The organism is Kitasatospora sp. NPDC092948, assembly GCF_044754805.1.
Lineage (GTDB): Bacteria > Actinomycetota > Actinomycetes > Streptomycetales > Streptomycetaceae > Kitasatospora.
In genome coordinates this window covers 451,406-505,938 of the sequence record NZ_JBIVPU010000002.1, presented here as the reverse complement: position 1 = coordinate 505,938, position 54,533 = coordinate 451,406, and the positions used below count along the sequence as shown (strand labels likewise).

The following is a 54,533-nucleotide window of genomic DNA, read 5'->3' as shown; positions in this document are numbered from 1 at the left end:
GGCGAGCTCGCGCTCGTCCGGGGAGTCGTCCGCCATCGCCGCCGTCCTGGTGATCCGCCGTCAGGTGACACCAGCAGATACCAGGACCGGGCGGTCAGCCACTCGGACGCGACGACGGAGCCCCGGACCGCGACGGGGCGGTCCGGGGCTCCGGAAGACCTTGCGACGCCGACCCGGTCGGTCGGCGGGGCGTCAGGCCGTGGTCGTCTTCGAGGGCTCGGAGGCCTTGGTTACGACGGTCGGCTCGACGGCCTGGCGGGGCTGCTCGGCCTGCGAGGCGGCGGTGCCGTTCTGCGCCTCGGCGGGGGCGTCGTCCTCGCGCAGGGCCTTGGTCTCGGCCTTCAGGATGCGCATCGACTTGCCGAGGCCGCGGGCCATCTCGGGCAGCTTCTTCGAGCCGAACAGCAGGACCAGCACCACCACCATGATGGCGATGTGCCAGGGCTCAAGACCGTTACGGAACATCCCTGACCACCGGTCCTTTCGTGGAAGTTCTCGCTGTGACGTCTGGGCCGGGCGGAAAGCCCGACTCGGCCAGTATGCCTGGCCTTGTCGGCGAACGTATACACCCGTCGGCAAACAGCGGCCGAAATGCAGGTGATACGAGTCATGTGGTCTGTACCACCTGGGAGTTCTCTCCGGCGGGCCGCCGCGCGGGGCTCAGGTGGCGCATCAGCAGGTGGGCGGCGAGGGCGGCGCCGAGCATCACCAGGACTCCGACCACCGCGGCGACGTGCATGCCGGCGGTGAACGCGTCCCGGGCGGCGCCGAGCAGCCGGTCGGCGGCGTCGGTGGGCAGGTGGGCGGCGGTGGTGACGGCCCCGCCGAGGGTGTCGCGGGCCGCGTCGGGGGCGGAGCCGTCCATCCGGGCCCGGTAGATCGCGGCGCCGGCCGCGCCGAGCACCGCGATGCCGAGCGAGCTGCCGAGCTCCTGCGCGGTCTCGGAGGTGGCCCCGGCGGCGCCGGCCCGTTCGGCGGGGGCGGCGGAGAGCACCATCTCGCCGGTGATGCTGACGGTGCCGACCGCGCCGGCGGCGATGATCCCGGCCGCGGTGAGCGGCAGCGCCAGCGAGGAGCCGGGGACCACGAAGGCCATCGCGGCGAAGCCGACGGCACTGGCCAGGAACCCGGCGGTGAGCAGCACCGCGGGCCGCACCCGGCCGGCCAGCGCGCCGAAGCCGCCGACCGCCGCGCCGACGCCGACGCTGGGCAGCAGCGCCCAGAGCGAGGCGGCGAGCGGGCCGTAGCCCTTGACCAGCTGGAGGTACTGGGAGGTGAAGAGGCAGAAGCCCATCATGGCGAACATCGCGATGGTGTTGACGGTGATCGCCCCGCTGAAGGTGCGGATCCGGAACAGCGACAGGTCGATCAGCGGGTGCGCGGCGGTGCCCAGCCGGACCATCAGACCGACGCCGATCAGCAGGCCGGCCAGCAGGACCAGCGCCGGGCGGAGGCTCCAGCCGTCCACCGCGAGGGTCTTGACGCCGTAGACGACGGGCAGCACGGTGCCGATGGACAGGGCGGCGCCGACCAGGTCGAAGCGGCCCTGCTGCGGGGCGCGGTACTCGGGGAGCAGGAACGGCGCTGCGGCCGTCACCAGCAGCATCACGGGGACGGCGATCAGGAAGGCCGAGCCCCACCAGAAGTGCTCCAGCAGCAGCCCGCCGACCACCGGCCCGAGGGTGGCGCCGGCCATCATGACGCCGCTCCAGGCGCCGATCGCGGCCTGCCGCTGCTCGGGGTCGGGGAACATGTTCCGCACCAGGGCCAGGGTGGACGGCCCGAAGACCGCTCCGGCGATGCCCAGCAGGGCCCGGGCGGCGATCAGTTGGTTCGCCCCGTCCGCCCAGGCGGCCGCCAGCGAGGCCGCGGCGAAGGCGGCGGTGCCGCCGATCAGCAGCCGGCGCCGACCGATCCGGTCGCCCAGCGCGCCCATCGGGATCAGCAGGCCGGCCAGCAGGAACGAGTACATGTCCATGATCCACAGCTGCTGGGTGCCGCTGGGGCGCAGGTCGGTGGCGATGAACGGGACGGCGAAGAACAGCACGCCCATGTCCATGGCGAGGACGAGGGTCGGCAGCAGGAGGAGGGCGAGGCCCAGCCATTCGCGTCGGCCGGCGCGGCCGTGGTCGGAGGTCATGGCCAGGACTGTACGGACGTCTTGCACGACTGTCTAGTACAAGTGTCTCAATCAATCGTTCCAGACGTTCGAGCAAGACAACTGTCTTGGACTGCCGTAGCATCGGGGCATGGGAAATCGCGAGGACCTGCTGGCCAGCGCCAAGCACTGCCTGTACGAGAAGGGCTACGGGCGCACCACCGCCCGGGACATCGCCAACGGGGCGGGCGTCAGCCTGGCCGCCATCGGCTACCACTACGGCTCCAAGGACGCCCTGCTGATCCGGGCGCTGGTGGAGGCGATGGGGGAGTGGGGCACCGCGATCGGCTCGGCGCTGGCCTCCTCGGCGGACATCGCCGACCCGAGGGAGCGGTTCGTCCGCTCCTGGGACGCCATGCGGGACAGCTTCGAGACGCACCGGGGGCTGTGGACGGTGCAGTTCGAGATCCTCGGGCAGCTGGGGAGCCTGCCGAAGCTGCGCGAGCAGCTGGCCGAGGCGCAGAAGCTGGGCCGGCTCGGCCTGGCCGCGCTGTTCCAGGGCAAGCCCGAGCACGAGGACACCCCGGACGAGCTCGCCAAGGGCGTGTTCTACCAGTCGCTGCTGCTCGGCCAGGCCGCGCACTGGCTGATCGACCCGGCCGGGGTGCCCGGCGGCGAGGACTACCTGCGGGCGCTGACGCTGGTGTCCGGCGAGGTCCTCGGCGCCGGGGTCTGAGTCCTCGTCAGGCCGTGACGGCGGTGAGCAGCACCACCGCGTCGGTGTGGGCGAGCAGGCCGTGCCGCTCCTGCGGGACGGAGTGCAGCTCGCCCGCCGTCGCGTCCTGCTGCCGGCCGGCCACGGTCAGCGCGACCCGGCCGCGCAGCACCTGGAGGCTGGCGGCGACCGGGGCGTTGTGCTCGTCCAGCACCGCCCCGGCGCGCAGCGCGATCACGGTCTGCCGCAGCACGCCGTCGTGCAGCAGCAGGTGGGCGCTGCGGCCGTGCGGGCTGGCGGCGGCCTTGGCGGCGTGCTCCTCGGCCAGCGCGTTCAGGTCGATCCGGGCCGGCTGCTCGGTCATCGCGTTCTCCTCCGTCGGCCCCCCGGGGTTCCCGGCCCGACCCTAGGCAGGCTTCCGGGGTGTCGCGCGCTGGGCCACGCGCAGGGGTCAACGCGGGGTCCGTTCGGCGTGCGGGGCCCGGGAAGCGGCCCGATGGTGGTCCTATGGCGACCAATCAGAAGTTCTTCGGCGGTTTCCAGGTGAACCGCGGCATGCTCACCGTCGGCGCGGCCCTCACCGGGATCGGCGCCCTCGTCGGACTGACCGGCACGGTCCTGGTCTGCGCCGCCCTGGCGAACGCGGGCCGGGGCTGGTTCCAGCAGCTGGAGACCCATCCCGCGGCGCTCGCGCAGCGCACCATGCACCAGGCGAAGGCCGCGTCGGCGGCCGGACTGGAGGCCTGGCGCAGCTGCCCGAACTGATCGCGGACACCACGGAGGCGGGCACCCCACCGGGTGCCCGCCTCCGCGACGCCGTCCGCCGGCCGAAGCCGAACAGCCCTACAGGCCGAGCGACTTGGCGATGATGGTGCGCATGACCTCGCTGGTGCCGCCGTAGATCCGGAACACCCGGTTGTCGGTGTAGAGGCGGGCGATCGGGTACTCCAGGATGTAGCCGTAACCGCCGTGCAGCTGGAGGCACTTGTCGATCACCTCGGAGGCCGACTCGGTGCAGAACAGCTTGGCCGCGGCGGCGTCCGCCACCGTCAGCTCGCCGTGCTGGTACAGCTCCAGCGCCTGGTCGACCATGGCCTGCTGGGCGAGCACCTGGGCCTGGCAGTCGGCCAGCGAGAACTTGGTGTTCTGGAAGTCGGCGACGGCCTTGCCGAACACCTTGCGCTCCTTGACGTACTTCACCGCGAACTGCACCGCGGCGGCGGCCGAGGCGTACGCGCCGACCGCGATCGCCAGGCGCTCCTGCACCAGGTTGTGGGTCAGGTAGGAGAACGCCCTGCCCTCCTCGCCGAGCAGGTTCTCCACCGGGACCTCGACGTCGGTGAAGGCCAGCTCGGCGGTGTCCGAGGTGCGCAGGCCGATCTTCTGGAGCTTGCGGCCGACCGAGTAGCCCTCGGAGGAGGTGTCCACGCACAGGATGGACAGGCCGGCCCGGCGGTCCGCCGGGTCGTAGGGGGCGGTGCGGCAGACCACCAGCACCAGGTCGGCGAGGACACCGCCGGTGATGAAGGTCTTGGCGCCGTTGAGCACGTAGTGGGTGCCGTCGGCGGACAGCTTCGCGGTGGTGGCGATGCCCGCCAGGTCGGAGCCCGCACCCGGCTCGGTCATCGCGATCGCGGTCATGATGTCGCCCGAGACGAAGCCCGGCAGCCAGCGCTGCTTCTGCTCCTCGGTGGCGTACTCCATCAGGTACGGCAGCACCAGGCCGGTGTGCACGCCGGAGGACCCGAAGGTGACGCCCGCGCGGGCGGTCTCCTCGTAGATCACCGCCTGGTACTTGAAGCCGCTCTCGCCCGCGCCGCCGTACTCCTCCGGCACCTCGATGCCGTAGACGCCGAGCTCGCCCAGCTTGCGGTAGAAGTCCCGCGGCGGGTGGCCGGCCTCCTCCCAGCTCTCGTAGACCGGGACGACCTCGTTCGCGATGAAGTCCCGGATGGTCTCCCGGAAGGCCTCGTGGTCCTCGTTGTACACGGTGCGGCGCACGGTGCGCTCCCTTCGGCGGCGGCTGATCGCGCAGTCAAGTTAATCGCCGGTAGCTTGCGGTGTCCAGGGTGGGCGACGGCCGGTCGGAGTGCCATCGTCCGAGGTCAGCCGAACAGTCGGGGCCCTTGGGACGCAGGCGTCGGGCCGGTCTGCTGGGATGGCGCCCGGGGGGCGCGCACGCCCCGGCCGACTGCGACGGGAGCCGCATGAACAACGAGAACACCGCGAAGCTGGCGGTGCTGATCGACGCCGACAACGCCCAGGCGTCGATCGTCGAGCATCTGCTGGCGGAGGTCGCCAAGTACGGCACGGCGCACGTCAAGCGGGCCTACGGCGACTGGACCGGCACCGCGCTGAAGGGCTGGAAGGCACAGCTGTTGGAGCACTCGATCCAGCCGATGCAGCAGTTCGCGTACACCACCGGCAAGAACGCCACCGACGCCGCGATGGTGATCGACGCGATGGACCTGCTGTACACCGGCCGGTTCGACGGTTTCTGCCTGGTCTCCAGCGACAGCGACTTCACCAGGCTGGCGTCCCGGATCCGCGAGTCCGGGCTGACGGTGTACGGCTTCGGGGAGCGCAAGACGCCGCGGGCGTTCGTCGCGGCCTGCGACAAGTTCATCCACACCGAGAACCTGACGGTGCCGGCCCACGCGCACCCGCACGCGCACGCCGTGGTCCCGGCCCAGCCGGTGGCGGTCCGGGAGCTGGACGCGGCGATGGCCGAGCTGCTGCACAGCGTGCTGGAGGCGGCGTCCGGCGACGACGGCTGGACGCACCTGGGCGAGTTCGGCAATCAGATCCGCAAGCGCAAGCCGGACTTCGACCCGCGCACCTACGGGTTCCAGAAGCTGATGCCGCTGCTGGAGGCGAGCGGGCAGTTCGAGGTGGTCAAGGTCGACCCGGGCGAGGGCAACCCGCCGATCGCCTACGCGCGGAGCCTGCGCCGGTAATTCGGGGCGCGGCGGCCTTCCGGAAAGCCGGTGCGAAAGTCGTACCGGTGGGGGGCCTGCCGTTTCGTCCATGTCGATAAACGGCCCGGGATTTCGGCTGGTTGGCGGGATCCCGGGCGATTGCCGGTGCCGCACCACCGAGTTGACCGAGTATCGACAGAAATCGAGGAAATCAGAAAACAGTGGTCGCCAGATTGTCGTACTGGCACACTGGGGCCTCATGTCTGATGGCCTTCCCCCCGCTCACGGCGCCGACGGAAGTGGCGTCGAATTCCCCGCGCCCGAGAACTCGGAGAATCTCCGCACCACGGAGGTCGATCTCGGCGGCCTGGTGGGCGTACTCGCCACCCACCTCTACTCGACGCCCCTGGTGGCACTGCGCGAACTCGTGCAGAACGCCCACGACTCGCACACCCGGCGCAAGCTGGAGGACCCGGAGGGCGCCTACCGGCCGCTGATCCGGGTGACCGGCGACCCGGCCGCGCGAACCGTGGCGATCGAGGACAACGGGGCCGGCCTGACCGAACCCGAGATCCACGCCTACCTGGCCACCGTCGGCACCGGCTACACCCGGATGCTGCGCGACCTGACGGGCAACCAGGAACTCATCGGCGCGTTCGGACTGGGCTTCCTGTCGGCGTTCTCGGTGGCCGAGGAGGTACGGGTCACCACCGTCTCGCACCGCGAGCCGCACGCCGCGCACACCTACCGCAGCCGCGGCGGCGAGCAGTACAGCGTCGAGCCCGCCGCGCCCCGCCCCGCCCCCGGCACCGTGGTGACGCTGCGGCTGAAGCCGGAGCACGCCCACCTCGCCGACGAGCACGCGCTGCGCGAAGTCCTCGCCCGGTACTGCGTGCTGCTGCCCATCGAGGTGTTCGTCGGCGACGACGACAGGGCCGTCAACAGCGTCGTGGTGCCCTGGCGGCAGGACGTCACCGGCTCGCCCCACCTGCACCGGATGCGCTTCGCCTCGGCGTTCGCCCGCAGCTTCGAACCCCTGACGGCCTTCCCCGTCCAGCCCGCCGACGACCGCACCGACGCCGTCGGACTCCTGTGGGTGCAGGACGGCGGGACGTACGGCTCCACCGACAACCGCGACCTCGCCGTGTACCTGCGCGGCATGCTGCTCGCCGACGACGCCCGCGACCTGCTGCCCAGCTGGGCCGGCTTCATCGGCGGCGTGGTCGAGTCCACCCGGCTCACCCCCACCGCCAGCCGCGAGGACCTCCAGCGCGACGACCACTACCGGGCGCTCCAGCAGGCTCTCACCGACGCCATCGTCGACGGCCTGTACGAGACCGCCCGGCTGCACCCCGCCGCCTGGCGGCGGATCCTCTCCCGGCACGGCCAGGAACTGCTCGGCGCCGCCCTCTGCGACGACCGGCTGTTCACCCTGCTCGCCGACGACGTCCCCGTCCCCACCTCGCAGGGCGAACTCACCGCCGGTGCCCTGCGCGCCGCGGGCTCCGGCGCCGTGCACGTCGCGCTCGGCAGCGGCGGCGGCTTCGAGGAGATGCTGTACCGCGCCATGCAGGTCCCGATCGCCCGCGGCGACCGGTACGCGGTGCTGCCGTTCCTGCGCCGCTACGCCCAGCTGCGGGACTGCCGGATCGTCGAACTCGGCAGCGAGAGCGGCAACCGCGAACTGTTCCGCGCCCCCGACCTGCCGCTGCCCGCCGAACAGCACGCCTGGCTGAGCGCCGCGCTCACCGACGACGGCGAACAGCTCGTCCCCGCCCGGTTCGACCCGCCCGGGCTGCCGCTGGTGCTGGTCCCCGACCGCGAGGCCGAGCTCAAGGCCCGGATCGAGGACGACCGGGCCGACGCCCGGATCCCGTCCGCCGCGCTCCAGCTGGCCCGGGCGTTCACCGCGCGCACCGACGGCACCGTCAAGGCCCGGCTCTACCTCAACCTGGCCTCGCCCGCCGTGCACGACCTGCTGGCCGCCTACCGGGCCGGACACACCGGCGCGGCCACCGCCGCCGCGCTGCTGCGCTCGCTGAAGGTGATCATGGCGGCGGCGTCCGGCTCGGCGGGCGGCGACCTGACCGCCGCCCTCGGCGGCATCTCCACCGCGGTCGCCGCACTCACCGCCGCCGTCCCCGCCGACGGCCTGTCGGTGGTGCCCGACACCATCGACGCAGACACTCCGCAGGGGGACGAGGAACGATGACCACCGACATCTGGTCCTGGGTGCAGGACACCCACCGTCAGCTCGCCGAATCCGGACAGCACCGGCTGGCCGGCGCGCTCGTCGAGATCGCCGGCCACGCCGTCGAGGGCCGCAACGAGCAGCTCGACGCGATGTACCCCGAGGCGCTGGCCTCGGCCCGGGCGCTCGGCCTGCCCTGGGTGGAGGTCTTCCTGCGGCACTGGCGGCTGCAGAACCTGCTGAACAAGCGCTACCAGGGCGAGGCCGCGATGTCCGAGGCGGTGTCGCTGCTGGAGTTCGCACACCGCGAGGAGACCGCCTCCTGCCCGCAATCGGTGTGCGCCGTCCAGGACTTCACCATCTGCCACGCCAACATCGACGGCCCCGGCTACGTGCCCGAGCGGCTCGCCGTGCTGGAGGAGACCCTGCAGCGGGTCGAACCCGCCCGGGCCTGCTTCGACTGCCTGTCCCGGGAGTACGCCGACACCCTGGAGGACGACGGCCGCCCCGCCGACGCCCTCACCCACCTCGACCGCGCGCAGACCCGGATCCTCGCCGCCGGCGAACAGGTCTCGCTGTCCTTCGCGCACAGCCGGGCCTCCGCCCTGCACCGCCTCGGCCGGTACCAGGACGCCCTGAACGCCTACGACACCGCCGAACACGCCTACGTCGCCGCCGGGAACCGGCTCGACGACGACGACCGCCGCAAGCTCGCCGTCGGCCGCGCCCTCCAGCTCGCCGCCCTCGGCCGCACCGACCTCGCCCTCGAACTGCTGCCCGACGCCGAAGAGGCCGACCGCTACCCCGACATCCGGCACCGCTGGACCTCCGCCGTCGAACTGCTCACCGCCGCAGGGGAGTTCCCCAACGACGCCGAGCTCGGCGCCCGGCTGGCCGGCTGGGCCGGCGAACTCGACACCGCCGGCTCGCACCGCCCCTGCCTGATCCTGGTGCTGGCCGCCGGCCGGCTCGCCCTCGCCCGCGGCGCCCGCGAGGTCGCCCGCACCCTGGCCCGCACCGGCGAACGGAAGCTCGGCCAACTGCGCCGCACCGACGGCGTCGCCGAGCAGGTGGCCGCCCTCCGGGCCGCCGCCGCTGCCCTGCCCCACCGCGAACTGCCGGTGCCCGCCGACAAGTTGCCGAAGTGGCTGGCCGAGCACCGCCCCGAGCCGGAGGCCGGCGCCGACCTGCTGGCCGCCGCCCTCGCCACCGACGCGGCACCCGACACCGTGCTGGTGCTCAACCTGGCCGGCGCGCTCGGCGCCCTCGGCCACGCCCGCGCCGTCACCGAACTGCTCTGGGAGCAGCTCGAACTGGACCCCGGCAACGACCACCTGACCGGCATGCTCGGCGAGCTGCTGATCGACGCCGAGGACGGCGACGGCATCGACCGGCTCGCCGCCCGGCTCTCCGCCGACCCCGCCGACGCGCACTGGCTGCGCGCCCGCTGGGCCGCCGCGCAGAGCCGCTGGGCCGAGGTCGGCGAGCAGTGCGCCGCCGTCCTCGCCCACGAGCCGGACGCCCTCAACACCCGCCGGCTGGCCGCCGCCGCGGCCACCCGCCGCGGCGACCACGCCGAGGCCCAGCGGCTCTACCAGGACCTGCTGGAGCACGCCCTCGACCCCGCCGAGGCCGGCGAGGACGAGCAGCACCGCACCGTCCAGACCCCCGACCTGTGGCACCTGATCACCGCCGCCACCGCCAACCGCGACTGGCCGGCCGTCCGCGCCACCGGCGCCCGGCTCGGCATCGAGTTCGACGCCGACAGCGGCCCGGTCGACGAGGAGTGGCAGCTGATCGAGGTCCGTGCCCCGCGCCACAACGGCACCACCGTCGACCTGCCCGCCGTCCGCACCGGCCCGGCCACCGCCCGGGTGCTGCCGGTGCTCGGCGACGACCACGACCTCAACCACGGCGACGTGGTGGTGTTCGCCCCCGCCCTCCTGAACGACCACCCCGAGCCCGGCGAGGAGGAGGACTGGCACCCGGTCTTCGAACACCTCACCCTGCTCGACCCCGCCGGCTACACCACCTACTGGATCGACGGCTGCTGCCCCGACGACGACACCTGGTACGCCCTGCGCGACGCCCTCCAGGAAGCCGGCTACGCGGTCTGGGCCTACAGCGGCGACCAGTACCGGATCACCGACCCGCACCACGAGGGCGAGACCCTCCCCGGGATCTACGCCGCCCTCGGCGTCCCGCCCACCGCCACCGCCAAGGACGCCGACACCCTGCTCGCCGAACTCACCGCCGCCTGGCCCCACCCCCTCGCCTGGCCCGACCTCGCCGAGGCGGCGGGCACCGACCTGGCCCGACACCGCAAGATCATCGACGACTACGACCTGTAGCCCGCCCCCGCCCGCCCGCGATCCGGTCACCCCCGGATCGCGGGCCGTCGGCCCGACGGCGACACCGGCCGCGTCACCAAGCGCAAACGCTGCGCCCGGCACGGTGCGCCGATCCGGTTGCCGGAGCCGTTCGATCTGGTGTTGGACACTGCGGGTTTCTGAGAACGTCGCAGCTCACGCCGGTGTGAGCTGGGCGGCAGTGGGTACCCCTTGTTCGCACCGGCGACGGGCATCGGGCAAGGTGGAGCCAGTAGGCAGCCCGACCGGGCGGCTGCCGGGGTGGCGGAGGATAGCTGTGTCCGAACGCGAGCCGGAGGGCGCACCGGCGCAGGAGGCGCCGCCCACCGAAGGGCTGCTCGGGCCGGACGTGCCGCCCATCGAACGGACCGTCAGCGTTCCGCATGCGCCGGAGCCCGCGCAGACCGAGGGGTTGCTGGGGCACACCGAGACGGTGGAGGCCGCGGTCCGGGCGCGGAATCCGCTCGCGCAGGACACGCTCACGCCCGAGGAGTGGAACGCCGCCGGCTACACGCCCGCGTACGGCCTGGACCTGACCGAACTGCACAAGGGCGCCCCCGGCGACGCCCCCTGGCCGGACCGGATGCGGACCCTGCTGCGCACCCCCATGGCCGAGCGGCCCGCGTTCGAGCGCAGCGCGCGCGAGCTGCACCCGTCGGCCGGTGCGCAGGCCCAGCGCAACGTGCCCCGGGTGCTCGACCTGTCGCTGCGGATCGGCGAGCTGCTGCTGGCCAGCGGCGAGGCCGCGGAGGACGTGGAGGCCGCGATGCTCGGCATCGCGCACGCCTACCGGCTCGACCACTGCGAGCCGCAGGTCACCTTCACGCTGATCTCGATCTCCCACCAGCCCTCGCTGATCGACCCGCCGGTCACCGCGGACCGGGTGGTGCGCCGTCGCACCTCCGACTACACCCGGCTGGCCGCCGTGTACGAGCTGGTCGCCGACATCACCGCGGAGAAGGTCACCGTCAACGACGCCTACCGCAGGCTCGCCGGGATCCGCCGCAACCGGCACCCGTACCCGGCCTGGCTGCTGTCGATGGCCACCGGGCTGCTGGCCGGCGCGGCGTCGTTCCTGGTCGGCGGGAAGCTCGACGGCAAGGCCTGGCTGGTGTTCGCGGCCGCGTTCGTCGCCGCCGTGGTCGGCGACCGGCTGGCCTCGTTCATCGCCCGCCGCGGGCTGCCGGAGTTCTACCAGTTCGTGATCGCCGCGATGCCCGCCGCACTCTGCGGCATCCTGCTGTCCTTCAACGAGCTGCACCTGCGCGGCTCGGTGGTGATCACCGGTGGGCTGTTCGCGCTGCTGCCCGGACGGGCCATGGTCGCCGCCGTGCAGGACGGCCTGACCGGCTTCTACATCACCGCCGCCGCCCGGCTGCTGGAGGTGGTGTACCTGGTCGCGGGCATCGTCATCGGCGTGATGCTGGTGCTGTACATCGGCGTCAACTACAACGCCAAGCTGCGGCCCGACGAGTCCATCGGCGGCACCTCGGCCTCCCCGCCGGTCCAGCTGATCGCCGCGATGGTGCTGGCCCTGGCCTTCGCGATGCTGCTGCAGACCGACCGGCGCTCGCTGCCGATGGTGGTGCTCAACGCCGGCATCGGCTGGTCCACGTACGGCGTGCTGGTCTACAACGCGGGGATCTCCGCGATCGTCGCCACCGGCCTGGCCGCCGGCCTGGTCGGTTTGTTCGGCCAGCTGCTGGCCCGCTTCCAGGCGTCCTCCGCGCTGCCGTACGTGACGGCCGCGATGGGCCCGCTGATGCCCGGTTCGGCGCTGTACCTCGGCATGCTGGCGTTCGCCCAGGGCCACGCCTCGAACGGACTGGTGTCCGCCAGCCGGGCGGCGGCGCTCGCGATGGCGCTGGCCATCGGCGTCAACCTCGGCGGCGAGGTGGCCCGGCTGTTCCTGAAGAACCCGGGCGCCAGCGACCGCGACGCCCCGCACCTGCTGATCCCGCGCCGGGCCGCGAAGCGCACCCGCGGCTTCTGACCGGCCGACCGCACCCGACCGAAGGCACCACCTGATGCTCAGCGCCCTGCTCGACGGCTACCACCAGCACATCGTGGCGGCCCACAAGCAACCGCTGTTCCTGCTGCTGGTGGGGTTCATCGCGTCCTTCGTGTTCATCCGCTTCAGCACCCGGATGATCCGCGCCAAGGTCCGCTGGTGGCCCGGCAACATCACCCCCGGCGGGCTGCACATCCACCACATGGTGTTCGGCCTGGGCTTCCTGCTGCTCGGCGGCATCGGCACTTTCGCCACCAACGGCGGCCACCCGTGGATCGACTGGTTCGGCCTGTCCTTCGGCATCGGCTGCGGCCTGGTGCTGGACGAGTTCGCGCTGATCCTGCACCTGGACGACGTGTACTGGAGCGAGCAGGGCCGCAAGTCGGTCGACGCGGTGATCCTCGGCATCCTGCTGACCGCGCTGCTGCTCACCGGGTACGTGCCGCTCGGCCTGGTGCCCAACCAGAGCACCCGGTGGGGCGTGGTCGCGGTGATCGCCGGCAACGCGCTGGTGAGCCTGGTCGCGCTGCTCAAGGGCAAGGTGTGGACGGGCCTGCTCGGCATCATGGTGCCGGGCCTGTCCTGGATCGGCGCGATCCGGCTGGCCCGCCCGTCCAGCCCCTGGGCGCGCTGGCGCTACGCCGACCGGCCCCGCCGGATGGCCCGGGCGAACCGGCGCGAGCGCCGGCTGCACGCCCGCACCGACCGGGCGCGCACCTGGCTGTTCGACCTGATCGCCGGGGCGCCCGACAAGGTGCCGGCCGGCCACCCCAAGGCGCACGCGGTGGCCGAGCGGATGGCCGCCCGGGCGCTGGCCCACCGCCACCCCTCGCTGCCGTCGGGCGGCCGACGGGCCGCCGCCCCGGCCACCGACCCGGCCCGGCGGGCCCGCGCCCAGCGCCGCCGCCGCACCGTCCGGGCCGGGCGTCCGCGCACCACCGTGTCCGGCCGGGCGCCGCAGCGGACGCGCTGACGCGGCGGACGGGCCGGCCGACCCCCGTCCGGCGGAGGCCGGCCGCGCGGGTTCGTGGGCGATCCACCCGCCCTGCGCAGGCCGCTTTTCCGACCGTCCGACATCTCACCCGGGTGGCGCATGGCGATGGCGCTGACATCCCGTCAGGCTTGAGAATCTGAACGGTGCGTGGCCGAATCGTCACGCGGCGGAACAGTCGGTCGAAATCCTCCGGCGGACCGTCAGAACGCGCCGAGGAAGGACCGTCATGCCCCGCAGGCTCGTCCCCGCCCTCCTCGCCGCCGCCGCCCTGCTCACCCTGCTGCCCGCCGCGAGCGCCCCCGCCGCGCCCGTCGCCGCCGTCCGGCCCGCCGACGACCCGCCCGGCGACGAGGCGTACCCGTCCGCCGAGGACGTCGCCCGGGCCAAGTCCGACGCCGACGCGAAGGCCGCCGACGCCACCGCCCTGGAGGCCCGGCTGGCCGGCGCCCGCACCGAACTCGACCGGGTCGGGCAGGCCGCGGAGCAGGCCGTCGAGGCGTACAACGGCGCTCTCGCCAGGCTCGCCAAGGCCCAGCAGGCCGCGAAGGCCGCCGCCGCCCGCTCCGCCGCCGCCGAGGCCGCCCGGGCCAGGGCCGCGGACCGGGCGGCCGGGCTGGCCGCCGAGATGTACCGGCAGGGCGCCTCCCCGCAACTCGCCGCACTGGACGCCCTGCTGGGCGCCCGCGGGCCCGGCGAACTCTCCGCCCAGGCCGCCGCGGTCGGCATCGCCGGCTCCCAGACCCGGCAGATCCTCGACGACGCCACCGGCACCGCGAAGGCCGCCGCCCGCGCCGCCGCGGACGCCCGCACCGCCGAAGCCGCCGCCCGCGCCGCCGCCGACACCGTCCGCGCGGCCAAGGACGCCGCCCAGCGCAGGCTCACCGACCAGGAACGCCAGGTCGCCGAGATCGGCCGACGCCAGGAGGCCCTGCTCGCCGAACTCGCCGCCGCCCGCGACACCAGCGTCGAACTCGAACGCCAACGCCAGGACGCGCTGGCGGAGATCGCCCGCCGGGAGGCCGAGGAGGCCGCCCGCAAGGAAGCCGAACTCGCCGCCGCCGAAGCCTCCCGGCACCACCCCGTCCCCGACCGCGACCAGCCCTGGTCCGCCGAGGGCGCGGACGCCGCCATCGCCTTCGCCCGCTCCGTCATCGGCCAGCCCTACATCTGGGGCGGCGAAGGCCCGCAGGGCTACGACTGCTCCGGCCTGACCATGATGGCCTGGCGCAAGGGCGGCAAGAACCTCACCCACTTCGCCGCCGACCAGTACGCCGAGTCCACGCCCGTCACCTACGACCGCCTCCGCCCCGGCGACCTGGTCTTCTGGACCAAGACCGGCCGCGCCGCCGACATCTACCACGTGGCGATCTACATCGGCGACGACCAGATGATCGAGGCCCCGCGCCCCGGCACCGTGATCAAGCAGGCCAGCCTCTGGATCATGGGGCGACCCGACTTCTACGCGCGCCCCTGACGGGCCGTCGGGGCGCCGGCCGCCGTCCCGACCCGCGCCCGTCGACGCCGGCGCACGGGCCGGTTCCGCCGCGGCGGGGAGCCCGGATTCCGGTGCTGCGGACGAGGCCTGACGGTCCGTCCGGCGTGGCGGCGCGCGGGCGGGAAAATCGGGTGACGGGTATCGGGGCCGGCCGTACGGTGACCGGATGGGCAATGACGTGCAGCAGCATTCCGACCAGGGCATCGAGATCCGGCCGATCACCCGTGACGAACTCGCCGTGTGGGACCGGGCGATCGGCCGTGGCTTCCTGCGGCCGCACATCGCGCCGGCGATGGAGTGGCGGGAGATCATCTTCGAGTCGGGGCGGATGCAGGCGGCGTTCGACCACAGCGACCCGACGCCGGACGGGCCGCGCTGCGTGGGCACGTTCCGCAGCTTCGACACCGAGCTGACCGTTCCCGGCGGCGCGCGGCTGACGGCGGACGCGATCACTGCCGTCACCGTCAGCTCCACGCACCGCCGGCGCGGGCTGCTGAGCGGGATGATGCGCAGCGACCTGGCCGCCGCCCGGGAGCGCGGCCTGCCCGCGGCGATCCTGATCGCCGCCGAGTACAACATCTACGGCCGCTTCGGCTTCGGCCCCGCCACCCGCAGCACCGGCTGGCGGGTGGACGTGCTGCGCGCCGGCGGCCTGCGGGCCGGGCTGCCGGTGCACGACGGGCACCGGATCGACTTCGTCACGCTGGAGGAGGTCCGCAAGCTCGGCCCCGAGCTGTACGACCGTTGGCGGCTCACCCAGCCCGGCGCGATCGGCCGCCCGGAGCACTGGTGGCGGCTGCGCACGGGCGACATCGACCTGCCCGGCTTTGAGTGGAAGGAGGGCTTCACCGCCCTCCACCGGACGGCGGACGGCACGGTCACCGGCCTGATCAACTACACCGTCGACGAGAAGTTCGACGGTGCCTACCCGGACTGCCCGCTGAACGTCCGGGACTTCCTCGCCCTCGACCAGCAGACCGCCAACGCGCTGTGGAAGCTCGCCTTCTCCGTCGACTGGGTGCGCCGCGTGATCGTCCCGACCCTGCGACCCGACGACCCGCTGCCGCTGCTGCTGAACGACCCGCGCGCCGCCGTCCCGCACGAGGACGACGCCGACTTCACCTGGCTGCGCCTGCTCGACCTGCCGGCCGCGTTCGCCGCCCGGCAGTACACCGCCCCCGGCCGCCTGGTGCTGGACGTCACCGACCCGGAGGGCTGGACCACCGGCCGCTGGGCGCTGGAGACGGCCGCCGACGGCACCGGCCGTCTCGCCCGCACGGAGGACGCGGCCGACCTCGCGCTCGGCGTCGGCGCCCTCGCCACCCTCTACCTGGGCGGCGACACCGCCACCCGGCTGACCGCCGCCGCCCTCGTCACCGAGCTCACCCCCGGGGCCGCGACCCGCGCGGACACCTTGCTCCGCCCGGCCCGCACCCCCTGGAACCCGGACAGCTTTTGACGGTGCCTCAGACGGTGGGGGGCTGCTTGGCGGCGGTCTTGCCTATGGTCGGCAGGATGAAGTCCTGAATGAGCCCCTTGGCGTCCCGGACGATCGGTCGGAATATCCGATAGCGCGACAGATTGATCACCCGGGCCGCCATGGGGGTCGACCGGCGGACGAATTCACGGGTGCGCTCGGTGTCCTCGGTGCGGTCGAAGACCCAGTAGAGGACGATGATCATCAGGTGCAACCACAGGACGTCGGGCAGGAGTTCGACCAGCTCGGCATCCAGCTTGGGGGCGAGCTCGGAGCCCTGCAGGACGTCGCGGAACAGCTCCACCGCGGTGGCCCGGGCCGGGTGCGACTCGTTCGAGAACGGGCTGAGCGAGCTGGTCGGATCGGCGGCCGTGCGGAAGAACTGCGCGGAGAACTCGTGGTACGGCTCGGCCGTGTCCAGCCAGGAGGTCAGCGCGATCTCCAGCCGGGTGGCGAAGTCCTTGACGCCGGCCATCCGCTTGCGGGCGTCGGCGGCGTGCTCGTACGTCATCCGGTCGTAGAACCCCTGGATCAGGAACTCTTTCGCGGAGAAGTAGTAGTACGCGTTGCCGACCGAGACGCCCGCCTCGGTGGCGATCGCCCGCATCGTGGTCTTCTCGTAGCCGCGCTCCTGGAACAGCCGCATCGCGGTCTCCAGGATCAGGGCCCGGGTGGCCTCGCTCTTGTCCGTCTTCGGCTGGGCCCGGCCGCCCGCGAGTTCGCCGGTGGGCACCGCGGCGCCCGGTTCACTCCGGTCGCTCGCGCTCTCCGCGTCGCCCGACCCTGCCGGGCCCCCGTGCGGCCGTTCCCGGTCGTTTCCTGGCACCTTCGCCCCGCCTGCCGTTCGCTACGCCCCAGTTGCCTGTGGAACCGATTCACCTGTGGAACCGAGCCTAGCCCGGACCGGGACAACTCCGGACCGGGAGGGCGAAACGGCACCCGGCGGGCGGCGCCGGTGCCCCCCGACACCGGTGCGCGACCCCCCGCCCCGGCTGCCCGTCCGCCGTCGGAGCAGACGGACGGATCCCCTCCTGGCCGGGGCCGACAATTTCGAACGCGTTCAAAACTGCTCGGGGATGACTCTAGGGCACCGTGTGATCACGTTCAACCCTCGGGGGTGTGGAAGGCTGACGACATGCCCGCCACTCTGCGCGAAGGCGGCGCACCCGACGCCGCCGCCGTCGCCGCCCTGCTCATCGCCAGCCGCCGCAGCGCCTACGCCGGCCTGGTCCCCGACGCGGCGCTCGCCGCCGACGGCTCACTGCCGGTGCTGTGGGAACTGCGGCTGGCCGCGGACTACGGTCCGCCTGCCGACACCCCCACCCTGCTGCTCGCCGACGACCCGGACGGCACCCTGGCCGGCTTCGCCTACCTCGTCCCGGACGGCGCCGTCGTCCGCCTGGAGCAGCTGCACGTCCGCCCCGACCGCACCGGCCACGGCCTCGGCGCCCGCCTGCTGCACGCCGCCCTCGCCCGCCACCCCGACCGGCCCGTCCGCCTCGACGTCCTGGCCGCGAACCGTCGGGCGATCGCCTTCTACGAACGCCACGGGGCGCGTCGCCTCGGTCGCGGCACGGCGCACTTCCCGGACGGGACGGCGCTGCCCGAGTACGAGTACGGCTGGCGTTAGGGAGTACCGGCGGTCGCGGCCGGGCGGTCCGTGGACTTCCCGGACGGGACGGTGCTGCCCGAGTGCGAGTACGGCCGGCGTTGGCGAGCACCGGCGGTCGCGGCCGGGCGGTCCGTCAGGGCACGCGGCCGGCGCGGACGGCGGCCGGGAGCGCGGCCAGCAGGGCGAGGACGGCGGCGGTCACCGGCAGGGCGTAGCCGGCGCCGGGGCCGGCGTGCTGGACGAGCGCGCCGCCGAGCGTCGCGCCGGTGGAGATGCCGACCAGGATGGCGGAGACGGCCAGCGCCATGGTCTCGTTCAGGCGGTGCGCGGGCTGGAGTTCCTGAGCCAGCGTCATTCCGCTGATCATGGTCGGCGCGGTGCCCATGCCGGCGGCCAGCAGGGCCGCGCCGAGCACCGCCACGCCCGCCCCGGAGCGGCCGGCGGCCAGGGGGAGCAGCATCAGCGCGGCCATCGCGGCCGCGCCGAAGGCGAGTCGGACCGCGGCCGGGCGGCGCGGCCGGATCGCGCCGAACGCCAGCCCGGACGCGCAGGAGCCGGCCGCGACCAGCGCCAGCAGTACGCCGCCCGCCGACTGCCGGCCGAGCGCGTCGGTGTAGGCGAGGGTGGTGACCTCCTGGGCGCCGAACAGCACGCCGGCCGCCAGGAATCCGGCCAGCAGCGCCGGGAAGCCCCGGGTGCGGAGCAACCCCCTTCCGCCGGAGGCGTGTTGGGCGGGCGCGGCGAGCGGCGGCTCGGTGCCGCGCTGGGCGGCGAACAGCAGGGTGCCGACGGTGCCCAGGACCCAGGCGGTGAGCAGTCCGGCCTCCGGGGCGAGCGTCGTGCACAGCACCATGCCGAGGACCGGCCCCGCCATGAAGCACAGCTCGTCCAGGGACTGTTCGAGCGCGTTGGCCCGGTGCAGCACCGCGGCGTCGGCCCGGTGCAGGTGCGCCCAGCGGGCCCGGGCCATGCCGCCCAGGTTGGGGCTGGTGCCGGCCAGCACCCAGCACAGGAACAGCGTCCAGTCGGGCGCGCCGGAGTGCAGGCACAGCATCAGCGCGCCCGTCGGCAGCGCGGTGGCGAGCACGGCGGGGACGGCGACCCGGGCCTGTCCGAGCCGGTCGACCAGCCGCCCGAGCAGCGGCATCAGCGCCGCCCCGGACAGCACCCCGACCGCGGAGACCGCGCCGGCCAGCGCGTACGAGCCGCGGCGGTCGGCGATCAGCACCACGGTGGAGACGCCGCACATCGCCAGGGCGAGGCGCCCGAGCAGGCCGGCCAGGGTGAACGCGAGGGAGCCCGGCGCGGCGAACACCGGGCGGTAGCGGGCGAGCGGCAGCGACAACGCACGACTCCGAGGGAGAGGAAGGGGGATGACCCCACCCTCGGACAGGGTGCGGGGTGCGGTCCAACACCTAAATCCGCGCGATTCACCGGATCCTGTTGTTAATCTCCCGCCGTGCCCCGTGACGTCCACCCCCGCCTGCTGCGCAGCTTCACCGCCGTCGCCGAGACCCTCCACTTCGGCCGCGCCGCCGACCGGCTGCACCTGGCCCAGCAGGCCGTCAGCCGGGACGTCCGGGCGCTGGAACGGGAGCTCGGCAGCCTGCTGTTCCAACGGTCCACCCGCAGCGTCGAGTTGACCGGAACGGGCGCGGCGCTGCTGCCGAAGGCCCGCCGGCTGCTGGAACTCCAGGACGAGATCACCGCGCTCGGCGACACCCGGGCGCTGCTGGTGGACGTCAACAGCCCCGGCGGCGACCGCGAACTCACCGCCGAGAAGGTGCTCGCCGCCGCCCGCCGGCGCTGCCCGGACACCGAGCTGCTGGCCCGCTACCTGGGCGGACTCACCGCCGCGGCACAGGAGTTGGCGGCGCACCGGCTGGACGTCTCGTTCGGGCGGTACGCCGGACTGCCGGCCGCCGTGCGGTCCCGGCTGGCGCACACCCCGGTGCGGCTGGAGCCGATGGCGGTGTTCCTGCCGCTCGAACACCCGCTGGCCGCGCTGCCCGCCGTGCCGCTGGCCGCGCTGGCCGGGCACCCGGTGGACGTGTTCGCGGGGCAGCCCGACACCGCCGAGTGGACCGACCTCGGCCTGCGGCTGCTCGCCGAACACGGCCTGTCCGCCGCGCCCGGCCGCACGCCGCCGGTCGGCGCCACCGAGTTCGCCCGCTACCTGACCAGGCACGGCAGCCCGATCCTCACCACCACGGACGGGCCGGACATCCCGGGCGGGATCGCCCGGCCGCTGGTCGACCCGGTGCCGCTCAGCCTGGTCGGCCTGGTGCACCGGCCCGAACTGCGCCACCCCGGGCTGGCCGCGCTGCGCCGGGCGACGGCCGAACTCGTCGCCGCGGAAGGCTGGTTGACGCGTCCGGCGGGGAGCTGGCTGCCTGCGGAGGACGCTGCGCTGCTGCGCTGAGAGGTCGGGCCGGGTGGCTGCGGGCGGTGGCCGGAACGCGGGGTCCGGAAGCGGCGGCCGGAAAGCGGCGGTCGGAAGCGGTGGCTGCGGACGGTGGCCGGAAAGCGGGGTCCGGAAACGGCGGCGCCCCCGCCGAGGGGGAGGCGGGGGCGGTACCGGGGGCCGCGGGGCGGCCGGGGCAGGCGGTCTCAGGAGGCTCGCACGGCGGAGATGTCCAGGCTCAGCTTGACCTTCTCGCCGATCAGCACGCCGCCGGTCTCCAGCGCGGCGTTGTAGGTCAGGCCCCAGGAGGTGCGGTCCACGGAGGTGCCGCCCTCGAAGCCGACCCGGTTGGCGCCGTACAGGTCGGTGGCCGCGCCGGTGAACTCCAGGTCGAGGACGACCGGGCGGGTGGTGCCCTTGATGGTCAGGTCGCCGTGCATCCGGTAGGTGTCGCCGTCGATCCGCTCGGCGGAGGTCGACTTGAAGGTGATCTCCGGGAAGGTGGCGGCCTCGAAGAAGTCACCGGTGCGCAGGTGCTCGTCGCGCTGGGCCTGGTTGGTGTGGACCGAGGCGACCTTGATCACCAGCTCGGCGGTGGAGGCGGCCGGGTTGGCGCCGTCCAGGTGCAGCTTGCCCTCGTACTCGGTGAACTCGCCGCGGACGTTGGTGACCATTGCGTGCCGGACCGCGAAGCCGATCTTCGAGTGGGTCGGGTCGATGCTGTAGTCGCCGGTCAGGTGGGCCAGGTCCGGGCCCTGGGCGGCGGCCGGGGCGACGGCGGTGGCGGTGTTCTTGCTGCGGTTGAAGATGCCCATGGCTTCTCTCCTTGGTGAGGGTCGAAGCCGTGTTGTTGAGGCTTCAACTTGTTGGTGACTTCACCGTACCGCGATCTGGTTCAAGTTTCAACCATGAAGTCCAAAGTTGAACCATCTGCTCGGGTGCACCGGTTTTCCCCAGCCTGTGGACGGGCCTCCGCGACGGTGGAAAACCGGGTGCGCCGGGCGGACCCGGCGGCCCACACCGGCCGTCGAACCCGCCGACGCTTCCCGAAGAGACTCGTGCAGTCAGCCGTTACCGTGTCGCCGTCCCAGGTCCCCACGTGCCCCCGATCTCGCGCCTGCCTGCGTTCGCGCCCACGTGCGTTCGTGACCGCAACTATCGTGGGAGCCCCCACCCACCCCTCGTTCCGGAGGACCTCCCCCATGTACGTCCTGCACGCGCTGTGGCGGGCCGACGGCCGGCTCGGGGTGTGGGCGGAGGACGCGGCGGCGTTCACGGGGCGGTCGGTGCAGGGCTCGCGGCACCCGTTCGCGTGCTCGGCGGCGGAGGTGGCGGGGCTGCTCACGGCTGTCGGCGCGGGCCCCGCGTGGCTTGCCGCGCGCGGCGCCGAGCGGTGGGTGAGCCTGCGGTTGCCGACGCTAGGCTCGCGGCCGACGCCGTCCCCCGAACTCCCGGTGGGGTCGACGGCGAAGGGGCTGGCGCTGCAGGCGTGGCGGGTGCCGGCGCTGCTGTTCGAGCGGGCCGAGGCCGCGCAGCTGTTGGGCGAGCTGTTCGACCCGGTCTGGCCCGGGACCACCGTCGAGCTGTCCGACGGCCGGACGGCGGAGCTGGCGTACGGGGCGTCGCTGCGGTGGCTGACGGCGGTGCACGACCTGGCGTGGCGGCTGGTGGGGCGGGGCCGGGTGCTGCCCGCGCTGGTCGAGGAGGAGAGCGGGTGGGCGGCGCGGTGGCGTCCCGCACCCGACGGTCCGGCCGGCCGTGAGGCCGCCGCGCTCGCGGCGGGCTGCCCGCCGATCGCCCGCGCCGAGGACGGCGCCGAGCGCACCGGCAGCGCGCTGTTCACGGCCGTCCTGGACGCCCTCACCGACCACGAGACCCGCACCGCGCTGGAAGCACCGCCGACGGCCGAGTCGCCGAAGGGCTGGCTGGAAGCCCTCCGCGGCACCGACCCTCGCCTCCCCGCCGCGCCCGACCCCGACGTCGTGGAGCGCCTCGCGGCGTGGTGCGCCGGGACGCAGCCCACCGGCGACGTCCGGCTGGCGTTCCGGTTGGCGGAGCCGCTGGGAACCGCGCCGGACGACCCGGACGCCGAAGTCCCGGACGAGACCTGGCGGTTGGACGTACTGGTCGGCCCCGTGGACCGGCCGTCGCTGCTGCTGCCGGCGGCCGAACTCTGGTCGGACGGGCCGGGACCGGCGGCGTTGAGCCGCCGCCTCGGGGATCCGGTGGAGGCGTACCTCGCCGAACTCGACCGCGCTGCCCGGCTCTGCCCGGACCTGCGCGCCGCGCTGCACCGCACCCGGCCCACCGGCGTGGACCTGGACCGGGCGGGTGCGCTCGCGTTCCTGCGGGACGCCGCCCCGCTGCTGACCGCCGCCGGGTACGGCGTGCTGCTGCCCGCGTGGTGGCGCCGCCGCCCGCGGCTGGGACTGGCCGCCACCGCGCGCAGCGGCCCGGCGCCCGGCTCGGTGCAGCGCGCCGCGCAGGCCGACCGGGACGCCGTGGTGGACTTCCGCTGGCAGCTCGCCGTGGGCGAACAGCCGCTCACCCAACAGGAGTTGGAGGAGCTCGCGGGTGCCCAGCAGGGCCTGGTCCGGCTGCGCGGCCAGTGGGTGGAGGTGGACGCGTCCCAACTCGCCGCCGCCCTGCGGTTCCTGGCCGCCCGGCGGGACGATCCGCAGCTCGACGCCGCGACGCTGCTGCGTTTCGCGCTGGACGACGGCGCGGTGGTCGACGGACTGCCGGTCACCGTCGTGCACGCCGACGGCCCGCTCGGCGACCTGCTCGCCGGCCGGCTCGGCCGCCTCCCGGGAGCCCGCCGCGCCGCACCCCCGCCCGGCTTCGCCGGTGCTCTGCGCCCTTACCAGGAACGGGGGTTGGCCTGGCTTGACGCCCTCGGCCGGCTCGGGCTCGGCGCGGTGCTGGCCGACGACATGGGCCTCGGCAAGACCGTGCAGACGCTCGCCCTGCTGGCGCTGGAACAGACCCGCGGCGCCCGCGGCCCCGTCCTGCTGGTCTGCCCGACCTCGCTGGTCGGCAACTGGCAGCGCGAGGCCGCCCGCTTCGCGCCCACCCTGCGGGTGCACCTGCACCACGGCCCCGACCGCAGCGCCCCCGACCCGGCCGCCGACCTGGTGATCACCACCTACGGGGTGCTCCAACGGGACGCCGCCGCGCTGCGGGGGATCCACTGGCGGCGGGTGGTCGCGGACGAGGCCCAGCACATCAAGAACCGCAACTCCCGGCAGTCCCGGGCGATCCGCTCGCTGCGCTCCGGCCCGCGGATCGCGCTCACCGGCACGCCCGTGGAGAACCGCCTCGCCGAGCTGCACGCCGTGCTGGACTTCGCCAACCCCGGCCTGTTCGGCAGTGCCGAGCAGTTCAAGGAGCGCTACGCCGTACCGGTCGAGCAGTCCGGCAACCGGGAGGTCGCCGCGCAGCTCCAGCGGCTCACCGGGCCGTTCCTGCTGCGCCGTCTGAAGAGCGACCCGGAGATCGGCGAACAGCTGCCCGCCAAACAGGAGTTCACCGTCCGCTGCAACCTGACGCCGGAGCAGGCCGGGCTCTACCAGGCGGTGGTCGCCGAACTGCTGCGCCGCCTGGGCGGGGTGCGCGGCGTGGAGCGCAAGGGCGCCGTGCTGGCGGCCCTCGGCCGGCTCAAGCAGGTCTGCAACCACCCCGCCCAACTCCTGCACGACAACTCGCCGTTGGGCGGCCGGTCGGGCAAGGTGGAGCGGCTGGTCGCGCTGCTCCGGGAGGCCCTGGCGGAGGGCGACCGGGTGCTGGTGTTCACCCAGTACGCCGAATTCGGCGCGCTGCTCCAGCCGCACCTGCGCCGCCGTCTCGGCACCCAGGTGCTGTACCTGCACGGCGGCCTGTCCGCGCCGCGCCGGCAGGAACTCGTCGACCGTTTCCAATCCCCGGACGGGCCAAGGGTGTTCCTGCTGTCGCTGAAGGCCGGCGGAACGGGACTCAACCTGACCGCCGCCAACCAGGTGATCCACCTCGACCGCTGGTGGAACCCCGCCGCCGAGGACCAGGCCACCGACCGCGCCCATCGGATCGGCCAGCACCGCGAGGTCCAGGTCCGGCGGCTGGTGTGCGTCGGCACCGTCGAGGAACGGATCGCCGAACTACTCCAGGCCAAGCGTGAGTTGGCGGAGGCCGTGGTCGGCGTCGGCGAACAGTGGCTGACCGAACTGCCCACCGAACAGCTGCGCGAACTGCTCACCCTGTCCGCCGACGCCGTGGGGGAGTGACACCATGACGACCCGCCCCACCGACCCCGACCGCCCGCTCGACCAGTGCCTGGACACCTTCTGGCAGGGCGAGTTCACCCTCCGCCCACCCGACACGCCCGGTGAGCGCCCGGATCCGGCCCTCGACCACCTCGGCCCGAGCGGCCTCACCGAGCGGGGCCGCGATGTCGCAGAGCTGCTGGTCTCCGACTATCGCCGTCTGGTGGAAGGCAGTTGACGATTCGCGTGCCACCGGGGCGAATTCGGCCTGGCTGCTCGATCGGTGTCCGGGCGCTCTCCGGCAGGGTGAGTTCACCTTCCGCCCGCATGGTGCGTTTGGTGGGCGCCCGGATTCGGCCCTCGGCCGTCTCGGCCTGAGCGGCCTCACAGTGCGGCCTCACAGTGCGGGGTCGCGATGTGGCCGAGTTGCTGGCCTCCGGCTGCCGCCGCCTGGTGGAAGGCGGTTGACGCCTCAGTCCAGGAACTCGGCTACCAGCCGGGCGAATTCATCCGGCTTCTCGACCCAGGGGCGGTGCCCCACGCCCGCCAGCACCTCCAGCCGGGCCCCCGGGTGGAGCGTGGCGGCCAGCCGGGCCGGGGCGGTGCCGATCATTCCGTCCAGCTCGCCCGCCAGCACCAGCGCCGGCATCGCCACGGGGGCGGCCTCGCCCGCGCCTTCGTAGAACGCCGCCCGCATCCACGGCGCACCCGGAACCAGCTCCGGATCGAACGCGGCGGCGCGCGCCCGGTCGTCCCAACTGCCCCAGAAGAACGGGGTGATGCGCGCCGTCAGCTCCGCCGGATCGCCCTCCCCGGCGGCCAGCGCCGCCGCAGCCCGAGTCGCGTCCTCGTACCAGGGCTGGTCGGAGCGGGCCCCCCGGATCGCCGCGAGCTCCGCCTCGTCCGGCTCCCGGGCACCCCGCCCGACCGGCGTCACCAGCACCAGCGACCGTACCCGGTGCGGGAATTCGGCGGCGTAGCGCTGTGCGGTCAGGGCACCCGCGGAGTGGCCGAGCAGGTCGAAGGAGTCCAGCCCGAGGTGCTCGCGCAGCGCCTCCACGTCCTTCACCTGCGTGCCGAACGCGCAGCTCGCCCGATCGGCGGGCTCGGCGGACCGGCCGCTGCCGCGCGGATCGAACCGGATCAGCCGCCGGTGCGCGTCCAGGCCGCCGAGCGTTCCCAGGTAGCGGACATCCGCGCCCGGCCCGCCGGGGATCGCCACCAGCGGGGCACCGTCGCCGAGTTGGTCGTAGTGCAGGGCGGTTCCGTCGTGCGCCTGAAAGATCGTCATGCGGCGGATCGTGGCATGCGTCGAACCGGCGCGCCGACCATTCCACCCTTTGGTCAGATCAACCCGTGCCCGCGCAGCGCCGCCCGCAGTCCGGCCGCGCCCCGGAAGTGGTGGCCGGACATCCCGAGCGCTTCGGCGGCAGCGGTGTTGCCCTGACTGTCGTCGACGAACAGGCAGGCGGACGGCGGTACTCGGACCCGCTCGGCCGCCGCGAGGTAGACCCGCGCCTCGGGCTTGGCCGCACCGAGGCGCGCGGTGTTGACCACCGCGTCGAAGGCGGCGTCCAGCCCGAGCGCGGTCAGGTCCGCCTCCAGCCGGGTGGTCCCGTTGGACACCAGCACCACCGGCACGCCCCGCCGCACGTCGGCGAGCAGCGCCAGCACCTCCGGATCCACCCGGGACGGCTGCCGCCCCCAGGCCGCGACCACCTCCCGCGCCCGCACCGTCGACCCGCACACCCCGACCAGGTCCGCCGCGACGGCGGCCCGCCACTGCTCGTCGGTCACCTGCCCGGTAACGGCCGGCAGCAGCCGCTCGTCCCGGAACGCCGCGCCCGCGACGGTGCCCGGCGGCAGCCCGTACGCCGCATCGACCTCGCCCAGCTCGCCCCAGACCCGCAGCACCCCGTCCAGGTCGCACAGCACCGCGCCGATCTGTCGATCCGTCATCTCGCCTCCCCTTTGTCGTGCTGCGGACGTTACTGCCCTGGCCCGGATGCGTCCGGCCGTCGGCGTACTGCGCTGACGGCGGTGGCGGCCAGGGGCCACCCGTTCGTCCCCCGGCGCGGCCGACAGGGGGCCTGATGGCCCGCACCGCCTCGCCGCGCTGTGCTCTGCCCTGAACCGGTGCCGCCGGCGGGGCAGACGGTCCGCCTGCATCCGCGCCCGGGCGGTCGTCCACGACACCGTGCCCGCTGGAGCACGAGCCGGGATGGTTGCCGGTCGCCACCGTGGCGTGGCGCTCCTCCTCCGCGGTCGGCGGGGCGCTGGCCGAGCCGCCTCAGCCCGCCGACGTGTCGAACCGCGGTCAGCACGTGCCCGAGCCGCGCGTCCGGCACCCGAGGACCGGTGCAGGCGCGAGCGGCCCGCGCGACCCCCCCGGATCCGGGGTCGGCCCGGACGCCGGCCGGTCGCGGGGCGCCGCTGCGTGCACCCGCTAGCAATCTGCTTGCAACTGCAAGCGCTCGGGTGCAGACTTCCGGTATGGCATCACTGAACGTGGGCTCGCTCGGCGAGTACATCCGGGAGCAGCGGCGGAACGCGCAGTACTCGCTGCGGCAGTTGGCCGAGGCCGCCGGGGTGTCCAACCCGTACCTGAGCCAGATCGAGCGCGGGCTGCGCAAGCCCAGCGCGGAGATCCTTCAGCAGATCGCCAAGGCGTTGCGGATCTCGGCGGAGACGCTGTACGTACAGGCCGGGATTCTGGAGGAGCGGGACGAGCAGGGGCCGGGGCTGCGGGCCGCGATCCTTGCCGACCCGCAGATCAACGAGCGGCAGAAGCAGGCCCTGCTGGCGGTGTACGAGGCCTTCCTGAAGGAGAACCAGGCCGCCCGCCCGGCCGCCGCCGCCCACCCGACCGACCCTGTGTGACCCGACCGGAGGACCCGACATGCCGATCAGCGACGAGCTCAAGAAGACCCTCACCGACCCCACCCCGCTGTACGCCCTGGCCGGCGCCGGCGACCTGGCCTACGAGAAGCTGCGCGAGGTCCCCGGCCAGCTGGAGGCGCTCGCCGCCGACCGCAAGGGCACCCAGGACAAGGCCGCCGCCGCCCTTCAGGACGCGGGCAGCAGGCTGGTCGAGGCGCAGGCCAAGGTCACCGAGGCGGTCACCGCGCTGCCCACCGACGTGAAGGAACTCCAGGCCAAGGCGCAGGAGTTCGCGATGCAGCAGGTCGGCCGGGCGCTGGAGTTCGCGGTCAAGGCCAAGGAGGTCTACGACGAGCTCGCGGTCCGCGGCCGCACCGTGGTGGACGCCGCGAACACCGACCGGGCGGAGACCGACACGGTCGTCGAGGCCGACATCGAGGAGGTCGTGCTCGCCGAGGTCGTGGTGGACGAGCCCGCCGTCGAGTCGAAGCCCGCCGCGAAGAAGCCCGCCCGCGCCCGCAGGGCCGCCGCCGATTCCGAGTGAGAAGTGCGGGGAACGGCACATCGCGGAAGGCCGTTGATTCGGGCAGTGCCCGTGCCAGGATGGAAGAGAGAGTGAGGAGCACCAGGTGCAGATCCTGCATTACGACCTCCTGAACCCGTTCTGGTGGCTGGCGACGGCGGTCATCGGCTACAAGGTGTTCGCGTTCGTGGACGCGGCGATCCGCCGCGAGGACGCGTACCGTGCGGCCGACAAGAAGACCAAGGGGTTCTGGCTGATCGTGCTCGGCCTGGCGCTGGGCGCGGACCTGCTGTTCGGCGCCAACCCGATGACCGGGCTGCTGACGCTGGCCGGCCTGGTCGCGGCGATCGTCTACGTGGTGGACGTCCGCCCGGCGATCAAGCTGCTCACCGACGGCCGCGGTCGGGGTCGCGGCCGCGGTCGCAACCCCGGGCCGTACGGCCCCTGGTGAGACACCTGCACGGACGAAAAGGGGCGGCCCCGCACGGGGCCGCCCCTTCGTCGTGCAGAACCGGCTGGTCGGACCGGCCGGTTGGACCGGCCGGTTGGTTCGACGGGCTGTCAGCCCATGATCACCGGCAACGGGTTGCGTTCCAGCAGCAGCACCGCGACGTCGTCGGTCAGCGCCCCGCCGTTCAGCTCCTCGACCTCGGCGATCGCCGAGTCCACCAGTCGGCCCCGGGTCAGCCCGGCGGCCTGGTGGTCGGCGATCAGCTCGATCAGGCCCTCCTGGCCGAGGCGCGGCGAACCCGCGCCGACCTTCCCCTCCACCAGTCCGTCGGTGTAGAGCAGCAGCCGCCAGCCCGGGGCGAGCTCCAGCCGCAGCGCCGGCCAGACCGACTGGGTGGCGTCGCACGGCAGCAGGCCCAGCGCCGGGCCGGCCTGGTCGGACGGCAGCAGCGCGGGGGCGGCGTCCGGACCGAGCAGCAGCGGCGCGGGGTGGCCGGCCAGGAACAGTTCCGCGCCCTCCGCGCCGCCCTCCGCGCCCGGCGGGTCCAGCACCACCATGCAGAGCGTCGCGAAGATCTCGTCGCTGCGTCGTTCGTGCTCCAGCACGTGCTGGAGCGTGGTCAGCAGGTGCTGGCCGCTGAGGCCGGCGAACACCAGGGTGCGCCACGCTATCCGCAGCGCCACGCCGAGCGCGGCCTCGTCCGGGCCGTGGCCGCAGACGTCGCCGATCACCACGTGCACCCGGCCGTCCTTGGTGCGCACGGCGTCGTAGAAGTCGCCGCCGAGCAGGGCCCGGCGGCGGCCCGGCCGGTAGCGGCGGGTGAAGGCCAGGCCGGCGCCGTCCAACAGCGGGGTGGGCAGCAGGTGGCGTTGCAGGCGGGCGTTCTCCTGGCCGCGGATCTCCGCCTCCACCAGCCGGCGCTGCGACTCGTCGGCGCGCTTGCGCTCCACCGCGTAGCGCAGCGCGCGGGCCAGCAGCGGGCCGGCGGTGTCCTGTCGGACCAGGAAGTCCTGGGCGCCGGCGGCCACCGCGGCCGCGCCGAGTTCGGCGCCCGCGGTGTCGGTGAGGACCACCACGGCGGTGTGCGGGGCACGCTGAAGCAGTTCGCGCAGCCCGTCCAGGCCGTCGTTGCCGGGCGGCAGTTCGCCGGGAGCGCCGAGGTCGAGCAGCACGCAGTGGAACTCGGGGTGGCGGATGCCGCGCCGGGCGTTGCCGGGCAGTGGCGGCAGCAGGGCCAGCGCGTCACGGATGCCGCCCACCCGGTGCAGTTCGGCGTGCTCGCCGAGCTCGTCGGCGAGCGACTCGAGCAGCAGGTGCTCCGGCCCGTCGGCCTCGATCAGCAGTACCCGGAAGGCCGCCGTCCGGGCCGGCTCGCCGCCGGTCGGCGTGCTGCGCGGATGCGGTATCGGCGCGGCTCCCGTCGTTCGGCCCGGGCGCTGCTGGTGTGCGCCGTGCCGGCTCTGACTGCGTGCGGCGGTTCCGGCGCCGTTGGTCGCGTCGGGTGCCCGCCCGTCTCCCGTAGCGGGCATCGGTCGGTCCTTCCTTTCCCCGACAGGCCAACGGCCGGTGTCCGTCCACGGTGCCCGTGTGGCACCGGGCATCGGGGAGCTTCCCGCGACCATAACGTGATCTCCGAGGATTTCTTTGCCTGAGCGGCGCCGATGTGGTTATTGCCACGCGTGCGGTGGCGGTTCTTCATAGGGTTCTCGCCACCACGGAACCGGAGTTGACGGGAGTTGAGCAGCGGTGACACGGATCACGCTGGTGCAGGGTGACATCACGGAGCAGCGGATGGACGCCGTCGTGAACGCCGCCAACAGCTCGCTTCTGGGTGGTGGCGGAGTGGACGGGGCGATCCACCGGGCGGGCGGGCCGGAGATCCTCGCCGAGTGCCGGAAGCTGCGGGCCTCCCACTACGGCAAGGGCCTGGCGACCGGCCGGGCGGTGGCGACCACCGCGGGCCGGCTCCCGGCGCGCTGGGTGGTGCACACGGTGGGGCCGGTCTACCGGGCGGAGGACTACCCGCAGCGCGCGGAGCTGCTGGCCTCCTGCTATCGGGAATCCCTTCGGGTGGCGACGGAACTGGGGGCGCGGACGGTGGCCTTCCCGGCGATCTCCGCCGGGATCTTCGGCTGGCCGGAGGACGATGCCGCTCGGATCGCCCTGACGACCGTGGCCGAGGCGGAGCCCGACCTGGACGAGGTGCGTTTCGTGCTGTTCGGTGCCGAGACGTACGAGGTGTTCGCGCGAGTGCGGGACGAGCTGGCGGGGCAGAAGGAGTAGGGGCGCTGAAGGGCGTGCAGGGGGCGCGCGACGGCGCACTCGGGCGCTCCCATGGTGGCGCGCCAGGGCGTCAACACGCCAGGGGTAATCGACAACTCGTTCGAGTGAACCGCCGAACAGCTGTCCGGACAGCGGGAGTTCGGCTGCTCAGCGCGGCGCCAGCGCCGCCCAGTCCACCGTCAGCTCGCCCTGCCGCCGCCGGGCCGGCACGTCCCGCAGCGGCCAGTCCGCGGCCAGCGCCGTGCACGCCGCCACCCAGCGCTGCCGCGCGCCGAACGCCCCCAGCGGGGCCGCCGCCGCCCACGCCCGGTCGAAGTCCCGCAGGAAGGCGTGCACCGGCCGGCCGGGCACGTTGTGGTGGATCAGCGCCTTCGGCAGCCGCTCCGCCAGGTCCGAGGGGCGCTCCAGGCTCCCCAGCCGGGCCGCGAAGGTCACCGTCCGCGGCCCCTCCGGGCCGAGCGCCACCCACACGTGCCGCCGCCCGATCTCGTCGCAGGTGCCCTCCACCAGCAGCCCGTCCGGCGCCAGCCGCCCGCACAGCCGCGACCACACCTCGGCGACCTGGTCCTCGTCGTACTGCCGCAGCACGTTGGCCGCCCGGATCAGCTGCGCCCGCGCGCCGTCGGGCAGCGGCACCTCGAAGCCGCCGCGCCGGAACTCCAGCAGCGGCGGGTCGGCCATCGGCAGCGCCGCCGCCACCCGCGCCGGGTCGATCTCGATGCCCACCACCCGGACGTCCGCCCGCACCGCCCGCAGCCGCGCCGCCAGCTCCACCGCGGTCCACGGCGCCGCCCCGTACCCGAGGTCCACCGCGACCGGCGGGGCCGCCGACGCACGCAGCGCCCGGCCCGCCGTACAGGCGATCCAGCGGTCCATCCGCCGCAGCCGGTTGGTGTTCGTCGTCCCCCGAGTGATCGTCCCCACCGGCCGGCTCGACCGGCCCCGGGACGACGGCGTGTCGCTTGCGGCCATGGTCACCAAGCCTACGCAGCGCCCGGAAAGTCCTCGGACCCCCGGTCCGCCGACCGGAATCCCGACGCCCGGCGAGCCGATCGCACACTGCCGGTCCGCCGACGGGAATACGCGACCTCGGCGACGAGGTTGGCATCCTTGACGTCCTACCGCCCGCAGCTCCCGGCCGCGGGCGGCGGCACGTGGACGGGTCGGAACCGGCCCGTACACGGCACCATCAGCACAGACGCAGCGACGGGCAGTGCCCAGGGAGGCTTCCGCAGGTGACCCACCACCTCGTCCGCATGCCCCGCGGGGAGTCGCGGTCGACCGCAGCCCCCGTGCTCCCGCGCCGCCCCCGCCGGATCGCGATGCTGAGCGTCCACACCTCGCCGCTGCACCAGCCCGGCACCGGCGACGCCGGCGGCATGAACGTGTACATCGTCGAGCTGGCCAAGCGCCTCGCCGACCTCGACATCGAGGTCGAGGTGTTCACCCGGGCGGTCAGCTCCGACGACGCGCCGACCGTGCAGCTCGCCCCCGGCGTGCTGGTGCGGCACGTCACGGCCGGTCCGTTCGAAGGCCTGTTCAAGGAGGACCTGCCCGCCCAGCTGTGCGCGTTCACCCACGGCGTGCTGCGCACCGAGGCCGGCCACCGCGCCGGGTACTACGACCTGGTGCACTCGCACTACTGGCTGTCCGGCCAGGTCGGCTGGCTGGCGGCGGAACGCTGGGGCGTGCCGCTGGTGCACACCATGCACACCATGGCGAAGGTGAAGAACGCGGCGCTCGCCGAGGGCGACACCCCGGAGCCGGCCGCCCGGGTGATCGGCGAGACCCAGGTGGTCGGCGCGGCCGACCGGCTGATCGCCAACACCGCCGAGGAGGCCGCCGAGCTGGCCCACCACTACGCGGCGCGCCCCGAGCAGCTGGCCGTGGTGCACCCGGGGGTGAACCTGGAGGTGTTCCGGCCCGCCGAACGGGCCGCGGCCCGCCACCGGCTCGGCCTGCCGCAGGACGCCGCGGTGCTGCTGTTCGCCGGCCGGATACAGCCGCTGAAGGCACCGGACGTGCTGCTCAAGGCGGTCGCCCGGCTGCTGGAGCGCCGCCCGGACCTGCGCGAGCGGCTGGTCGTCCCGGTGGTCGGCGGCCCGTCCGGCACCGGCCTGGCCCGCCCCGAGAGCCTGCACAAGCTGGCCGCGCAGCTCGGCATCAACGACGTGGTGCGGTTCCACCCGCCGGTCGGCCAGCAGCAGCTGGCCGACTGGTACCGCGCGGCGACCGCCCTGGTGATGCCCTCGCACAGCGAGTCGTTCGGCCTGGTCGCCCTGGAGGCGCAGGCCTGCGGCACCCCCGTGGTGGCGGCCGCGGTCGGCGGGCTGCCGGTCGCGGTCCGCGACGGCGTCACCGGCACCCTGGTGCCCGGCCACGACCCCGACGCCTGGGCGCAGGCGCTGCTGCCGTACGTCACCGACCCGGCGCTGGCCGGCACCCGCGGTGCGGCGGCGGCCCGGCACGCGGCGGCGTTCGGCTGGCTGACGGCGGCCGGCTCCACCGCGGAGGTGTACGCGGGCGCGATGGCCGGGAGCCCGACCGAGGCGGCCCGCCGGGCGCACCGGTCCTGACGGCGGGTCATTCCGTCGCCCCGGCGTGACCGGGGCGACACCCCGTCCGGGCGGGCAGCCGGTTAGCGTGGGGGCATGGCCGCCAAGGACGACGCACTTCCCCTCCTCCGTGCCGCGCTCGACGAGGCCGGTGTGGCCTGGGAGCCGGCCGCCACCGACCCGTACACGCTGGTCGCCACGCTGCCCGGCACCCGCAAGCTGTCCACCGCCTGCGCGCTGCGGGTCGGCGACCACACGCTGTCGGTGAACGCCTTCGTGATCCGCCGCCCGGACGAGAACCACGAGGGCGTGTACCGCTGGCTGCTGGAGCGCAACACCCGCCTGTACGGCGTGGCCTACGCCATCGACCGGCTCGGCGACGTCTACCTGGTCGGCCGGCTGCCGCTGGAGGCACTGACCGCCGACTCGGTGGACCGGCTGCTGGGCACCGTGCTGGAGAACGCCGACGAGCCGTTCAACACCCTGCTGGAGCTGGGCTTCGCCACCGCGATCCGCCGCGAGTGGGAGTGGCGCACCAAGCGCGGCGAGTCCACCCGCAACCTCGCCGCCTTCGCGCACCTGGCGAGCGAGACCCCTCCCGCCGACAGCTGAGCCCGGTATCCTCCCGTCCGGGGAGGGCGCCGATGGATGCCGAACATGCCGCCGCACAACGGACGTTGGCCTGGCTGGAGGCCGAGCTCGACACCGGGCTGGTGGAGCGCCGCCGCCGCCGCGACCGGGACCGGCGACGGGCCCTGACCCTCCAACTGTCCACCGTCGGCCTGTCCGCCCTGATCACCGTGCTGCTCGGCGTCAAGGTCGGCGGGACGCTCGCCGACCGGCTGGCCGACGCCGCACTGGTCTGCGGCGCGCTGGTCACCGTACTGGCCGCCTGGGCGGCGTTCTTCGGACACCGGACCCTGTGGATCCAGCGCGTCGAAACCGTCCACCGGCTGAGCTCGCTGCGCCGCCGCCTCGCCCTGCTGAAGGCCGAGTACGGCGACGACGTGCCCGATCCCGAGCGGGTGACGGCGCTGGTGGAGGAGCACCGGCGGATCCTGGACGACGAGCACGACTCGTGGGTGCGGCTGCGCCGGGGCGAAGGCGGCGGCGCAGCCTCCTGAGCGCTCGCCAGACCGTCAAACGGTCAAACCGTCAGACCGTCACGCCGACCGACTGCGGCGGTGCGGCGGCGGCGACCCGACCGGCTGGGCGCCCGTCAGACCGTCACGACGGCCGGCTCCGCGGTCTGCGCCACCACCTCGGCGGGCTGCGGCGAACGGCGGGCGATCGGCACGTACGCGACGGCCGCCAGGGTGCCCGCGACGGCGCAGGCGCCCCACAGCGCCCAGCCGCCCCCGTACTGCAGCAGCAGGCCGCCGCCCGCCGGGCCGACGAAGGACGCCAGCGACCAGGACAGCGAGTACACGCCCTGGTAACGGCCGCGGGCCCGGGCCGGGGAGTGCTCGGCGACCAGCGCCATCATGGTCGGCGCGTTCATGATCTCGCCGACCGTCCAGATCCCCACCGCCAGCGCGTACATCGCGACCGAGGAGTCCGCCACCGCCGTCAGGCCGAAGCCCCAGCCGGTCAGCAGCGCGCTCACCACCAGCAGCGCGGTGCGGCTGCGGCCCTCCATCAGCCGGGTCAGCGGGAGCTGGAGCAAAACGATCAGCACCCCGTTGAGGCTGACCACCAGGCCGTACTGCTCGGTCGAGACACCGTGCTGCCCCATGTCGACCGCCAGCGTGGTCGAGCCCTGCTGGAACACCAGCGCCAGCAGCAGGTTCACCCCGACCACCGCCATGAACGGGCCGTTGCGGAACACCGCGCCCAGGCCGACCGCCGGGGCCGACGGCTCGTCGGCGGCCTCCGCGGCCGCCTGCGACAGCGTCTCGGGGACCTTCACGAACACCACCACCGCGCACAGCAGGGTGGTCAGCGCGTCCAGCAGGAACAGCAGGAGATAGCCGTGCACCGCGATCAGGCCGGCCACCGCGGCCGAGGCGCCGAAGCCGATGTTGATCGCCCAGTAGTTCAGCGAGTACGCCCGGGTCCGGTCGGCGGCCGGCACCAGGTCGGCGATCATCGCCGAGACCGCGGGGCGGGAGGCGTTGTTCGCCAGGCCGACCAGGAACGCCACCGCGGCGATCGCCACCTGGCCGTCCGTGAAGCCCAGCACCGCCGTGAACACCGCCGTCGACACCTGCGCCACCAGCAGCGTGGGCCGCCGCCCGAGCCGGTCGGTCAGCACCCCGGCGCCGACCGCCGCGATCGCCGAACCCAGCCCGAACAGGCCCGCCACCAGGCCCGCGTACGACGCCGAATAGCCCCGCTCGTGCGTCAGATAGAGCGCCAGGAACGTGACCACGAAGCCGCCGAGCCGGTTCACCAGCGTCGACGTCCACAGCCACCAGAACTGGCGCGGTAGCCCACCGCCCGCCCTGCGTACTTCGGACACCAGGCGGGCGAGGAACATGGGGGCTCCCAGGGGCGACGAAACAGTAAGCGGCGTAACTGCGGAACGCACATTACGACGCACGTGGACAGCCCGGCCAGCGAATTTCCCCTCCACTAAGCTGGCCCCATGGCTGACACGACCTACCGCTTGATCCTGCTCCGCCACGGCGAGAGCCAGTGGAACCAGAAGAACCTCTTCACGGGATGGGTCGACGTCGACCTCAACGAGAAGGGCGAGAAGGAGGCGGCCCGCGGCGGTGAACTGCTGCTCGCCGAGGGCCTGCTGCCGGACGTGCTCCACACCTCGCTGCTGCGCCGTGCCATCCGCACCTCGCAGATCGCCCTCGACAAGGCCGACCGCCACTGGATCCCGGTCCGCCGCAGCTGGCGCCTGAACGAGCGCCACTACGGCGCCCTGCAGGGCAAGGACAAGGCCCAGACCCTCGCCGAGTTCGGCGAGGAGCAGTTCCAGCTCTGGCGCCGCTCCTACGACACCCCGCCGCCCGCCCTCGCCGACGACGCCGAGTACTCGCAGGCCGACGACCCGCGCTACGCCGAGATCCCCTCCGAGCTGCGCCCGCGCACCGAGTGCCTCAAGGACGTCGTCGAGCGCATGCTGCCCTACTGGTACGACGCCATCGTGCCGGACCTGGCCGCCGACAAGACCGTCCTGGTGACCGCCCACGGCAACAGCCTGCGCGCCCTGGTCAAGCACCTCGACGGCATCTCCGACGAGGCCATCGCCGGCCTCAACATCCCCACCGGCATCCCGCTCGTCTACGAGCTCGACGCCGACTTCAAGCCGGTCAACCCCGGCGGCCGCTACCTCGACCCGGAGGCCGCCGCCGCCGCCATCGAGGCGGTCAAGAACCAGGGCAAGAAGTAAGCCCCACGGCACAACGGCCCCTCACCTGCGCTTTCGGCGCGGGAGAGGGGCCGTTGTCGGTGCCGGGCCGGCTGCGGGCCGCAGGCCTTCGCGCCGGGACGCCGTCGTTTCGACGGCCGTGGCCGGACCCGACCTGATCAGGCGCGGAAATCGGCTGTTCCGCGATGCCGACCGCGAGTGCCTTCTATATTCGGGCTCGGATGTGCTCTTACGAACACCGGGGGATTCCGTGCCGAAAGGCTATTGGGTCAGTGTCTACCGCGCCGTTTTCGACGCCGAGAAGCTGGCCGCCTACAACGAGCTGGCCGGTCCGGCCGTCCGGGCCGGGGGCGGGCGGCTCCTCGCCCGTGACGGCCGGGTCGTCGCCTACGAGGCCGGGATCGTCGAGCGCACCATCCTGATCGAGTTCGACAGCTTCGAACAGGCCGTCGCGGCCCGCGAGAGCGACGCCTATCAGGAGGCGCTGGCCGTGCTCTCCGACGCCGTCGAGCGCGACTTCCGCATTGTCGAGGGCCTCGACTGACGGTTGGCGACCTGCCCGGCGTCCGGCATCGTCGGCGCCCGCCTGAATGGGGTATTTCAGGCGGCCCGGGGGCGGGTGCGTCAACTGCCGGGCGGGGGCGAGTGGTTCAGACCACGAAGAATGGTTCAGACCATTGACGGGGGTCGGTGGGGGCTTCTAGCGTGGTGGTCAATGTCAGCGCGGGCATGCCAAAGCTGGCCGCAACCCCCACGCGGTCCCGCGCCTGCCCGTGCATGTACTCCATCCACCCCCACGGAGGAGCACCATGCGCAAGCGCAACATCCTGGCGGTCGGCATCGCGGCCGCCGCAGCGACCCTGGCGACGGCGATCCCCGCCAGCTCGCACGGGTACATCACCACCCCGCCGAGCCGGGCCGGCCTGTGCGGCGCGGGCGTGGTGAAGAAGTGCGGCGACATCCAGTGGGAGCCGCAGAGCGTCGAGGGCCCGAAGGGCTTCCCGGCGCAGGGGCCGGCCGACGGCACGCTGTGCGCCGGCGGTGACGCCCGCTGGGCCCAGCTGGACGACCCGCGCAGCGGCGGCTGGCCGACCACCAAGGTGACCGCCGGTCAGCAGCTCACCCTGACCTGGACCTTCGAGGCCCGGCACGCCACCACGCAGTTCCGGTACTTCATCACCAAGCCGGGCTACGACGCCACCACCAAGATCACCCGGGCGAACCTGAACCCGACCCCGATCCTGACCGTGCCCTACGGCGGCAAGGAGCCCCCGGCCACCCTCAGCCACACCGCCACGCTGCCGTCCGGCCTGACCGGCCACCAGGTGATCCTGGCGGTCTGGGACATCGCCGACACCGGCAACGCGTTCTACCAGTGCATGGACGTCACCTTCTGACGCACGAGCACGCACGAACACGCACGGGCACACGCCGGCACGTATGAGCGCGCGCGGGCGCGCGCGGGCACACGCCGACACGCACGAGGGCCGGGCACCGACGGGTGCCCGGCCCCTGTGCGCGCCGTCAGTGACCGCCGCCGCAGCAGTCGCCGGTCGCGCCGCCGCACTGGCAGGGCGCGCCGGACTGGCAGCCGCAGCCGCAGCCCGGGCCGCAGCCGCAGCCCGCGGCGAGGACCGGCAGCAGCTTGGCGGCGGTCGGGGCGAGTGGGCTCGGCGGGGGAGTGGTCGGGTTGCCGGTCGTCTTCATCGCGCTGCAGCCTCCTCGTCCGGGCGGAGCCGGGCAGCCCGGTGGACGCCCGTCCCTTCGAGTGAAACGGCAGCCCGACGTACCGTCAACGGGCGTGCGGGGGTGGACAGTTCGCGCGGCGTGCGCCCCCTGGGGGCGCACTGGAGAAAGGTTTACTCGGCCGAGTCCGCGGCGGCGATGAACTCGTCCACGTGCTCGCCCGTGACCAGGAACACCACGCGCTTGGCGACCGACACCGCATGGTCGGCGAACCGCTCGTAGTACCGGCCGACCAGGGTGACGTCCACCGCGGTCTCGATGCCGTGGTGCCAGCGGTCGTCCAGCAGGTGCGAGAACAGCTCGCGGTGCAGCGCGTCGATCGCGTCGTCGTCCGCCTCCAGCTCCAGCGCCTTGTCCACGTCCTTGGTGGCGATCACCAGGCCGGCCTTGGCCACCAGGCGCTGCGCGAGCTGCCCCATCTCCAGCACGATCGGGTGCAGGTCGTTCGGGACGGCGGTCTCCGGGTAGCGCAGCCGGGCGACCTTGGCGACGTGCCGGGCCAGGTCGCCGCAGCGCTCCAGGTCGGAGCTCATCCGCAGCGAGGTGACCACGATCCGCAGATCGGTGGCGACCGGCTGCTGGCGGGCCAGCAGGTCGATGGCCCGGTTCTCCAGGTCGTGGTGCAGGTTGTTGACCTTCTCGTCGGCGGCGATCACGCTCTCCGCCAGCTCCAGGTCCGCGTCCAGCAGTGCGGTGGTGGCCCGTCCCATCGCCGAGCCGACCAGGCGGGCCATCTCGACCAGGCCGTCGCTGATCGAGTCGAGTTCCTCGTGGTACGCGTCGCGCATTGCGCTCTTCTCCTCCAGTACCGGTGTCGGTGGCGGTGCCGACCGGACGCCCCGCACCGGGCGGCCCGATGCGGGGCCGACCGAACGGACGGCCGCTGCTGGTGGCGCGAATGGTAGCCGCGTCACCGCCCACACGGGCTTGCACGGCCCAGACTTGTCCGTTCGGGCGACCCCCTGCGGCCTCAGCGGTGAATCAGCAGCATCGTGAAGGTGAATTCTCGGCAACGCCCGGCCGATGCCTTGATCGCACCCTTACGGAGCTCGCCCGAGCACCATTTACGCTGGCAGGCATGGACGTGAACGTGGCCGCCGCCGCTGCCTGCGCCATAGCCGGGCTCGGCGTCGGCCTCACCGCCTCCATCGCCTTCCGCTGGAGCGAGCGCGAGCAGAACCGGGGAAGCAACGGCAGCAGCAGGAATACGGGGCCGGAGCCCCTTCAGGAACCGGCCCTGCCGCCGGGCGTGGACACCGTGCTCTCGGTGCTGCGCTCCTGCGCGATCGTGCTCGGCGACGGCGACGAGGTGGTCAAGGCCTCCTCCGCCGCCTACGCGATGGGCCTGGTCCGCGGCGGCAAGGTGGCTGTCGAACCGATGCTCTCGCTGGCCCGCTCCACCCGCCGGGACGGTGAGATCCGGCAGATCGAGCTGGAGCTCACCCGCCCCGGCGCCTCCGCCCGGGCCGCCGAACCGCTGGCGGTCTCGGTCCGGGTCGCCCCGCTGGGCTCCCGGCTGGTGCTGGTCCTGGTCGAGGACCGCACCGAGCGCCGCCGGATCGAGGCGATCCGCCGCGACTTCGTGGCGAACGTCTCGCACGAGCTGAAGACCCCGGTCGGCGCGCTCTCGCTGCTCTCCGAGGCGGTCGCCGACGCCGCCGACGACCCGGAGGCGGTGCAGCGCTTCGCCGGCCGGATGCAGGTCGAGGCGACCAGGCTGGCCAGCCTGGTCCAGGAGATCATCGACCTCTCCCGGGTCCAGGACGACCGCTTGAAGGTCGACCCGGAGCCGGTCTCGGTGGACGAGCTGATCGCCGAGGCGATCGACCGCTGCCGGCAGACCGCCGCCGCCAAGCAGATCGTCATCGCCGCAGGCGGCACCACCGGCCTGTACCTGGTCGGCAACCGCGGCCAACTGGCCGCCGCACTCGGCAACCTGGTGGAGAACGCGGTGAACTACAGCCCGCCGCGCACCAGGGTGGCGATCGCCACCCGCCGGATCTCCAGCGCCGCAGCGCTGGGCGAGGCGGACGGCGAGCTGATCGAGATCTCGGTGACCGACCAGGGCATCGGCATCTCGGAGAAGGACCGCGAGCGGATCTTCGAACGCTTCTACCGGGTGGACCCCGCCCGCTCCCGCCTCACCGGTGGAACCGGCCTCGGCCTGTCCATCGTCAAGCATGTCGCCGCCTCGCACCGCGGCACCGTGTCGGTGTGGAGCGTCGAGGGCCAGGGTTCCACCTTCACACTGCGGCTCCCCGCCGGGCAGGCCCCGGTCGAGGACCGCGCATCCTCTGCAGCACCCACACATCCTGCCCCGGAGGCCCGATCGTGACCCGTGTACTGGTGGTCGAGGACGAGGAGTCGTTCAGCGACGCCCTGTCGTACATGCTCCGCAAGGAGGGCTTCGAGGTGGCGATCGCCGCCACCGGGCCCGACGCGCTGGAGCAGTTCGAGCGCAACGGAGCCGACCTCGTGCTGCTCGACCTGATGCTGCCGGGCCTGCCCGGCACCGAGGTCTGCCGCCAGCTGCGGGTCCGCTCCAACGTTCCGGTGATCATGGTCACCGCCAAGGACAGCGAGATCGACAAGGTCGTCGGGCTGGAGATAGGAGCGGACGACTACGTCACCAAGCCCTACTCCACCCGCGAGCTGGTCGCCCGGATCCGCGCGGTGCTCCGCCGCCGCGGCGAGGACGCGAACGGCGACGGCGCCGCCGCCCCCGGCGCGCTGGAGGCCGGCCCGGTCCGGATGGACGTCGACCGGCACGTGGTGACGGTGGACGGCGCCAAGGTCGACCTGCCGCTGAAGGAGTTCGACCTGCTGGAGATGCTGCTGCGCAACGCCGGCCGGGTGCTCACCCGGATGCAGCTGATCGACCGGGTGTGGGGCGCGGACTACGTCGGCGACACCAAGACCCTGGACGTCCACGTCAAGCGCCTGCGGGCGAAGATCGAGCCCGACCCGGGCGCGCCGCGCTACCTGGTCACCGTCCGCGGCCTGGGCTACAAGTTCGAGCCGTAGGCCGGCTCCGCGCCGTAGGGCGCGTCCGCGACACACCACGAAGGGGCCCCGCCGCGGCGGGGCCCCTTCGTGATGCTGTCCGGTGTCAGTGCGCGGACGGCGACGGGCTGCCGGCCGGGGCGCCGGCGGCACCGGTCGGGGACGCCGACGGGACCGCGCCCGGGGAGGCGGTGACGGCGGGCGACGCCGAGGACTTCGACTGCGGACCGAAGCCCTGGTAGTAGCCGGCGGCCGGCTGCACGTTGGCGTTGGCGGTGGCGTCGCCGGCGTTCTTGAAGCTGAAGGTGGTGTCGGTGTAGCCGCCGACCGAGACCTTGGCGCTCGACACCTGGGCGCCCGCACCGCCGTTCGGGCCGCCCAGCAGCACCGACTCACCGGCGTGGATGACGATCTGCGAGACCTGCGCGCCGTGCTCGTCGGTCAGCTGGGCAGCGGTGCCGCCGACCTTGATCCCGGTCAGCACCAGGTCGTCCTTCGGCGCGGGGTTGGCGATGTTCGCGGTGACCGCGAGCGGGCCCGTGTACTCGCCGGCCGAGCCCTCGGGGGCGACCACGACGATGTTGTTGAGCTTGGCCGAGTTGTCGATCGAGGCCGCTGCATTGTCCGGCTTGATCTGCAGCGTGTCCGCGTCGTTGCCCGCCGCACAGGCGGACAGCGGGACGATCGCGGCGAGGACGAGGGCGGCGGCAGCGCCGCGTCGAAGGCTCCGGCTCACGGCGGCGACTTCTCCTTGGTGGGGACGATCCACGGAAGAGGGGATCACGGTCGGTGGTCGAAGGCCACACTACCGACCACATATATCCGGCTCTCACGGGGTGGCCCCGTGTCGCGGTCCGATCACGATCCGGGCGGCTCGGCGAGTCGGGGGCAAAAACTCAAGATCCAATCATGGTTTCGGGAGTGTGACCAGAGGTTTGACCGCCCTGGTCAGACCGCCTCCGACCTGCGAGAAGCCCCCGTCGAACACCGGTCGCAGCATGCGACGGGGGTGGTTGTCAAGCCCTGGGACCCGCCCTGACCTGCGAAAACGCCCTTCGGGTCAGCCGAAAAGCGTGTTATTCTGGAAAGCCACGGAAGGGGTCCTGTCACATGACGTTCAAGGTTGGCGACACGGTGGTCTACCCCCATCACGGGGCTGCGCTGATCGAGGCCATCGAAACTCGCCAGATCAAAGGTGTGGACAAGACCTACCTGGTGCTGAAGGTGCAGCAGGGAGATCTGACTCTTCGCGTTCCCGCGGAGAACGCCGAGTTCGTCGGTGTCCGCGACGTGGTGGGCCAGGAGGGCCTGGACCGCGTCTTCGAGGTGCTTCGCGCGCCGTACACCGAAGAACCCACCAACTGGTCGCGCCGTTACAAGGCGAACCTGGAGAAGCTCGCGTCCGGCGACGTGATCAAGGTCGCCGAGGTGGTCCGCGACCTGTGGCGCCGCGAGCGTGAGCGCGGCCTGTCCGCCGGCGAGAAGCGAATGCTCGCCAAGGCGCGCCAGATCCTGGTCAGCGAGCTCGCGCTCGCCGAGAACACCAACGAGGACAAGGCCGAGACGCTGCTCGACGAGGTCCTCGCCTCCTGAGGCCGAAGGCCCCGGAGACGGCCTCGGCACAACGGAGACGGCTTCGAGCGCAACTCGGCTCGACGTAGCGCCCGATGGCACCCGAAAGGGCGCCTCGGGCGCTTCGCCATGCCCGGAAGGCCCGGAAGGGGAACGGCACGGCGAAACAGTGGCGGAAGGGACGGCGCGGTTCCACTAACGTGCAGTCAGGAAGGGGGCCTGCCCGCTCGCGAATCCGCGTTCGGCACGGGCCATACCCATCGCGACCAAGGAGCCAAACCTGAACGCCTCAGCACAGCTCGCGGCAGCGGTCGTCCCGGCCGCCGGACGCGGCGAGCGACTCGGCCCCGGCGCCCCCAAGGCGCTGCGCGAACTCGGCGGCGTGCCGCTGCTGGTGCACGCGGTCCGGGCACTGGCCCGCAGCCGGGCGGTCGGCCTGGTGGTGGTGTGCGCGCCGCCGAACGGCGTGGCGGAGGTCGTCGCGCTGCTCGACAGCCACGGCCTGGACGGCAAGGACGTCCGGGTGGTGCCCGGCGGCGCCAGCCGGCAGGAGTCGGTGCGGCTCGGCCTGGCCGCGATCCCGGCCGGCACCCGGGTGGTGCTGGTGCACGACGCGGCCCGCCCGCTGGTCCCCGTCGAGGTGGTGGACGCGGTGGCCGCCGCCGTCCGGGCCGGCGCCGAGGCGGTGGTGCCGGCGGTGCCGCTGGCCGACACCGTCAAGCGGGTCGAGCCGCAGCCGGCCGGCCCCGAGCCGGTGCTGGACACGCCCGACCGCTCCACGCTGCGCGCCGTGCAGACCCCGCAGGGCTTCGATCTGGCCGGTCTGGTCGCGGCGCACGAGAGGGCCGTCGCCGAGGCCGTCGAGGTGACCGACGATGCCGGGCTGATCGAGCGCTTCGGCGGCCGGGTGGTCGTGGTGCCCGGCCACGAGGAGGCGTTCAAGGTCACCCGTCCGCTGGACCTCGTGCTCGCCGAGGCCGTACTCGCCCGCCGGAGGGCCACCGATGCCTACTGAGACCACCATCCCGATCCTGCCGCGGATCGGCATCGGCACCGACGTGCACGCCTTCGAGGCCGGCCGGCCGCTGCGGGTGGCCGGGCTGGACTGGCCGGGCGAGACCGGCCTGGCCGGGCACTCGGACGCCGATGTGGCCGCGCACGCCGCCTGCGACGCGCTGTTCTCCGCCGCCGGGATCGGCGACCTGGGCGCGCACTTCGGCACCGACCGCCCCGAGTGGGCGGGCGCGGCCGGCGTGGCGCTGCTCGGCGAGGCCGCCCGGCTGGTGCGGGAGGCCGGGTTCGAGATCGGCAACGTGGCGATCCAGGTGATCGGCGTCCGTCCGAAGATCGGCAAGCGCCGGGCCGAGGCGCAGGCGGCGCTGTCCGCGGCGGTCGGCGCGCCGGTGTCGGTCTCCGGCACCACCACCGACGGCCTGGGCCTGACCGGCCGGGCCGAGGGACTCGCCGCGATCGCCACGGCGCTGGTCTATGAACGGCCGTCCGCCTAGCCTGGACTGACGGTGCGTCACTTCTCGGTCACAGGAGGAATCATGGGCGTGGAACTCGCCGACGGCGTGAAGGCGCTGCTGGACACGAAGAGCTTCGCGGTGGTCTCGACGATCCAGCCGGACGGCAGCCCGCAGTCCTCCGTAGTGTGGGTCAAGCGGGACGGCGACGACATCCTGTTCTCCACCGTGCAGGGCCGCCGCAAGCACCTCAACCTGGTCCGCGACCCGCGGATCACCCTGCTGGTCAACCCGTCGGACAGCCCCTACCAGTACTTCGAGGCGCGCGGCGAGGTCACCATGACCACCGAGGGCGGCCGGGAGCTGATCAACGAACTGGCGCAGAAGTACCGGGGCCAGGACTACGCGTGGGACGAGCCGGACGCGGTGCGGGTGGTGGTGCGGCTCAGCCCGCGCAAGGTCGTCAACCACGTCTGACACCGAATCGAGCCGAGTAGGCGGAAGGTGGCGGGGCACCCCCCGCCGCCCACTACTCTGGACGCTGTGAGCCTTCGCCTGTACGACACCATGACCCGCCAGGTACGCGACTTCGTCCCGCTGGTGCCGGGCTGTGTCTCGATCTACCTGTGCGGTGCCACCGTCCAGGCGCCCCCGCACATCGGGCACATCCGGTCGGGACTCAACTTCGACGTGATGCAGCGGTGGTTCCGCTACCGCGGCTACGAGGTCACCTTCGTCCGCAACGTCACCGACATCGACGACAAGGTGATCGCCAAGGGGCGCGAGCAGTCCACCGAGTGGTGGAAGATCGCGCACGCCAACGAGCGGGCGTTCAACGAGGGTTACGACGCCCTCGGCTGCCTGCCGCCGAGCGCGGAGCCGCGGGCCACCGGCCATGTGCCGGAGATGATCGAGATGATGCAGGGCCTGATCGAGCGCGGCCACGCGTACGAGGCGGACGGCAACGTCTACTTCGCGGTCACCACGTACCCGGACTACCTGGCGCTCTCCAACCAGGAGTTGGAGAACCTGCGGCAGCCCTCCGGCGACAACGAGACCGGCAAGCGCGACGCGCGCGACTTCGCCATGTGGAAGGCCGCCAAGCCCGGCGAGCCGAGCTGGGACACCCCGTGGGGCCGCGGCCGTCCCGGCTGGCACCTGGAGTGCTCGGCGATGGTGCACAAGTACCTGGGCAGCTCGTTCGACATCCACGGCGGCGGGCTGGACCTGATCTTCCCGCACCACGAGAACGAGATCGCCCAGTCCAAGGCGTACGGCGACGACTTCGCCAACTTCTGGGTGCACAACGCCTGGGTCACCATGAGCGGCGAGAAGATGTCCAAGTCGCTGGGCAACTCGGTGCTGGTCTCCGAGATGGTGCAGCGCTGGCGGCCGATCGTGCTGCGCTACTACCTGGCCGGCCCGCACTACCGCTCGATGATCGAGTACAGCGAGGAGTCGCTGCGCGACGCCGAGACCGCGTTCCAGCGGATCGAGGGCTTCATCGAGCGCGCCGTCGAGCGCTGCGGCGCGGTCGACGCCGCGCCCGAGGTGCCGCTGGCGTTCGCCGAGGCGATGGACGACGACCTGGGCGTGCCGCAGGCCCTCGCCGTGGTGCACACCGCCGTCCGGCAGGGCAACAGCGCGCTCGGCGCGGACGACAAGGAGTCCACCGCGGCCCGGCTCGCCGAGGTCCGGGCGATGCTCGGCGTGCTCGGCCTCGACCCGCTGGACGACTTCTGGGCCGGCGGCGGCAGCCAGGGCGAGGAGCTCACCGGCGTGGTCGACTCGCTGGTCAAGCTGGTCCTGGAACAGCGCCAGGCGGCCCGTGAACGCAAGGACTTCGCCACCGCGGACGCCATCCGCGACCAGCTCGGCCGGGCCGGGCTGGCGATCGAGGACACCCCGTCCGGCCCGCGCTGGACGATCAACCAGTAGCCCCTCGGGGCGCATGGGGGCCGTACCTTTGTATGGGTGCGGCCCCCACGCACGAAGCAGACGCAGAGACAGGAAGTACAGCCATGGCCGGCAACAGCCAGCGCAGGAACCGCCGCAACCCCGGGTCGAAGAAGGGCGCGAGTGTCGGTACCGGCGGCCACAGCCGGAAGGCACTGCAGGGCAAGGGCCCGACGCCGCGCGGCGAGGAGCGCAAGGGACACCCCAAGCAGCGCGCCGCCAACGCGGCGCTGAAGCGTGAGCGCGACGCCAAGTCCCGGGCCGGCATGCGCCGCTCCGGCGGCCCGCGCAGCGGCCGCGGTGGCGCGGGCGCAGCCGAGCTGGTGGTGGGCCGCAACTCGGTGGTCGAGGCGCTGCAGGGCGGCGTGCCCGCGACCGCGCTGTACGTGCAGCAGTTCATCGACACCGACGACCGCGTCCGCGACGCCTTCCAGGCCGCCAACGAGCGCGGCATCCCGCTGATGGAGGCCCCGCGCCCGCAGCTGGACCAGATGACCGGCGGCCTGAACCACCAGGGCCTGGTGCTCCAGGTCCCGCCGTACGAGTACGCGCACCCCGACGACCTGCTGGAGGAGGCGGCCAACACCGGGCAGGACGCGCTGATCATGGCGCTGGACGGCGTCACCGACTCCCGCAACCTGGGCGCCGTGGTCCGGTCCGCCGCCGCGTTCGGCGCGCACGGCGTGGTCATCCCCGAGCGCCGCGCGGCCGGTATGACCGCCGGCGCCTGGAAGACCTCCTCCGGTGCGGCGGCCCGGCTGCCCGTGGCCCGCGCCACCAACCTGACCCGCGCGCTGGAGGCCTACCAGAAGGCCGGCCTGATGGTGGTCGGCCTGGCAGCCGACGGCGAGGCCGAGATCGGCGAGCTGGACGCGCTGACCGGCCCCGTGGTGATCGTGGCCGGCTCCGAGGGCAAGGGCCTGTCCCGGCTTGTGTCGGAGACCTGCGACCTGCGGGTGCGGATTCCGATGCCCGGCCAGACCGAGTCGCTGAACGCCGGTGTCGCCGCCGGCATCGTGCTGTACGAGGCCGCCCGGCTGCGCGCCAAGCGCTGACGCCGGCGTTTCGTCACGCTGCGTGACGCACCTCCGAAGGTCTTCCCGGGGTTTCTCCGGGGGATCCTCCGGAGGTGCGTCACTTTCATGAGTCAACCGATCGGGTTCGATCGCGCCCGATCGGATTTCTCATGATCACTTCAAATCCCCGTCCGGAATGCACCCGGGAGAGTGTCCTCCGGGCCCGTCACCCGGTTAGAGGGGTGTGGACACCAGAACACCTCGGCGTTTCGGGCAGCGCCCCGCGGCGATAGACGACGGCCCGGGCCTCAACACGGTCCGGGTTCCGTCCGACCCGGCGAAGCTCAGCAGCACCCAGGCCAGTTTCCGGGTCAGGCTCTCCGGCCCGGTGACCGCACTGATCGACCCCCCGACGGGCGCCGCCTTCGGAGACCCGTACGGCACCCGCCCGCTGGTCACCCCGCAGGTCGTGGTGCCCGCGGCGGCCGCGGCGCCCGCCCTGGCCGGGATCACCGCTGCCTCCGTCACCGGCGCCGCACCCCGCCGCAAGACCCGGGTGGTCACCTGGAGCGGCCAGGCCGGCCCCGGCGACACCGCCGCCACCCGGCTCCTCGACGCCGTCCGGCTGAACACCGTGCCCGCCCCGGCGAAGGCCTTCGCCGAACAGGACACCCAGCAACTGCAGGCCGTCCCCCGGCAGTACGGGGGCTCCGGCGCCGCCACGGGCTCCGGCCCGGCCCCGGACGAGACCTCGCGGGTGGGCATCGCCGAGCTGCTGGACGACTCCGTGCGGGTCGGCGGGCACAGCTGGCACCCCGAGGGCGAACTGCCCGAGGTGCCGTCGCTCGGCGAGGGCTCCAAGCACGCCTGGTACCCCGGCCGCCGGGTCGACCTCGGGCTGGTGCTGCTGCCGCTGCGGGTGCTGCTCGGCTCGCTGTCGGTGTACGCGGGCTTCAACAAGCTGTGCGACCCGGTGTACTTCGACGGCGGCGAACGCGGCTCGATGATGCGCTGGCTGTCCTCGCTGCACCCGTGGAAGGTCGCCCAGCCGCTGCTGGACTTCGCGATGGCCCACCCGGTCGGAGCGGGCCTCGCGGTCTCCTTCGCGGAGATCGTGATCGGCGTGCTGTCCATCCTCGGCCTGTGGCAGCGACTCGCCGCCGGCGGCGCGATGGCGCTGTCCGCGGCCCTGCTGTTCACCGTCAGCTGGCGGGCGGTGCCGGCCTACGACACCCCCGACCTGATCTTCCTCGCGGCCTGGAGCCCGCTGCTGATCGCCGGCGCCCCGTTCGCCTCGCTGGACGGCCGGATCGCGCTGGAGGCGTTCCGCCGCCACGGGCCCGCCGAACCCGCCGCCGTCCGGCGGCGGATGCTGCGCCGTCGGACGGTGGTCACCGCGGTGGTGGTCGGTCTGACGCTGCTGAGCGGCTCGCTGCTGGGCGCCGCAGTGCGGACCGGCCGCACCGCGCCGGTCCGCCCGTCGACGGACTTCGGCACCCCGGTGTGGCCGAGCAACAGTCCGTCGCCCTCCCCGGCCAGCCCCTCGCCGACGCCCACGCCGTCCCCGACCAAGGCGACGCCCTCGCCCAGCCGCAGCGGCACCAAGCCCAAGCCCAGCACCGGCCCGACCGGCAGCTCCCCCTCCTCCCCGCACGCCGGGACGGGCAGCGGGAGCGGCTCTGGGAGCGGCTCCGGAGCCGGCGCCGGGGCCACCAGCTCCGGCGGCGCCACCGGCGGCGCGGGCGGCACGCCCAGCACCCCCCGCTCACAGCCCTCGCAGGGGGTGATCGGCGGGCTGCTCGGCAGCGGGCCGCCGCTGCTGGAGCTCGGCATGCGACCGGCTGCCGCGGGCGGGACGGTCTGACGCAGCGACAGGGCCCCTTCCGGGAGGAACTTCTCCTGGCAGGGGCCCTTTGTCGTGCGTGTGGTGTGCTGTCGTGCGGGAGAGCGGTTGGTGCTGCTGCGAAACGGGGGAGGCACGCCGACAGGGGCGCGGAGAACTGCGCGACAAGCGCAAGGCCCGCCCGCAAGGTCGCGATCAGGTGCAGGTCACTGTCCTGCGTCGCGATCCCGCTGACGGGTGCCTTCCGCTTCGCGCAGTTCCCCGCGCCCCTGTCGGCGTGCCTCCCCGGCTGTGCTCGGGCTATCCGACGACGCCGGCGGCGAAGGAGCCGTCGCAGACCGGGCGGGCGAAGGAGCGGGCGCGCTGGACGTCGCCCTGGTACTTCTTCACCGCGGCGCGGCCGAGCTCGCCGGCCAGGGTGCTGCAGTACGGGGTGAGCGAGGGCTTCTCCCGCATGGTGCGTTCCAGGAGGTCGAGCGCGGTGCCCGGGTTGTGGTTCTTGAGCTCCTCCATCAGATCCACCCGGAGGGCCTCCTGTGCGGCCATGCCCTGGGTGTTGGGGGAGGTGGAGGTCCGGCCGATGGTGCCGTCCCCGCTGGACGCCGCGACCACCTGCTGGTCCAGCCCCGTCGGTGGGGCCCATGGGACACGGGTGACGGCGAGGGTGCCGGTGGTCACGAGGACGACCGGCAGAGTGAGGGCAACGGTCTGGCCGATTCGGCGAACGAGCTGTTTCACGCACAGGAGAGTAGCGGTGCGTGGCGGAACAGGCGCGCCGCGTTACCCCAACGAGTGACGGGTGTCCTGTTTTGTTCCGCCATCGGGTTGACGAAGGCCCCCGGGAACGGCGGAACCCCCTGCCGACAGCTGTCGGCAGGGGGTTCCGGTGCGGCCGTCGGCGGCCGCGTCGGCGGCTCAGCGGCTGAGGCGCTCACCGGTGGTGGCGAAGACGTGGGTCTCGTTGCCGACCGGGACGACGTGGATGGTCTCGCCGCGCTGCGGGATCTCCCGGCTGTGCACGCGGACCACGATGTCCTTGTCCTGGCCCGACACCTGGGTGGTGCCGTACACGAAGCCGTCCGCGCCGAGCTCCTCGACCACGTTGACGGTGACGGCGACGCCCTCGACGCCACCGGCCGGGACGATCTGGAAGTGCTCGGGGCGGATGCCCACCACGACGTTCTTCGCGGAGCCGGCCTTCGCCAGGTCCTCGCGGTCGATGTTGATCACCGAGCCGCCGAACTTGACGCCGCCGTCCACCAGCGGAACCTCGATCAGGTTCATCGCCGGGGAGCCGATGAAGCCGGCCACGAACAGGTTGGCGGGCCGGTCGTACATCGCGCGCGGGGCGTCGACCTGCTGGAGCACGCCCTTGTCGAGCACCGCGACGCGGTCACCCATGGTCATGGCCTCGGTCTGGTCGTGGGTGACGTAGACCGTGGTGATGCCCAGGCGGCGCTGCAGGCCGGCGATCTGGGTACGGGTCGAGACGCGGAGCTTGGCGTCCAGGTTCGACAGCGGCTCGTCCATCAGGAAGACCTGCGGCTGGCGGACGATCGCGCGGCCCATCGCGACACGCTGGCGCTGACCGCCGGAGAGCGCCTTCGGCTTGCGGTCCAGGTACTCGGTCAGGTCGAGGATCTTGGCGGCCTCTTCGACCTTGGTGCGGATGTCCGCCTTGTTCACGCCGGCGATCTTCAGGGCGAAGCCCATGTTCTCGGCGACGGTCATGTGCGGGTACAGCGCGTAGTTCTGGAACACCATCGCGATGTCCCGGTCCTTCGGCGGCAGGTGGGTCACGTCGCGGTCGCCGATGCGGATGGCGCCCTGGTTCACGTCCTCCAGGCCGGCCAGCATGCGGAGGGAGGTGGACTTGCCACAGCCGGAGGGGCCGACCAGGACGAGGAACTCGCCGTCGCCGATCTCCAGTTCGAGCGCGTCGACCGACGGCTTGTCGGCACCCGGGTAGATGCGGGTGGCCTTGTCGTACGTCACAGAAGCCATGCTGCTTCGCTCCTTCACCGGCAGGAACGTGCCGGACGATCCGAGTAAAGGTGGAGTGGTCTCTGCCGTCCCGGGTGGTCTGGACCACTGGCCCGGGTGCGACTCCTCGTGACGGTACCTGCCGACTCGTCCTTTTGTCAGCCCTCCCCCGCCCCCGACTTCCGCATCGATCCGGTCACGCCCGGCCGGAGGGGAAGTGCCACCAGCAGCCGACCGGGCCGCCGCACCCTGCGGATGCGGCGGCCCCGGCGCTTGCGGCAGTACTTCAGTGGTCCTGGAGGTTGAACGCCACCACGGCCATCACGAGTTCGGCCAGACCGATCGCGATGCCTGCGATCCGGCCACGGCGGGCCACCTGCTTGTACTGCGGGTGGAGCCGGACTTCGGGGTCGCGGGCCGAGGGCATGTCCTCGGGGATCTTGCCCATCCACCGCAGTGGCCCGGCTGCCAGGAGGAAGCCGATTGCGCCGACGAAGAGAATCGTCCGGGTCTGGCGGTTGAGCAGGGCCGCGGCGGAGTAGAAGACGATCGCCGGTCCGATGTTCCGAAGAGCAACGGCTCGCCTCCGTCGGGCCGGCGCCATCCACAGGACGGTGGCGGCCAGAACGCCCGAGCCCAGCGCGGCCAGTACCCAAAGGCTCCAGGTCGGTAGTGATTCGATATTGATGGCTCACCGTCCGAATCGGGTTGGGCCGTTGCCGACAGCCGGTCAAGATAGGCCCGGCCCGAGCCGGCGCACAAGAGTGCGACGGCCCGGCGAGGCCGCTTCCGAGGGAGCCCGACCCACTCCGAACGCCCCCGGCCCGGGAGATCGGGCCGGGCCGTCCCATATCCCGCCCACAACCCCGCATCCCCCCGTTCCCGCCCGGTACACTGCCCACTGGTGCCGCCGTGGATCCTGCGGACGGTCACCGCGCCTCCTTAGCTCAGCTGGCCAGAGCACCGCTCTTGTAAAGCGGGGGTCGTCGGTTCGAACCCGACAGGGGGCTCCGCACTTTCCGCACGTCAGTGACTTGCGAACGCAGAAGGGCCCCCGACCGGTATCGGTCGGGGGCCCTTCTGACATCTCAAACTGACATCAGCGACCCGGTCGACGGCGCTTCAGCAGCCGGTCCATGTGGCTCATCGCCTCCCGCTGGTTGTCCTGCACCACGTGGGCGTAGACCTCCATCGTGACCGCGATCTGGCTGTGCCCGAGGATCGCCATCAGGTCACGAGGCTGCACCCCGGCCGCCGCCAAGAGCGTCGCGCAGCCGTGCCGGGTGTCGTGCAGTCGGGCCGGCGGCAACGCCTCGGCCGCCGAGATCCGGGTGAACGACCGGCTGAGGTTGCGGGGCTCCACCGGCCGCCCCGTGCCCGTCGTGAACACGAAGTCGGACGGGCGCCAGTCCCGGCCGGCTGCCAGACGTTGGCGACGCTGCTCGGCCTGCCGCAGCCGCTGCCAGCGCAGCGGGGCCACGCACATCAGTGGCAGCGGGATCACCCGCGTCCGGCGCGACTTCGGGGTGTCGGCGTACAGCTCGCCGTCGACGCGCTGGAGCTGCTGGCGCACCGTCAGGGTCCGCCGGTCCAGGTCGACGTCCTGCCACCGCAGCCCCAGGATCTCGCCCCGACGGAGGCCGAGCGCCACGGCCAGCACGAACGCCGGGTAGAGCGCGTCCGATCGGGCCCCCTCCAGGAACAGCAGGGTGTCGTCCAGGCTCCACGGCCGCGTCTCGCGGTACTTCACGCGCGGGGCCTGCACCAGCTTGGCGACGTTGCGGGTGATCAGCTCGTCCCGGACCGCCGCAGACAGGGCGGTCCGCAGCACCAGGTGCGACTCCTTGGCGCTGGCCACCGACACCTTCTTCGTCACCGTGGCGATGAGCCGGCGGACGTCCGCCGTGCCCACCCCCTCCAGCGTTTTGGAGCCGAGCACCGGCAGGAGGTGCAGCCTGATGTGCATCTCGTACTTGTCGAAGGTGGTGCGCTTCCGGTTGGGCTTGACGAAGTGCTCCAACCAGTAGGGAAGCCACTCGGAGAGCTTCGCCGACCGGGTGGGGGTTGGGATGTTCTGGCGGTCCCGCCGGACCAGTTCCTGGCGCTTCTCGTCGCACTCCAGCCAGGTCGAGCCGTAGACGTACTTGCGGGCCCGGGTGCCGTCGGGCTGGAGGACGTAGACGGCCGCCTGGTAGCGCCCGTCCTTGCGCTTGGTCACCGTGCCGGAGCCGTTGGGGTTCCGCTTCTTCACCATCAGGCTGCCTCTTCCATCTTGGTGCGGATGTAGTCGTGGACGGAGGTGAGGGGGATGCGGCGGGAGCGTCCCTCGGTGAAGCTCTTGAGCTTCCTAGCGCGGATCAGGTCGTAGACCTTGCCGCGACTCATCCCGAGGACGGCCATGACTTCGGGGACTTTCAGTACGACAGGGGCGACTTGGCTCATGAAGGTCCACTCCTGCTGGTCGATCGGGTCCGGGCGTGTGTCCTAGGTGGGGATTTCTGCGTCATCGCGTCATCAGCGTCATGCGGGTGCTCTGACCTGCTGTTTTGCATGACGCAGCGTCGGGGTTGTGCGTCATGGGTGCGTCATGGGCTGCGTCACGGATGACGCAGCCCATGACGCAGATGACGCAGGATGACGCAGCGTCCGTCGTCTGCGTCATGCCCTTCACCGCAGGTCAGGGGCCGTTTTTCGGCCGTCATGACGCACATGACGCAGCGTTCCTCTACTTAGGAAAAAGGAGGGGCTGTCTGTTGGTGGTTGTGTGCGCCTCAGGGCGAAAGGAGGAGCCGCTTCGCGGCGCGTTCTGGGGCGGCGCGGCCGCCAACAGCAAGAGGAGCACGCGGTGCGAGCGCACGCCGTGCTCCTCTTGCTGTTCAGGTTCGGTGGTCGGGCAGTTCGGGTTGCTCGTGTTGGGGGGTGGGGGCGGGGCGGGCCATTTCGAGGTAGCGGCCGGTCATGGTGCGGCCGGTGTCGATGAGGACCTGGCGGGCGGCGAGGGTGGGTTGGAGGCGCTTGAGGCGGTCGGAGAGGACTTTGCCGGTGGTGGGCCAGCCCTTGGGCAGGGGGCGGGTCTCCTCGCCCGCGTAGAGGCGGCTGAGGCATTGGAGCCACTCGGTGGACGTCATCCGCTGCGCGCTGCCGGCGGCGATGGTCTCGGCGTGCTTGAGGACGGTCTGTGCGAGGAGGTCGCCCTCGATGACGTCGTCGTTCAGGTCGTCGAGGCTGGCTCGGTAGGCGGCGAGCGCTCCGAGGCCGGTGGCGGCGTCGAGCTGCGCGCACAGGTGGGCGAAGTCCGCCATCCGCAGGTCGGTGGGGGTCTCCGCCTCGGTGGCGCGGACCTGGACGGTGAGGTCGAGCAGGGAGCCGAGAACGACGGGCAGCACCTGCTCGTACTCGGTCCACAGTT

54 protein-coding genes and 1 tRNA gene (2 of these 55 running past the window's edge) are annotated in these 54,533 nt (G+C 73.1%); 33 read left to right on the top strand and 22 right to left on the bottom strand.

All coding sequences use genetic code 11. The features are described 5' to 3' along the window. The 3 genes from ACIQF6_RS07045 to ACIQF6_RS07035 all read right to left on the bottom strand — a co-directional run. Positions 1-36, bottom strand: partial view of a hypothetical protein gene (locus ACIQF6_RS07045; protein WP_400891084.1) — the beginning only. 1,323 nt of this gene lie to the left of the window's left edge; only the first 36 of its 1,359 coding nucleotides appear in the window; its start codon is at positions 34-36; the stop codon falls past the left edge of the window. A 156-nt stretch (positions 37-192) separates the two neighbouring features. Further along, positions 193-465 (bottom strand): Sec-independent protein translocase subunit TatA, encoded by a 273-nt coding sequence (gene tatA / locus ACIQF6_RS07040; RefSeq protein WP_400891082.1) that lies wholly within the window; start codon positions 463-465, stop codon positions 193-195. A gap of 142 nt (positions 466-607) precedes the next feature. Continuing rightward, on the bottom strand, positions 608-2,140 hold the full coding sequence (locus ACIQF6_RS07035) for an MFS transporter (protein ID WP_400891079.1): 1,533 nt from the start codon (positions 2,138-2,140) through the stop codon (positions 608-610). Positions 2,141-2,249: 109 nt separating this feature from the next. Between ACIQF6_RS07035 and ACIQF6_RS07030 the strand changes: the two genes are divergently transcribed. Then, complete coding sequence (locus tag ACIQF6_RS07030) at positions 2,250-2,834, top strand: TetR/AcrR family transcriptional regulator (RefSeq protein WP_400891076.1); 585 nt, start codon at positions 2,250-2,252, stop codon at positions 2,832-2,834. 7 nt (positions 2,835-2,841) lie between these two features. Here ACIQF6_RS07030 and ACIQF6_RS07025 read toward each other — a convergent pair whose 3' ends face one another. Continuing rightward, positions 2,842-3,177: a cupin gene (locus tag ACIQF6_RS07025; protein WP_400891073.1), complete on the bottom strand. Its 336-nt coding sequence runs from the start codon at positions 3,175-3,177 to the stop codon at positions 2,842-2,844. A 143-nt stretch (positions 3,178-3,320) separates the two neighbouring features. Here ACIQF6_RS07025 and ACIQF6_RS07020 point away from each other — a divergent pair, with 143 nt between their 5' ends. Further along, positions 3,321-3,578 carry a hypothetical protein gene (locus ACIQF6_RS07020; protein ID WP_400891070.1) on the top strand — a complete coding sequence of 86 codons (258 nt, stop codon included), beginning with the start codon at positions 3,321-3,323 and terminating at the stop codon, positions 3,576-3,578. A 78-nt stretch (positions 3,579-3,656) separates the two neighbouring features. Here the strand turns inward: ACIQF6_RS07020 and ACIQF6_RS07015 are convergent, their stop codons facing one another. Beyond that, positions 3,657-4,814 (bottom strand): acyl-CoA dehydrogenase family protein, encoded by a 1,158-nt coding sequence (locus ACIQF6_RS07015; protein WP_400891068.1) that lies wholly within the window; start codon positions 4,812-4,814, stop codon positions 3,657-3,659. 206 nt (positions 4,815-5,020) lie between these two features. On the opposite strand from ACIQF6_RS07015, the gene ACIQF6_RS07010 reads away from it, so the two are divergent. The 7 genes from ACIQF6_RS07010 to ACIQF6_RS06980 all read left to right on the top strand — a co-directional run bounded on the left by ACIQF6_RS07010 (position 5,021) and on the right by ACIQF6_RS06980 (position 16,250). Next, on the top strand, positions 5,021-5,770 hold the full coding sequence (locus tag ACIQF6_RS07010; protein WP_400891066.1) for an NYN domain-containing protein: 750 nt from the start codon (positions 5,021-5,023) through the stop codon (positions 5,768-5,770). Between the two features lie 220 nt (positions 5,771-5,990). Then, the gene (locus ACIQF6_RS07005) at positions 5,991-7,943 is read left to right on the top strand and encodes an ATP-binding protein (protein WP_400891064.1); all 1,953 of its coding nucleotides are present in this window, start codon (positions 5,991-5,993) and stop codon (positions 7,941-7,943) included. Continuing rightward, the gene (locus tag ACIQF6_RS07000; protein WP_400891062.1) at positions 7,940-10,273 is read left to right on the top strand and encodes a tetratricopeptide repeat protein; all 2,334 of its coding nucleotides are present in this window, start codon (positions 7,940-7,942) and stop codon (positions 10,271-10,273) included. The genes ACIQF6_RS07005 and ACIQF6_RS07000 overlap by 4 nt, the downstream gene beginning before the upstream one ends. Before the next feature lie 295 nt (positions 10,274-10,568). Continuing rightward, positions 10,569-12,284 carry a threonine/serine exporter ThrE family protein gene (locus tag ACIQF6_RS06995; protein WP_400891059.1) on the top strand — a complete coding sequence of 572 codons (1,716 nt, stop codon included), beginning with the start codon at positions 10,569-10,571 and terminating at the stop codon, positions 12,282-12,284. Between the two features lie 34 nt (positions 12,285-12,318). Next, the gene (locus tag ACIQF6_RS06990) at positions 12,319-13,275 is read left to right on the top strand and encodes a hypothetical protein (RefSeq protein ID WP_400891057.1); all 957 of its coding nucleotides are present in this window, start codon (positions 12,319-12,321) and stop codon (positions 13,273-13,275) included. Between the two features lie 247 nt (positions 13,276-13,522). Next, positions 13,523-14,770 (top strand): C40 family peptidase, encoded by a 1,248-nt coding sequence (locus ACIQF6_RS06985; RefSeq protein WP_400891054.1) that lies wholly within the window; start codon positions 13,523-13,525, stop codon positions 14,768-14,770. Positions 14,771-14,957: 187 nt separating this feature from the next. Then, entirely contained in the window at positions 14,958-16,250 is a 1,293-nt protein-coding gene (locus ACIQF6_RS06980) for a GNAT family N-acetyltransferase (protein ID WP_400891052.1), read from the top strand. A gap of 7 nt (positions 16,251-16,257) precedes the next feature. Here the strand turns inward: ACIQF6_RS06980 and ACIQF6_RS06975 are convergent, their stop codons facing one another. Next, on the bottom strand, positions 16,258-17,001 hold the full coding sequence (locus tag ACIQF6_RS06975; protein ID WP_400891050.1) for a TetR family transcriptional regulator: 744 nt from the start codon (positions 16,999-17,001) through the stop codon (positions 16,258-16,260). A gap of 402 nt (positions 17,002-17,403) precedes the next feature. On the opposite strand from ACIQF6_RS06975, the gene ACIQF6_RS06970 reads away from it, so the two are divergent. Beyond that, on the top strand, positions 17,404-17,898 hold the full coding sequence (locus ACIQF6_RS06970) for a GNAT family N-acetyltransferase (RefSeq protein WP_400891047.1): 495 nt from the start codon (positions 17,404-17,406) through the stop codon (positions 17,896-17,898). 115 nt (positions 17,899-18,013) lie between these two features. Here the strand turns inward: ACIQF6_RS06970 and ACIQF6_RS06965 are convergent, their stop codons facing one another. After that, on the bottom strand, positions 18,014-19,225 hold the full coding sequence (locus ACIQF6_RS06965; protein WP_400891045.1) for an MFS transporter: 1,212 nt from the start codon (positions 19,223-19,225) through the stop codon (positions 18,014-18,016). A gap of 114 nt (positions 19,226-19,339) precedes the next feature. Here ACIQF6_RS06965 and ACIQF6_RS06960 point away from each other — a divergent pair, with 114 nt between their 5' ends. Then, complete coding sequence (locus ACIQF6_RS06960; protein ID WP_400891043.1) at positions 19,340-20,302, top strand: LysR family transcriptional regulator; 963 nt, start codon at positions 19,340-19,342, stop codon at positions 20,300-20,302. Positions 20,303-20,490: 188 nt separating this feature from the next. Here ACIQF6_RS06960 and ACIQF6_RS06955 read toward each other — a convergent pair whose 3' ends face one another. Beyond that, positions 20,491-21,099: a YceI family protein gene (locus ACIQF6_RS06955; RefSeq protein WP_400891041.1), complete on the bottom strand. Its 609-nt coding sequence runs from the start codon at positions 21,097-21,099 to the stop codon at positions 20,491-20,493. A gap of 387 nt (positions 21,100-21,486) precedes the next feature. On the opposite strand from ACIQF6_RS06955, the gene ACIQF6_RS06950 reads away from it, so the two are divergent. Both ACIQF6_RS06950 and ACIQF6_RS06945 read left to right on the top strand, forming a co-directional pair. Continuing rightward, a complete protein-coding gene (locus ACIQF6_RS06950) occupies positions 21,487-24,543 on the top strand; it encodes a DEAD/DEAH box helicase (RefSeq protein WP_400891039.1) in 3,057 nt (1,018 codons plus the stop codon). Positions 24,544-24,547: 4 nt separating this feature from the next. Further along, the gene (locus ACIQF6_RS06945) at positions 24,548-24,760 is read left to right on the top strand and encodes a hypothetical protein (protein ID WP_400891037.1); all 213 of its coding nucleotides are present in this window, start codon (positions 24,548-24,550) and stop codon (positions 24,758-24,760) included. 234 nt (positions 24,761-24,994) lie between these two features. On the opposite strand, the gene ACIQF6_RS06940 is transcribed toward ACIQF6_RS06945, so the two are convergent. After that, the gene (locus ACIQF6_RS06940; RefSeq protein WP_400891034.1) at positions 24,995-25,813 is read right to left on the bottom strand and encodes an alpha/beta fold hydrolase; all 819 of its coding nucleotides are present in this window, start codon (positions 25,811-25,813) and stop codon (positions 24,995-24,997) included. A gap of 53 nt (positions 25,814-25,866) precedes the next feature. Then, complete coding sequence (locus ACIQF6_RS06935) at positions 25,867-26,481, bottom strand: HAD-IA family hydrolase (protein WP_400891031.1); 615 nt, start codon at positions 26,479-26,481, stop codon at positions 25,867-25,869. Positions 26,482-27,015: 534 nt separating this feature from the next. Here ACIQF6_RS06935 and ACIQF6_RS06930 point away from each other — a divergent pair. The 3 genes from ACIQF6_RS06930 (at position 27,016) to ACIQF6_RS06920 (ending at position 28,376) form a co-directional block, all read left to right on the top strand. Continuing rightward, positions 27,016-27,402 carry a helix-turn-helix domain-containing protein gene (locus tag ACIQF6_RS06930; RefSeq protein WP_400891029.1) on the top strand — a complete coding sequence of 129 codons (387 nt, stop codon included), beginning with the start codon at positions 27,016-27,018 and terminating at the stop codon, positions 27,400-27,402. 19 nt (positions 27,403-27,421) lie between these two features. Next, on the top strand, positions 27,422-27,946 hold the full coding sequence (locus ACIQF6_RS06925) for a hypothetical protein (protein WP_400891026.1): 525 nt from the start codon (positions 27,422-27,424) through the stop codon (positions 27,944-27,946). A 91-nt stretch (positions 27,947-28,037) separates the two neighbouring features. Next, positions 28,038-28,376 (top strand): DUF2516 family protein, encoded by a 339-nt coding sequence (locus ACIQF6_RS06920; RefSeq protein ID WP_400892166.1) that lies wholly within the window; start codon positions 28,038-28,040, stop codon positions 28,374-28,376. A gap of 110 nt (positions 28,377-28,486) precedes the next feature. Here ACIQF6_RS06920 and ACIQF6_RS06915 read toward each other — a convergent pair whose 3' ends face one another. Next, the gene (locus ACIQF6_RS06915) at positions 28,487-29,905 is read right to left on the bottom strand and encodes a PP2C family protein-serine/threonine phosphatase (RefSeq protein WP_400891023.1); all 1,419 of its coding nucleotides are present in this window, start codon (positions 29,903-29,905) and stop codon (positions 28,487-28,489) included. Positions 29,906-30,122: 217 nt separating this feature from the next. On the opposite strand from ACIQF6_RS06915, the gene ACIQF6_RS06910 reads away from it, so the two are divergent. Beyond that, entirely contained in the window at positions 30,123-30,659 is a 537-nt protein-coding gene (locus ACIQF6_RS06910; protein WP_400891020.1) for an O-acetyl-ADP-ribose deacetylase, read from the top strand. 147 nt (positions 30,660-30,806) lie between these two features. On the opposite strand, the gene ACIQF6_RS06905 is transcribed toward ACIQF6_RS06910, so the two are convergent. Then, positions 30,807-31,631 (bottom strand): class I SAM-dependent methyltransferase, encoded by an 825-nt coding sequence (locus ACIQF6_RS06905; protein ID WP_400891017.1) that lies wholly within the window; start codon positions 31,629-31,631, stop codon positions 30,807-30,809. Positions 31,632-31,915: 284 nt separating this feature from the next. Here ACIQF6_RS06905 and mshA point away from each other — a divergent pair, with 284 nt between their 5' ends. The 3 genes from mshA (at position 31,916) to ACIQF6_RS06890 (ending at position 34,338) form a co-directional block, all read left to right on the top strand. Then, positions 31,916-33,235 carry a D-inositol-3-phosphate glycosyltransferase gene (gene mshA / locus ACIQF6_RS06900; RefSeq protein WP_400892163.1) on the top strand — a complete coding sequence of 440 codons (1,320 nt, stop codon included), beginning with the start codon at positions 31,916-31,918 and terminating at the stop codon, positions 33,233-33,235. Between the two features lie 75 nt (positions 33,236-33,310). Continuing rightward, on the top strand, positions 33,311-33,826 hold the full coding sequence (locus ACIQF6_RS06895) for a YbjN domain-containing protein (RefSeq protein WP_400891014.1): 516 nt from the start codon (positions 33,311-33,313) through the stop codon (positions 33,824-33,826). 32 nt (positions 33,827-33,858) lie between these two features. After that, a complete protein-coding gene (locus ACIQF6_RS06890; protein WP_400891012.1) occupies positions 33,859-34,338 on the top strand; it encodes an SLATT domain-containing protein in 480 nt (159 codons plus the stop codon). 95 nt (positions 34,339-34,433) lie between these two features. On the opposite strand, the gene ACIQF6_RS06885 is transcribed toward ACIQF6_RS06890, so the two are convergent. Next, on the bottom strand, positions 34,434-35,693 hold the full coding sequence (locus ACIQF6_RS06885; protein ID WP_400891010.1) for an MDR family MFS transporter: 1,260 nt from the start codon (positions 35,691-35,693) through the stop codon (positions 34,434-34,436). A gap of 108 nt (positions 35,694-35,801) precedes the next feature. Here ACIQF6_RS06885 and ACIQF6_RS06880 point away from each other — a divergent pair, with 108 nt between their 5' ends. The 3 genes from ACIQF6_RS06880 to ACIQF6_RS06870 all read left to right on the top strand — a co-directional run bounded on the left by ACIQF6_RS06880 (position 35,802) and on the right by ACIQF6_RS06870 (position 37,936). Then, the gene (locus ACIQF6_RS06880; RefSeq protein ID WP_400891007.1) at positions 35,802-36,560 is read left to right on the top strand and encodes a phosphoglyceromutase; all 759 of its coding nucleotides are present in this window, start codon (positions 35,802-35,804) and stop codon (positions 36,558-36,560) included. A 229-nt stretch (positions 36,561-36,789) separates the two neighbouring features. After that, positions 36,790-37,083 (top strand): DUF1330 domain-containing protein, encoded by a 294-nt coding sequence (locus tag ACIQF6_RS06875; protein ID WP_400891004.1) that lies wholly within the window; start codon positions 36,790-36,792, stop codon positions 37,081-37,083. A 265-nt stretch (positions 37,084-37,348) separates the two neighbouring features. After that, entirely contained in the window at positions 37,349-37,936 is a 588-nt protein-coding gene (locus tag ACIQF6_RS06870; protein ID WP_400891002.1) for a lytic polysaccharide monooxygenase, read from the top strand. 127 nt (positions 37,937-38,063) lie between these two features. Here ACIQF6_RS06870 and ACIQF6_RS06865 read toward each other — a convergent pair whose 3' ends face one another. Further along, a complete protein-coding gene (locus ACIQF6_RS06865) occupies positions 38,064-38,246 on the bottom strand; it encodes a hypothetical protein (protein WP_400891000.1) in 183 nt (60 codons plus the stop codon). 152 nt (positions 38,247-38,398) lie between these two features. Then, entirely contained in the window at positions 38,399-39,073 is a 675-nt protein-coding gene (gene phoU / locus ACIQF6_RS06860; protein ID WP_400890998.1) for a phosphate signaling complex protein PhoU, read from the bottom strand. 290 nt (positions 39,074-39,363) lie between these two features. Between phoU and ACIQF6_RS06855 the strand changes: the two genes are divergently transcribed. Further along, positions 39,364-40,620: a sensor histidine kinase gene (locus tag ACIQF6_RS06855; RefSeq protein ID WP_400890995.1), complete on the top strand. Its 1,257-nt coding sequence runs from the start codon at positions 39,364-39,366 to the stop codon at positions 40,618-40,620. Then, positions 40,617-41,309: a response regulator transcription factor gene (locus ACIQF6_RS06850; protein ID WP_043914922.1), complete on the top strand. Its 693-nt coding sequence runs from the start codon at positions 40,617-40,619 to the stop codon at positions 41,307-41,309. The genes ACIQF6_RS06855 and ACIQF6_RS06850 overlap by 4 nt, the downstream gene beginning before the upstream one ends. Positions 41,310-41,394: 85 nt before the next feature. On the opposite strand, the gene ACIQF6_RS06845 is transcribed toward ACIQF6_RS06850, so the two are convergent. Then, on the bottom strand, positions 41,395-42,024 hold the full coding sequence (locus ACIQF6_RS06845) for a DUF461 domain-containing protein (RefSeq protein ID WP_400890992.1): 630 nt from the start codon (positions 42,022-42,024) through the stop codon (positions 41,395-41,397). A 374-nt stretch (positions 42,025-42,398) separates the two neighbouring features. On the opposite strand from ACIQF6_RS06845, the gene ACIQF6_RS06840 reads away from it, so the two are divergent. From ACIQF6_RS06840 to ACIQF6_RS06810, 7 genes are all read left to right on the top strand, one after another. Beyond that, on the top strand, positions 42,399-42,881 hold the full coding sequence (locus ACIQF6_RS06840; protein WP_014136563.1) for a CarD family transcriptional regulator: 483 nt from the start codon (positions 42,399-42,401) through the stop codon (positions 42,879-42,881). 232 nt (positions 42,882-43,113) lie between these two features. Then, positions 43,114-43,875, top strand: coding sequence for a 2-C-methyl-D-erythritol 4-phosphate cytidylyltransferase (gene ispD / locus ACIQF6_RS06835; protein ID WP_400892161.1), 762 nt, complete (start codon positions 43,114-43,116; stop codon positions 43,873-43,875). Continuing rightward, positions 43,865-44,368 (top strand): 2-C-methyl-D-erythritol 2,4-cyclodiphosphate synthase, encoded by a 504-nt coding sequence (gene ispF / locus ACIQF6_RS06830; protein WP_400890989.1) that lies wholly within the window; start codon positions 43,865-43,867, stop codon positions 44,366-44,368. Before ispD ends, ispF begins: the two co-directional genes overlap by 11 nt. 42 nt (positions 44,369-44,410) lie before the next feature. Further along, the gene (locus ACIQF6_RS06825; protein WP_400890986.1) at positions 44,411-44,803 is read left to right on the top strand and encodes a PPOX class F420-dependent oxidoreductase; all 393 of its coding nucleotides are present in this window, start codon (positions 44,411-44,413) and stop codon (positions 44,801-44,803) included. 66 nt (positions 44,804-44,869) lie between these two features. Then, on the top strand, positions 44,870-46,264 hold the full coding sequence (gene cysS / locus ACIQF6_RS06820; protein ID WP_400890983.1) for a cysteine--tRNA ligase: 1,395 nt from the start codon (positions 44,870-44,872) through the stop codon (positions 46,262-46,264). A gap of 83 nt (positions 46,265-46,347) precedes the next feature. Then, on the top strand, positions 46,348-47,337 hold the full coding sequence (gene rlmB, locus ACIQF6_RS06815) for a 23S rRNA (guanosine(2251)-2'-O)-methyltransferase RlmB (protein ID WP_400890981.1): 990 nt from the start codon (positions 46,348-46,350) through the stop codon (positions 47,335-47,337). Positions 47,338-47,686: 349 nt separating this feature from the next. Continuing rightward, a complete protein-coding gene (locus ACIQF6_RS06810; RefSeq protein ID WP_400890979.1) occupies positions 47,687-49,162 on the top strand; it encodes a DoxX family protein in 1,476 nt (491 codons plus the stop codon). 279 nt (positions 49,163-49,441) lie between these two features. Here ACIQF6_RS06810 and ACIQF6_RS06805 read toward each other — a convergent pair whose 3' ends face one another. The 3 genes from ACIQF6_RS06805 to ACIQF6_RS06795 all read right to left on the bottom strand — a co-directional run bounded on the left by ACIQF6_RS06805 (position 49,442) and on the right by ACIQF6_RS06795 (position 51,728). Beyond that, on the bottom strand, positions 49,442-49,879 hold the full coding sequence (locus tag ACIQF6_RS06805; protein ID WP_400890976.1) for a hypothetical protein: 438 nt from the start codon (positions 49,877-49,879) through the stop codon (positions 49,442-49,444). Between the two features lie 177 nt (positions 49,880-50,056). After that, a complete protein-coding gene (locus ACIQF6_RS06800; RefSeq protein ID WP_400890973.1) occupies positions 50,057-51,145 on the bottom strand; it encodes an ABC transporter ATP-binding protein in 1,089 nt (362 codons plus the stop codon). 265 nt (positions 51,146-51,410) lie between these two features. Then, positions 51,411-51,728, bottom strand: coding sequence for a hypothetical protein (locus ACIQF6_RS06795; RefSeq protein ID WP_400890971.1), 318 nt, complete (start codon positions 51,726-51,728; stop codon positions 51,411-51,413). A gap of 332 nt (positions 51,729-52,060) precedes the next feature. Between ACIQF6_RS06795 and ACIQF6_RS06790 the strand changes: the two genes are divergently transcribed. Continuing rightward, positions 52,061-52,134: transfer RNA gene (locus ACIQF6_RS06790), tRNA-Thr, on the top strand. 89 nt (positions 52,135-52,223) lie between these two features. On the opposite strand, the gene xerC is transcribed toward ACIQF6_RS06790, so the two are convergent. The 3 genes from xerC to ACIQF6_RS06775 form a co-directional block, all read right to left on the bottom strand. Next, positions 52,224-53,378 (bottom strand): tyrosine recombinase XerC, encoded by a 1,155-nt coding sequence (gene xerC / locus ACIQF6_RS06785; protein WP_400890969.1) that lies wholly within the window; start codon positions 53,376-53,378, stop codon positions 52,224-52,226. After that, positions 53,378-53,566 carry a helix-turn-helix domain-containing protein gene (locus ACIQF6_RS06780; protein WP_400890967.1) on the bottom strand — a complete coding sequence of 63 codons (189 nt, stop codon included), beginning with the start codon at positions 53,564-53,566 and terminating at the stop codon, positions 53,378-53,380. Before ACIQF6_RS06780 ends, xerC begins: the two co-directional genes overlap by 1 nt. Positions 53,567-54,000: 434 nt before the next feature. Further along, positions 54,001-54,533, bottom strand: the 3' portion of a protein-coding gene (locus tag ACIQF6_RS06775) for an ATP-binding protein (protein WP_400892159.1). It continues 955 nt past the right edge of the window; only the last 533 of its 1,488 coding nucleotides appear in the window; its start codon lies off the right edge, out of view; its stop codon occupies positions 54,001-54,003.

What these genes read in the sequence shown, in the direction of transcription:
- phoU (WP_400890998.1), bottom strand. Translation starts at nt 39,073, where the DNA reads ATGCGCGACGCGTACCACGAGGAACTCGACTCGATCAGCGACGGCCTG.
- ACIQF6_RS06925 (WP_400891026.1), top strand. Translation starts at nt 27,422, where the DNA reads ATGCCGATCAGCGACGAGCTCAAGAAGACCCTCACCGACCCCACCCCG.
- ACIQF6_RS06865 (WP_400891000.1), bottom strand. Translation starts at nt 38,246, where the DNA reads ATGAAGACGACCGGCAACCCGACCACTCCCCCGCCGAGCCCACTCGCC.
- ACIQF6_RS06990 (WP_400891057.1), top strand. Translation starts at nt 12,319, where the DNA reads ATGCTCAGCGCCCTGCTCGACGGCTACCACCAGCACATCGTGGCGGCC.
- ACIQF6_RS07035 (WP_400891079.1), bottom strand. Translation starts at nt 2,140, where the DNA reads ATGACCTCCGACCACGGCCGCGCCGGCCGACGCGAATGGCTGGGCCTC.
- ACIQF6_RS06970 (WP_400891047.1), top strand. Translation starts at nt 17,404, where the DNA reads ATGCCCGCCACTCTGCGCGAAGGCGGCGCACCCGACGCCGCCGCCGTC.
- ACIQF6_RS07020 (WP_400891070.1), top strand. Translation starts at nt 3,321, where the DNA reads ATGGCGACCAATCAGAAGTTCTTCGGCGGTTTCCAGGTGAACCGCGGC.
- ACIQF6_RS07030 (WP_400891076.1), top strand. Translation starts at nt 2,250, where the DNA reads ATGGGAAATCGCGAGGACCTGCTGGCCAGCGCCAAGCACTGCCTGTAC.
- ACIQF6_RS06825 (WP_400890986.1), top strand. Translation starts at nt 44,411, where the DNA reads ATGGGCGTGGAACTCGCCGACGGCGTGAAGGCGCTGCTGGACACGAAG.
- ACIQF6_RS06895 (WP_400891014.1), top strand. Translation starts at nt 33,311, where the DNA reads ATGGCCGCCAAGGACGACGCACTTCCCCTCCTCCGTGCCGCGCTCGAC.
- xerC (WP_400890969.1), bottom strand. Translation starts at nt 53,378, where the DNA reads ATGGTGAAGAAGCGGAACCCCAACGGCTCCGGCACGGTGACCAAGCGC.
- ACIQF6_RS06985 (WP_400891054.1), top strand. Translation starts at nt 13,523, where the DNA reads ATGCCCCGCAGGCTCGTCCCCGCCCTCCTCGCCGCCGCCGCCCTGCTC.
- ACIQF6_RS06945 (WP_400891037.1), top strand. Translation starts at nt 24,548, where the DNA reads ATGACGACCCGCCCCACCGACCCCGACCGCCCGCTCGACCAGTGCCTG.
- ACIQF6_RS06840 (WP_014136563.1), top strand. Translation starts at nt 42,399, where the DNA reads ATGACGTTCAAGGTTGGCGACACGGTGGTCTACCCCCATCACGGGGCT.
- ACIQF6_RS06905 (WP_400891017.1), bottom strand. Translation starts at nt 31,631, where the DNA reads ATGGCCGCAAGCGACACGCCGTCGTCCCGGGGCCGGTCGAGCCGGCCG.
- ACIQF6_RS06930 (WP_400891029.1), top strand. Translation starts at nt 27,016, where the DNA reads ATGGCATCACTGAACGTGGGCTCGCTCGGCGAGTACATCCGGGAGCAG.
- ACIQF6_RS06940 (WP_400891034.1), bottom strand. Translation starts at nt 25,813, where the DNA reads ATGACGATCTTTCAGGCGCACGACGGAACCGCCCTGCACTACGACCAA.
- rlmB (WP_400890981.1), top strand. Translation starts at nt 46,348, where the DNA reads ATGGCCGGCAACAGCCAGCGCAGGAACCGCCGCAACCCCGGGTCGAAG.
- ACIQF6_RS06950 (WP_400891039.1), top strand. Translation starts at nt 21,487, where the DNA reads ATGTACGTCCTGCACGCGCTGTGGCGGGCCGACGGCCGGCTCGGGGTG.
- ACIQF6_RS06935 (WP_400891031.1), bottom strand. Translation starts at nt 26,481, where the DNA reads ATGACGGATCGACAGATCGGCGCGGTGCTGTGCGACCTGGACGGGGTG.
- tatA (WP_400891082.1), bottom strand. Translation starts at nt 465, where the DNA reads ATGTTCCGTAACGGTCTTGAGCCCTGGCACATCGCCATCATGGTGGTG.
- ACIQF6_RS07010 (WP_400891066.1), top strand. Translation starts at nt 5,021, where the DNA reads ATGAACAACGAGAACACCGCGAAGCTGGCGGTGCTGATCGACGCCGAC.
- ACIQF6_RS07005 (WP_400891064.1), top strand. Translation starts at nt 5,991, where the DNA reads ATGTCTGATGGCCTTCCCCCCGCTCACGGCGCCGACGGAAGTGGCGTC.
- ACIQF6_RS06915 (WP_400891023.1), bottom strand. Translation starts at nt 29,905, where the DNA reads ATGCCCGCTACGGGAGACGGGCGGGCACCCGACGCGACCAACGGCGCC.
- ACIQF6_RS06885 (WP_400891010.1), bottom strand. Translation starts at nt 35,693, where the DNA reads ATGTTCCTCGCCCGCCTGGTGTCCGAAGTACGCAGGGCGGGCGGTGGG.
- ACIQF6_RS06855 (WP_400890995.1), top strand. Translation starts at nt 39,364, where the DNA reads ATGGACGTGAACGTGGCCGCCGCCGCTGCCTGCGCCATAGCCGGGCTC.
- ACIQF6_RS06890 (WP_400891012.1), top strand. Translation starts at nt 33,859, where the DNA reads ATGGATGCCGAACATGCCGCCGCACAACGGACGTTGGCCTGGCTGGAG.
- ACIQF6_RS06780 (WP_400890967.1), bottom strand. Translation starts at nt 53,566, where the DNA reads ATGAGCCAAGTCGCCCCTGTCGTACTGAAAGTCCCCGAAGTCATGGCC.
- ACIQF6_RS06795 (WP_400890971.1), bottom strand. Translation starts at nt 51,728, where the DNA reads ATGGCGCCGGCCCGACGGAGGCGAGCCGTTGCTCTTCGGAACATCGGA.
- ACIQF6_RS07025 (WP_400891073.1), bottom strand. Translation starts at nt 3,177, where the DNA reads ATGACCGAGCAGCCGGCCCGGATCGACCTGAACGCGCTGGCCGAGGAG.
- ACIQF6_RS06880 (WP_400891007.1), top strand. Translation starts at nt 35,802, where the DNA reads ATGGCTGACACGACCTACCGCTTGATCCTGCTCCGCCACGGCGAGAGC.
- ACIQF6_RS06980 (WP_400891052.1), top strand. Translation starts at nt 14,958, where the DNA reads ATGGGCAATGACGTGCAGCAGCATTCCGACCAGGGCATCGAGATCCGG.
- ACIQF6_RS07000 (WP_400891062.1), top strand. Translation starts at nt 7,940, where the DNA reads ATGACCACCGACATCTGGTCCTGGGTGCAGGACACCCACCGTCAGCTC.
- ACIQF6_RS06870 (WP_400891002.1), top strand. Translation starts at nt 37,349, where the DNA reads ATGCGCAAGCGCAACATCCTGGCGGTCGGCATCGCGGCCGCCGCAGCG.
- ispF (WP_400890989.1), top strand. Translation starts at nt 43,865, where the DNA reads ATGCCTACTGAGACCACCATCCCGATCCTGCCGCGGATCGGCATCGGC.
- ACIQF6_RS06800 (WP_400890973.1), bottom strand. Translation starts at nt 51,145, where the DNA reads ATGGCTTCTGTGACGTACGACAAGGCCACCCGCATCTACCCGGGTGCC.
- mshA (WP_400892163.1), top strand. Translation starts at nt 31,916, where the DNA reads ATGCCCCGCGGGGAGTCGCGGTCGACCGCAGCCCCCGTGCTCCCGCGC.
- ACIQF6_RS06955 (WP_400891041.1), bottom strand. Translation starts at nt 21,099, where the DNA reads ATGGGCATCTTCAACCGCAGCAAGAACACCGCCACCGCCGTCGCCCCG.